Origin of the sequence: Leeuwenhoekiella sp. NPDC079379 (genome assembly GCF_044542075.1) — a bacterium.
Lineage (GTDB): Bacteria > Bacteroidota > Bacteroidia > Flavobacteriales > Flavobacteriaceae > Leeuwenhoekiella.
Map to the genome: position 1 here is coordinate 9,538 of NZ_JBITTU010000008.1, position 57,671 is coordinate 67,208.

Consider the following 57,671-nt stretch of genomic DNA (forward strand, 5'->3'; position numbering starts at 1 on the left):
GTGAGGTTCTCAATCCTAATAATTGTGCCACTACTACTGTAACTGTTGTAGTTGCTGCAAGTGATCTAGTTGCAACTAACGATGACTTTAGCGCTAAACCAGTGAACGGAGCAGATGGTGGAGTTGCTGGTAATGTCTTAGGAAATGACACCTTGGATAACGCTGCGGTTTCTCCTACAGATGTAACAATATCTCTTGCAGATAATAGTGGACTAAGCGGAGTAGCAATTAATAATAATGGAAACCTAATTGTGCCACCAAATACTCCCGCTGGCAGCTATACCATTACTTATTCAATCTGTGAAAACTTAAATCCAAATAACTGCCAGACAGCAACAGCCACAATCGTGGTTGAAGCTAGTAGCTTGATTTTAGTGGATGATAATTTCAGTAGCATACCTATTAATGGAATTACTGGTGGAATTGCAGGTAACGTATTAGACAATGATACGTTAGATGGAGATCCAATAGATTCAGCAGATGTAAATGTTACACTTTCTGATAATGGAGGGTTAAATGGAGTATCTGTAAATAGTAATGGTAATATAATTGTACCACCAAATTCTAAAGCAGGAACCTACCGTGTGACATACACTGTTTGTGAAAATTTAAATCCAAATAACTGTACAACTGCAACTATAACAATAGTAGTACTTGAATCGAGTATGCAACTTATTAAAGATGCTATGTATGTAGATGCAAATGCAGATGGTATTGTAAACCTTGGTGATCTTATCACATATACGTTTACGGTTACCAATACAGGTAACACAGTTCTTAACACCATCTCTATTGATGATGCTGAGATTGGGATAACTGGTTTAGAAATTACAAATTCAACTTTAACACCTAGAGAAGAAGGTTCTGCTACGGTAGATTATCTAATCACGCAACAGAATATAGATGATGGTCAGGTCGTTAACTCTGCAACAGCAACAGCAACTGATGACAGTAACAATATTATAACTGATATTTCAGATAGCTCAAATCCTGCTGATGAAACTGGTGGAAATGCTGATCCTACTGTAACCCTATTAAATGCAAACTCTAATTTAGACCTGCTTAAACGAGTAAGCTATGCAGATACCAATGGAGATTCAATTATTAGTGCGGGTGATGTTTTAACCTATCGCTTTACGGTAACTAATAACGGAAGCACAGCAATTAACGATATTTCAATTTTAGATGATATGGTTGCGGTTACCGGCGGGCCAATTGATCTAGAGCCTGGTGAGAGCAACTTGAACACGTTTAGTGCTACCTATGTAATCACCCAAGCAGATTTACTTGCAGGAGAGGTTGTTAATATTGCTCTAGCGACGGGTACAGATACTAATGGTATTGTAATAGATGATTTCTCAGACGATCCGGCTGAAACTGCCAATTTAGACATTGATAATGATGGTGATTTTGAAGATCCTACCACGTTTGTGATCACTGCTAATCCTAGCGTTGAGTTATTAAAAATGGCTGAATATGTAGATTCAAATAATAATGGAATTCCTGATTTTGGAGATACTATTAATTACACCTTTCAGATAAATAATACCGGGAATGTTACTTTGAATAACATTACAATTACAGACAATAAAGTAAGCATAGTTGGCGGACCTATTACTCTGTTACCTGGTGAATCTGATTTCACTTCGTTCTCTGCAGTATATCAAATCACACAGCGCGATGTTAGTACAGGTTACGTAGACAATACAGCTACGGTGACCGGTACCACTGAAAATGATGTGCTTATTACAGATATATCTGATGATCCTACAAATAATACCAATGAGGATTTAGATGGTGATGGTGAACCAGATGATGTGACCAGAATGGTACTTTCTATAGAAGACATTTTTGTATACAATGTAATTACGCCAAATGGAGATGGTATTAATGATGAGTTAACTATAGGTGCAATCGAGCGCTTCCCAGATAATACTCTAAAAATATTCAACCGTTGGGGTGTAGAAGTGTTTAGTCAGGATGCCTATGGTCAAGCCGGAAGCCCAGCATTTACAGGATATTCTAATGGTCGTACAACTATAGACGGCAGTAAATTATTGCCTACCGGGACCTATTACTATGTCCTAAACTATGCAACCGCAAACGGAACTCCGCGTTCTAAAGCAGGATACATATATATCAATTAGAAGTATATAGAGAACCCATCTTTATTAAAATTTTAAAAAGAAGAATGTGAGTATATTCAATAAATATTTAATCATTGTAGCACTACTTTGCTGTACTTTAGGATTTTCTCAACAAGATCCGCAGTACACACAGTATATGTATAACCCATTAGTTATCAATCCGGCTTATGCGGGAAACCGCGGTGTAACCAGCATTTTGCTCTTACACCGTAGCCAGTGGGTGGGTCTTGATGGTGCGCCACGTACTCAAAATCTTTCGGTACACAGTCCTATAGGTTTAGGCAAAGTCGGCCTTGGTTTTAGTCTTGTTAATGATGCCTTGGGTCCTGCACGGGAAACTTATTTTAACGTAGATTTTAGCTATACATTAGAAACGGGTGCCGAAGGGAAATTTAGCTTCGGAATTAAAGGATCCTTAAATGTACTGGATGTAGACTTTAGCCGAACCAATCCTTTTAATTCGGGAGATCCTTTTTTAATTAATATTGATAATAAGCTTTCTCCTAATGTGGGTGTAGGTATATTTTACCACGATTCTAAATTTTATGGAGGATTGTCTGCCCCTCAACTCTTACAAACCAATCATTTTGATAGAAGCGGTACGGCAGGAGCAGAAACATTTTTAGCAGAAGAGCGTATTCATTATTATGGTTTAGCAGGTTATGTTTTTGATTTAAACAGGAATGTAAAATTTAAACCTTCTACATTAGTTAAAATGGTTGCGGGAGCACCACTCGCAGTTGATGTAAATGCAAACTTTTTGTTTTATGACAAATTAACCTTAGGCGCATCCTACAGGTGGAGTGCTGCTTTGAGTGGTTTAGTAGGCTTTCAGGTTAATGACGGCTTACTCATAGGCTTTGCATACGATCGAGAAAGTACAGATTTAGGCAATGCGACTTACAATGATGGTACCTATGAATTGTTTTTACGCTTTGAATTATTCAAAGAATATAATCGTATGCTTACACCTCGATTCTTTTAAGATTAATTTTTAATTCAAAATAGCTTTTAAGTATAGACTGATTTTTAAAAGGCGAAACCACATAAACAAATCCGTATTTGATAAAACAAATACGGATTTCTCTATTTTCACCATTTTTATTTAAGAAAAAAATCATTTTTAAATCTAAATAGCAAGTAACCAATATTTGTTGGAAGAGTTAAAGGAACTGATTTCCTGATTAAAAATTCCACATTAAAAGATCCTCATAATTGATCTTCAATCACCTTTTAGAACTATTTATACTATTAGGGTCAAACCATTCACATTTAACTTTAAATTAATATAAAATTTAAAGAATACGAGTTGAAAACCACGTGGTTTATTACGATTATCACCAATCGTGCTTCAAGATTTGCAGTGTTTGCTTCATTTCTTTTAGTGCACATGTAACCCTTCACATACATTTGTTTTATTGCAGCTTGTAAAAAAGCCAGTATTAATAACAAACAACATTAAACGATTTAATTATGAGTAAACTCAAACTCGCATTATTTGCACTAATTGCAATGCTCGGGCAAATTGCATTTTCGCAAACAACGACCATAACAGGTGTTGTTTCTGACGATAATGGCACCCCGCTTCCTGGAGCCTCAGTTGTAGTTGTAGGAACCAATAATGGTTCACAAACAGACTTTGATGGAAATTACAGCATTACGAATGCTCCTTCAGACGGAAAACTGGTTATAAGTTTTGTTGGCTTTTTTACGCAAACGATTTCAATAAATAATCAGAGTACTATAAATATTCAATTAAAAGAAGATACAGCTCAATTGGACGAGGTTGTTGTTGTGGGTTATGGTACCCAACGTAAAGAATCTGTCACAGGTGCTGTCTCCTCAATATCTGCAGACGAAGTAACCGCATTACCTGTAGTAAGTTTTGCAGAAGCTCTACAAGGTAGAGTTCCCGGCATACAGGTTACAAATTCAGGTGGTCCCGGTACAGACCCTATTGTACAAATTAGAGGTGTGGGTTCTATAACCTTTGCTTCTACCCCACTTTATGTTGTTGATGGCTATCCTGTGGGCGGCCTAGGAGATTTTGATAATAACGATATTGAATCTATTTCGGTATTAAAAGATGCAAGTGCTGCTGCTATTTATGGTTCAAGAGCTGCAAATGGGGTTGTTCTTGTTTCTACTAAAAAGGGGCGAGCAAACGGAAAAGTAGAATTTACATATAAAGGTTTTACAGGCTTTTCTGATGTTCCTAATACATTAGACTTACTTAATAGAGAGCAATACTTACAATTTGGCCGTGAATTATTAAGCAATGCAGGACAGGCAGAACCTGCACGTTGGGCAAATTTAGACACTCCTATTTACGCAGGCGCAACTCAAACGTTTGCACAAACAGATACAGATTATCAAGACGCTCTTTTTCAATCTGCAGTGACTACTTCACATCACATTGATCTTAGAGGAGGTTCAGATAAATCTCGCTTTTATGGTTCTTTTGGTTACTTTAAACAAGAAGGTATTGTTGTAGGAACCGGTTTTGATCGTTATAACTTCAGAATAAATTCTGATCATGAGATAACAGACTGGTTAAGTATTGGAGAATCATTAACACTTGCAAACGGAAGAAGAGAAAATGAGGGGGAGCCTGGTGGTCGTACCAGTATTCAGAACACTATACGAGGTGTCCCTTATATACCCTTACGTGATCCTACTTTAGCTGGAGGCTTTAGATCTCCTGACGGTGCAGATGGCACAGACCCTGTAAACCCGCTTATTTCTAGTCTTCTCAATACAAATGAAGATACTAACGTACGTATTTTAGGTACGGCATACGCAGATTTACGTTTAGTTAAAAACTTAAAATACCGTTTTACATTTGGTCTAGACTGGACAAGCGCTACAAATAGCGACATACAACCTATTTATTTTGATGGTTTTACGGGCAATAACGAAAATAAAATAAGAAAAACTACCAGTACGTTTTCAGGGAATTACTTTTCTAATCAGTTGAATTACGAAAATAGCTGGGGAGATCACAATCTAGATGTTTTAGCAGTTGCAGAACGACAAGATTTTCAGCAAACAACCCTTGAGGGTTATGGTGAGCGTGATAGCAATACCATTAATGTTTTACAGGGTACAGTAAATCAAACCACTAGTTCTACATTAAGCGAAAGCAGCATTTTTTCCTTTTTAGGAAGGGTGAATTATGATTTTGGCGGTAAATATTTATTTAGTGCTTCAATAAGACGTGATGGTTCTTCTAAATTTTCAGATGATAACAAATGGGCAACCTTTCCGGGTATCTCTGCAGGCTGGAATTTAGCACAGGAATCTTTTATGGAAGATGCAGATAACATCACAGAATTAAAACTTAGAGCAAGCTGGGGTAAAATGGGCTTTGAAGGCATTGGCAATTATGAAAGTAATGCCGGTATAAGTACAGACACCTACGCAGTTATTAACGGACAAGTGGTACAAGGTGCATTTTTTCAAAGTTTAGCAAATAGCGCCTTAGAATGGGAAATTACTGAAATGACTAACATAGGTATAGATCTGGGTTTATATCAAAACCGAGTACAGTTTACTGCAGAATATTATAAGAGAACCACAGATAACCTTATCCTAATTGTTCCCACAGCAGACTCTCAAGGTTTTCAAGGAAATACACTTGCAAACGTAGGTGCTATGGAAAACTGGGGACTTGACTTTTCTGGATCTTATTACTCTAAACCGGGCACCGCTTTTCAATGGAATGCTAGTGCAAACATTGGTATTTTTAGAAACACCGTTAATGGTTTAGGATCAGGCCCTATTTTTGGCGGAAGGAATGCAGACTTTGGTGATACAGATATTACAAGAACAGCTGTGGGTGATCCTATACAGTCTTTCTATGGGTATCGTGTTGAACGTATTTTTCAAACACAAGCAGAGATTGATCAATTAAACGCAGCATCGCCTAACGGTGCATATCAAGTTGCTCAGACTGCTCCCGGAGATATTAAATTTAAAGATTTAAATGGTGATGGCCAGGTGACTCCAGATGATAGAGAAGTAATAGGAAGCTTTATACCAGATTTTAGCTACGGGTTAAATTTTGATGCAAACTATAAGAATTTCTTTATGAGTATGTACTGGTACGGTAATCAGGGTAATGATGTTTATAATGCGCTACAGGTTACACGACAAGGTGGTGTGCGTCTTTTTGGTCACGATGTAGCAGTTTTAGATGCGTGGACACCAGAAAACACAAACACAAGCATACCTCGTATGATAAGTGGTGATCCTAATGCAAACAATAGAACTTCAGATCGCTATCTGGAAGATGCATCTTTCTTAAGATTACAGAATTTAAAAATAGGATATCAGTTTCCTGAAGAATGGTTAGGCAGAACTTTAAATGACAATATTAGTAAACTAACTATTTATGTTTCAGGTAACAATCTGGCAACGTTCACAAAATACTCAGGTTATGATCCTGAGATAGGTGCAAGAGGAAATAATTTACGCGTACAAGGTGTAGATTATGGTCAATACCCAAGACCACAATCGTTTTTATTAGGTCTTGAACTCGGATTTTAAAAAGAAAAAAATTATGAAAAATATTAAAACAATTGTTACGCTGTGTGTTGGATTTTGGGCAGTCACAGCTTGTGATTCAGAGGATTTAAATCTTAAAAACCCAAATGATTATTCGGTACCCACTTATTACCAAAATACAGCAGAATTATTAGCGGGTACAAATGCTATCTACGCTACTATTCAATCAAATCAAATGTATGCCCGTGAATTCTGGTTTTTACACGATTTACGAGGCGATGATAATAAATCTGGAGGTGGCCAGTTAGAATTACCAAGAGCAGCGCTTTTAACCGGTACAAATAATGCAGACAATGCCGTTGCTACGGCAGTCTGGAAAGGTTCTTACACCGCAATTCTACGTGCAAATACAGTTATAGAACGTGGTGCAGAAACTCCAGACATCTCTGATGCAGATCGTAAAACTCTAATAGGTGAAGCAAAATTTGCCCGTGGTTGGATGTTTTTTGAATTAGGTTCCCTTTGGGGCGGTGTACCGCTCGCTACAAAAGTAGCTACAGATTTTAATGAAGGTTTTCCTAAAGCTACACAAGAGGCTGTGCTTAATCAAGCAATCACAGATCTTAGTGAAGCCGCCGAAGCTTTACCTGTCGCATCAAACACGACTATAAAAGGTCGCTTTTCTAAAGGTGCAGCTCTTGCGATGTTAGGTCGCGTATACATGTACACTGGTCAATATGGCCTTGCAAAAGATGCATTTGACGCTATTGTAGATTCTCAAGAGTATAAATTAATAGACCAATACGATGAGAATTTTCAAGAAGAAAATGAATTTAACGACGAGTCTATTTTAGAAATAGGATATGCTAATGTAGGGGGTTTTGACTGGGGCGGTACTGGAAATGGCACAAATGAACAAGCTGTAAGAACTCAGGAATATTCTCATATAGGATGGAGAAACCTAATACCTTCTAATGCCTTACTAAACGATTTTGAGCGTGTATCTAAAGGAGATGCTAAGAACGATCCTCGTTTTGCAATGAGCTTTTATAAAACAGGAGATATGTTTAATAACGGCACAGAAGTGGTACCTGCTGCACAGGGAGAAACTACCACATTTGAGGGAGAGACTACAGAAATAAGCTGGAGAAAATACTCATTAATGTACAAGGAAAATCCGGGCGGATTTAAAACAGGCGGTATTAATATGCGTGTAATTCGTTATGCAGAAGTACTGCTTAATCTTGCAGAATGCGAACTTGAAGCTGGTGATCCTGCTCGCGCAATCACTCTAATGAATCAAGTAAGAAGTCGTGCTAGCGTAAATATGCCGGGCTATCCTACCACAGCATATCCCGTAGGATCTGAACAACAGATAATGAATGCAATTATGCACGAAAAACGAGTAGAATTAAGTTCTGAACAAATTAGAAACAGAGATATTTTAAGATGGAGAAAAGAAGGAAAATTTACAGCTGAACCTCTTGCTAATTTTGAGCAAAAACTGCTGGTTTTACCTATCCCTCAATCTGAAATTGATAATAATCCTGCCTTGACACAAGCTGATCAAAATCCTGGTTATTAAATCTAAATTATTTATTTGCCTTTGTTTCAAAATGCCGTGATCTGCTAGTTGATCATGGCATTTTGCCATTATAAGAATGTTATCATTAAATCCTTACATTTCTTTATGCTTAGAATCGTCAACCTTTTATTATGCATTATACTAATTTCCTGTACAGATAAATCTGCAGAATCTACCATGTTTGTTAAGATTCCCGCACAGATATCTCATTTAGATTTTGAAAATACTCTAGTAGAAAATGAGTTATTCAATATTATGGATTATCAATATATGTACAACGGTGGCGGTGTGGGAGTGGCAGATTTTAATAGTGATGGTTTACCTGATGTCTGCTTTACCGGTAATATGGTGAGTAGCAAAATTTACATCAACCAGGGCAATCTACGTTTTAAAGATATAACCGAAACCTCAGGCTTTACAACAGATAAATGGTGTACAGGTGTATCAATCGTAGATATAAATAATGACGGTAAACCAGATATACACATATCGACTGCGCACGATCTTAATTTAAAGGAATCTAAAAATTACTTCTACATCAATAAGACAGATGTAGACGGAACAGTAAAATTTGAAAACCTTGCGGAAGAAATGAATTTAACAACTACGGGCTACGCTATACAGGCAGCCTGGTTAGATTATGACAAAGATGGCGATCTGGATATGTATCTGGCAACAAACTCAAATGAAAACTACCCTAAGAACAATCCGTTTGGGCAGCGCAAAGATGGCACAGGTAATAGCACAGACCATTTGTTTCAAAATCAGGGGTTAAATGAAAACGGCATTCCGGTTTTTAAGGAAGTCTCTGCAGAAGCCGGTATTCAAATTGAAGGATGGAGTTTGGGCCTTAAAGTGCTTGATATTAATCAGGATGGCTTCCCAGATATTTATGTGGCAAATGATTTTATGTCTAATGATATTCTCTATGTTAATAATGGAGACGGAACCTTCACCAACAAGATAGAAACTTATTTTAAGCATCAAAGCCATAATAGTATGGGTATAGATGCGGCAGATTTAAATAACGACGCCCTGTTAGATTTGGTAGTTCTCGATATGCTTCCAGATGATAACGTGCGTAAAAAAACCATGTTTTCAGAAATTCCTTTTGATCGCTTTAATACCGCTATCAAGTCTGGTTATCAGCCCCAATTTGTGCGTAATGTTTTGCAAATAAACACTGGCGACAACTTTTGTGACTTGGGCTATTTTTCAGGTATCGCGGCAACAGACTGGAGCTGGTCTCCTTTGATAGCAGATTTTGACAATAATGGTTATAAAGATATCTACATCACAAACGGCTACAAAAAAGACATCACAGATATGGATTTTGTCGATTTTAATAATTCGGCAAGTAGTTTTGAATCACGCGATAAACACATTGAAAAATTACGCTCAGAATTGGCAAAAATGCCAGGTGTAAAAAAATCGAATTTCTATTTTAAAAATGACGGCTCTAATAAATTCTCAAATCAAACTAAAGCCTATGGTTTAGAATTACCCTCCTACTCTAATGGCGCTGTCTATGCAGATTTTGATTTAGATGGTGATCTGGATATGATTACAAATAACATAGATGAGCCTGCTTTTCTATTTGAAAACACCACGTTCAAAAAGGAAACAACCGCACATAATTATTTAAAATTAAACTTTCAGGCAAATGGGCAAGATCTGGGAGTAAAGGTGTGGTTGTATGCTCATAACGGTGTTCAGTTTTCAGAATTGTTTCCGCATCAAGGTTATTTATCTTCTTTTGAACCTTCGCTGTATTTTGGTTTAGGGAAATCGCAGCAAGCCGATTCTATACGTATTTTGTGGCCAGATAATACCACCATCCTTTTATTAAATGTCGAAAAAAACCAGGTACTTACACCCACTAAAGGAACAGAATTTATAGCAGGTCAAAATATACAAAAACCTAAATCTTCCTATTTAACACATTATGAAGCAAACGGTTTAAACTTCATTCCTAAAGAAACTACGTTTAACGATTTTAAAAAATGGCCGTTACTCTTTAGAACACACAGCAAACCAGGACCAGTTATAATTACAGGAGATAGCAACGGTGACGGGATTGAAGATGTATTTGTAGGCGGATCGAAAAATCAAAGAAACTATCTCTATTTACAGTCCAAAACAGGTGATTTTAATCTGAAAAAGGAAGATAAGATAGCTTTAGACTCAATTTCTGAAGTTTCTGCAGCCTTATTTTTTGATGCTGACGGCGATACAGATCTTGATCTCTATATCGCCTACGGGAGTTCTGAACATTACTTTGATACCAGTCTTTATCAAGACAAGCTTTTTATAAATGATGGTGTAGGTAATTTTACCTATTCTCCCAATAACTTGCCTAAAATTGAATTTCCTACTAATACAGTTGTACAAATTGATTATGATCAAGATGGAGATCTCGATCTCTTTGTGGGCGGAAGACTAAACCCTAATAATTACCCACATGCTCCGCGATCGTATCTTTTAGAAAACACTAACGGTATTTTTAGAGATGTTACTGCTAAAAAGGCGCCAGCACTTTTAAATCCCGGAATGGTAACGGGTGCTTTTGCACAAGATCTCAACGCAGACGGCGCTACAGATCTGGTTCTCGTTGGCGAATGGATGCCTATACAAGTCTATTACTCTAAAAATGGTAAACTCATACCAGACACCTCAGCAAATGGTTTAGCTAAGACAAATGGCTGGTGGAACTGCATAAAATCTGCGGATTTTGATGGTGACGGAGATTTAGATTTTGTCGTAGGAAATTGGGGACTTAATAACCCATTTAAAGCTTCGGTAGAAGAACCGCTGCATATTTATGCTAAAGATTATGATTCTAATGGAAGTATTGAGCCTATAATGACTCAATTTATTGATCACAAAGAATTTATAATGCAGCCCAGAAACACGCTTATAAGTCAGATACCTATGATACGTAAACGTACAGGATCCTATAAAATGTACGGCAGCTCAACCTTTCAGCAACTTTTTGAAACCGTAAAATTTACTTCCGAAGAAATTTTAAATACCTATATATTACAATCTGTATATGTTGAAAATCTTGGCGACGGTACATTTAAATATACTGCTCTTCCTGATGAAGCGCAATGGGCTCCTATTTTTGATTTTGAGTTTATAGATATAAATGCAGATAAAAAACTTTATATTCTCGCAGTGGGAAATTATAAAGATACTGAAGTATTAACGGGACAATACGATGCAGGAAATGGTTTATGCCTTATAAATAGTGGACATAATACCTTTACAGCTGCAAATGCTACAGAAAGTGGTTTTTATGTACCTGAAGAAGCTAGGAAAATTGTAAAACTGAAAACTGAAGATTCTAAGGATTTATACATTGTGAGTCTTCAAAATGCTCCTTTAAAACTATTTAAAACCCGATAGAACTAGAAATGCTAACATTCAATAAAAACCTGAAGCTACTAAAAACACATTATACACGTGATTTTTAGCAAATTCAAGGAATAGCATTTATTGTAAACTATTTAATTCTACGCTGTTTCAGGTCGGTTTCTATTTGAGTTTCTGCTTTTTTATTAATCTCGTAGAAAAACAATAAGCCTATACCTATTAAAAAAGGTATTGCAGGATAAATACTCACAAGCAAACGGGTTCCTTGTATAGCGCTTTCGGGCTGTATAAGTGCTTCTCCTGCCACTGCAGCTTCTTTAGTGATATAGTTATACAACCCTAAAATCCACGTGACTAAAGCACTCCCAATACTTAAGCCTCCTTTTAATCCCACCATCATTGCCGAAAATATGATAGCTGTTGCTCTTCGGTTATTTTTCCATTCAGAATAATCTGCAACATCTGCGATCATTGCCCAAAGCAAGGGTATGGTTAACCCGTAAAAAAAGCCGTGTAAGATTTGTGAGAGAAATATTAACCCTACAGACTCTTTTGAAAAGAAATAAAAAGCAATTATAAAAAGAGTTGATAAAAACAATGCCACACCAAAAACATCCCGTTTTCCGTATTTATCTGCAAAACGTTTTGAAAACGTAATTCCTACAATCATAAAGATTATACCGCCGGCATTAAATAGACCAAAGCCTGCAGAAACTGGATTTTCACCAAAGAAATTAACACCTATAGAATTTAAAAAATCAAGTATGGGTTGTATAAACGTAGTAAGCGCATTTGGGTCTACATAGTTCTTAAAATAATAGACATACGAACCCCCTTTCATTGCCAGCGTTATAAAAACTAATGTTGTTAGCACCAGCATAATAACCCAGGGTCGGTTTTTAAATAAATCACCCAGGTCTTCTTTAATACTTGACTTTTGATCTACAGATGGTACAATGCGCTCTCGAGTAGTTAAAAATGTAATAATGAGCATTATCGTTCCTATTATGGCCAGCCAGGTCATTACAATCTCAATTCCTACTGCTTTATCGCCATCACCTGCAGATTCAATTATAGGTAACATAAATACCTGAACAAAAAACTGAGCAAACATAACTGCCACAAAACGATAGGCAGATAAACTGTTACGTTCTCCCATATCTCCTGTAATTACCCCGCTGAGTGCAGAATAAGGAAGATTATTAGAAGCGTATAAGAGCAATAATAATGTGTACGTTACTACCGCATAAATCACTTTGCCTTTGTACTCAAAGTCTGGAGTTGTAAAAGCCAAAAGAGCCACAATACCCAGCGGTACCGCCGTCCAGATTATCCACGGTCTAAATTTACCATACTTAGACCTGGTACGATCTGCTAACGCGCCTATAACAGGATTAAAACCAAAAGCAGCCACCAGTCCTACGGTAAGTATAATTGCTGAAGCATCATTTGCCTTTAGACCATAGATATCTGTATAGAAATAGGCCAAATAAGTCATCAACGTTTGAAAAACCAAATTTGCTGAAAGATCGCCCAGGCTGTAGCCTATTTTTTCTTTGATCGATAATTTTTGTGAATGGGTGCTCATGAAATATGTGGTAGGGTATTTATTAGTTTAAGAAGAGCTTGTTTGCCTGATTTTGAATCAACACATTTTGAAAAAGAAACAGACTAAAAACCATTTTACGCCAATACATCGATTTCGTAATTAGTAGATTTAGTACAGCTGATTTCATTCTTAATTCAAGAGATATAGTGTTTAAAAAACACCTGTTGTTAGAACTCTAAAATTCGCACAATTAAAATATACCGAATACTAACTATGAAGCACTTGTTAAAACATTTGTAGCTAAATGCAGCAAATACGGGATTTACAAGCTCTATTTAAGCTCTGTAGGCAGAACTCCAAAATGAGCTTTAAAACATTTTGTAAAATATGACGGGGAAGAGAATCCCACTTTAAAACACACCTCACTTATCGAGGCATTACCACTTTCAATAAGTTCTTTTGCTTTTTCAAGGCGTATTTTTCTCAAAAATTCATTAGCAGAATTACCTGTTAGAGCCTTAATTTTTCGATATAATTGACTTCTACTTAAATTAAGTTCTTCGGCCAGATTCTCTACTGTGAGATTTTCATCAGAAATATTTGTCGTAATATACTCCAGCACTTTTGTAATAAATTTTTTATCAAGCTGTGAGGTGTTTTCGGGAATCATGACGTTGTTAGAGTCCTTTAAATACTTATTAAGAAGTACCTGACGGCTTAAAATAATCTGACGTAATTGTGCCTTTAAAATTTTCATATCAAAGGGCTTGTTAAGGTATACATCTGCACCGGCATCTATACCGGTCACCCAATCTTCAGTCATTGCTTTTGCAGTTAACATAATTAGCGGAATATGACTGGTTTTTAAATCGGCTTTTAGCTGTGCGCAAAATGCAAAACCGTCTAACTCTGGCATAACAACATCTGTGATAATTAAATCGGGTATTTTCTTTGAAGCTAGAGCTAAACCTTCGGTGCCGTTAGACGCTTCTAAAATAAAATATTCTGCTGAGAGTTCGTTTTTGAGGTAATTTCTTAACTCTGCATTATCCTCAACGATAAGTAAACTTTTTAAGTCACTGTCTTTTAATAATTCTGAAACAGAATCTCTTTGAGTTACACTATTCTGTTGCGTTGCTGCACTTTCTTGCGGAACTAAAAACAGTTCATTTGCACTAAAATGTGCATAACCTAACGGAAAAAATAACCTAAACTTAGTCCCTACTCCTTCTTCACTTTCCACTTCTATTTTTCCTTTAAGAAGGTCTATAAAATTTTTAACCACTTCGAGACCTATACCTGTACCGCCGTAGTATTGACTGTTCATTTTTTCAACTTGATAAAATCGCTCAAAGATCTTATCTACTTCTTCTTTTTTGATTCCTAAGCCAGTATCTTCAACCTGTATTTCTAATGCAGAAACCGGGTCGTTCTCATCTACCAGTGGAAGAATAATTTTCTGATTGCACCTGTACACGCTCACTGAAATACTGCCGGAGTCTGGTGTAATTTTAAATGCGTTTGAGAGTAAATTGAATAGAATTTTCTCAAGCATAGAGGGATCACTCCACAGTGACACATCAACCTCATCGGCCTCTACGTCAAGTACTATGTTTTTAAGTGAAGCTTCTTCTTCAAAATGAGAAGCAATTTCTTTGACAAAAACTCCCGCATCTAATTTTGAAGCTTTTACCGAAAATTTATTGATCTCAAGCTTTCTAAAATCCATAAGTTCGTCTATAAGACGTTTGAGACGGTTTGTATTTTTATGAATGATAGATAGCTTATCTGTAACGGGTTTTGGCATTTTAGAAAAACCACCATCTATAATATCTTCTAACGGATTTAAAATTAGAGTGAGTGGCGTTCTAAACTCATGTGAGATATTAGTAAAAAACTGAAGCTTTCTATCATTTAATACCTCTTCCTGTATTCTCCTGTCACGTTCTGAAGCTATAGCACGCTTTTCGGCAACCCTTTGTTTAACAAGATTGTATATAAAAAAGGAAATTATTAGCAGTGCAAATAAGTAAGCAGCGATAGCCGTATTTGTTGACCACCAGGGACGTAAGACTTTTATTTTTAATGTCTGCGGAATTTCATCCCAAACGCCATCATTATTAGCTGCTTTCACTTTAAATACATAATCCCCAGGTGCTAGATTTGTGTATGTAGCGCTTCTGCTCTGACCTACATAATTCCATTTTTCATCAAAACCTTCTAGATAATACGCGTATTGATTTTTTTCAGACCGTGTAAAACTAATTCCTGCATATTCTATTGTAAATACAGATTGTGCACTGGTAAGGGTAAGCGCCTCAGTTTGCGAAATAACTTTTTTTAATGGTGAGCCTTCGGTGTTAGGAATCACAGACTTATTAAAGAGTTTAAAGTCTGTAAAATAAACCTGCGGACTGTAATCGTTAAAACTTATATTTTTAGGGTTTAAATAATTTATACCCTCATAACTACCAAAATATAAATAGCCGTTTTCATCTTTAAATGATGCATTATAATTAAAATCATTAGCCAAAAGACCATCTTGCTTATCGAAATTCTTAAACGTTCCTGAATCGGTATTTAGTTGCGTAAGACCGTTATTTCCACCTACCCATATATTACCTTGATCATCTTCTAATATAGAAGCAATCGTTTCTTGCCCCAGGCCGTCGTCTCCTGTAAACCATATAAACGAATTGTCATTAGGATTGTATTTACACAAACCGGCACCTATAGTTCCTACCCAGATAGAACCTTTTGAATCTTCAAATAGCGATGCGATGATGTCAATCTCTGTTCTGTCTGCTAAATTCTGACGCATTTTTTCCTTAAAAGAAACTGCACGCATAGTACCATTTAAAAGCTGTTCTACTTTATACAAACCACTTGTAGTGCCCAACCATACTCCATCGTTATTGTCTACCATAACAGTACGCACGTCGCGCTGGCTCGCTAATGGATTAGAAAATAACTGGTCGTTAACGTGGGTGAGTTTTTTAGTTTGTGGATTATAGGAATGCAAACCCATAAGAAAGGTCCCTATCCAGATTGTACCTTTTGAATCTTCTGCAAAACTCATAACACGGTTTGATTTTAAACCACCATCAGTATTAGAGACGTTGTATTGTTTAAAAGCTAAAGTGTTTTCAGGCAGATAGAAAATTCCAGAATTCCAGGTGCCTACCCAAATTGTGTTTTTACTATCTATAAATAGTGTAACAATATCGCGGGCATTTAGGTTTTTAGCGATAGGGTTTTTAGGATCTGTAAGGTGGGTTATATTTTTGCTTTCTGTATTATAAACATCAACACCACCACCGTCTATACCTATCCAGATATTTCCTTTTTTATCGTTTATTATACCTGTTACCGAAGAGCCGTGTAGCGAATTATTAACATTAGGAAGGCTTTCTATGTCTTTAAATTTGTCATACAATTTGTCGTAAACTGCCAGCCCCTGATTGTAATACCCTATCCAGATACGGCCTTGCATATCTACAAATAAAGACCATATTGAATTTGCCTTTATACTTCCTGTATCAAATTTATTATGCCTGTAATTTTTATAAATCTGATCGTTTTTATCAAGAACAAAAAGTCCGTCATTTTCAGTTCCACATAGCATTTTACCGTCTGGTGCCTGCGCTATAGCAAGAATACGTTTATCAGTCACCTCATAACTTAGTATCGTATAATTACCTCGCGCATCAAAGCTTATTTTAAACAGTCCGTTTGCAAAGGTTCCCACCCATAAAGCGCCAGTGTTGTCAAAAAATAAAGTCTCAATATGATATGATATAAGTTTATCGTCTTGTTCATACTGGGCTAAAACAGGCTCTACGACAGCACCTGTATATTTGAAAAGTCCCTTGTTTGTACCTATATATAAATCACCATACGTACTAGTAACAATGCTGTTAACTTCTAACGAATTAATTTCTGAAAACCGTACCGGCACCTGATATCCCTCAAGGGTTCTAAGGTTTACTTTAAAAAGCCCGTGATAATGCGACCCTACCAGCAGGTTCCCATTTGCATCTTCCTGTATGGCTCTAATCTGAATGTTTGAAACCTCGAGCGAGTCTATATAAAGCTTCACCTCTTTAAAGTTATCGTAATCACGATCATATAAGTTTAAGCCATAATTTGTACCTGCCCACAAGCGATTTTGCTTATCTATAAATAATTTATGTATAAGTGAGCTACCTAAAGAGTTGCTATCATTAAAATTCTGCTTGTACGATGTTAAGTCGGCACCATTATATCTATTTATGCCTACGCCATTTGTACCAAACCAAATAAAACCAAGACTATCTTGAACAATTGTAGAAACAGCTCGTTGTGTATTGCCGTTTGCAATGTTTAAAAAACGGTACTCTTCCTCTACTTCCTGAGCAAATACACTATTGTATAGAAGTAAACTTAATATAACAGCTATCTTAAAAGATACTCTAATCTTCATAATTCTATAAAAGGAAAAGGTACAGGTTAATTCTTTTTTTGGCACGTGTAGGGAGTTCAATAATTTAAAAAAAGAAATTCAAATTAATTAAATAACTGGAGAACTTCAGCCTTAAATTTTAAAGTAATGATTTAGTTAATGTACAATATAAATAGAAAAAAATAAGAGGTATACAAATGCATCATTTGTATTAGTAAGAGCATCATATCTGTTAGATAGTGCCATTTATAACTTAGATATTTAAGTACCGTAACAAAAATCCATATAGATCAATCTTATATAAAAACCCTTTGCTAATTAGATTATCAAAATAAAGTTTAAACTCGTATGAAATATAGAATCATAATATATATACAGGTAGTATTCTTACTTATATTAAATGCTTTTACGGTGTCTGCTCAAATACCTGAGTCTACTATACCGCACTTAAGAAAGCTTGGTTATACTACCCAGCTAATCGTAGAAGGTAAACCCTTTTTAATTTTAGGAGGAGAATTAGGCAATTCTACCTTTACAAGTCTAGAAAGTATGGTTCCTGTCTGGCCAAAATTAAAAGCTTTTAACCTTAACACAGTTTTAGCTCCCGTTTACTGGGAATTATTAGAGCCGGAAGAAGGAAAATTTGATTTTCAGCTTTTAGATGATTTATTAAAAGAAGCTCGTAAAAATGAACTCAAAGTTGTGTTGCTTTGGTTTGGTTCCTGGAAAAATAGTATGTCTAGCCATGTTCCCTCATGGGTAAAAACCAATCAGAAAAAATTTCCGCGGGCAAAAGATGAAAATGGAATTAGCCAAGAAATACTTTCCCCATTCAGCACGGCTAATTTAAATGCAGATCGCACTGCATTTAATACGTTAATGCAGCATTTAAAGGAGTTTGATTCTAAAGAGCAAACTGTAATTATGGTGCAACCCGAAAATGAAGTAGGAATGCTACCCTCTGCACGGGACCACAGCAAAGAAGCTAATCTCAAATTTGAAGCGGCAGTTCCGCAAGCTCTTATAAACTATATGCAGAAACATAAAGAAAATCTTGTGCCAGAACTTTATAACGCTTGGGAACAAAACGGCTTTAAAACAAAGGGTAATTGGCAAGAACTCTTTGGTAAAGGAGATCACACCGATGAGTTTTTTATGGCCTGGTATTTTTCTGAATTTACAAATGCAGTTGTTGCTGCCGGTAAAGATGCCTATGCGCTCCCAATGTTTGTAAATGCAGCTCTAAACTATAAAGGTCGTAAACCGGGTGAATACCCCAGTGCCGGCCCACTGCCACATTTAATGGATATCTGGAAAGCTGCCGGTTCTCAGATAGATTTTATGTCACCAGATTTTTACAATCCTGATTTTAAATATTGGAATGATTTATATGTAAGGCAGGGAGACCCGTTATTTATTCCTGAGCATCGCTATGACAAAACCATTGCCGGGAAAGCTGCTTTTGCTATAGGTCACTATGAGGCAATGGGTTTTTCACCATTTGCAATAGAATCTGCAGAAGACCCTAAGAATCAACCTTTGTCAAAAATGTATGATTTACTTGGCCAGTTGACACCAACAATTATGGCAAATCAGGGTCAAAATAAAATTGAGGGTGTATTGCTTGATAAGGAAAATGAAGGAAGTATCGTAAGTCTCGGCGACTATGAGTTTACATTTAACCACAGTTATAAACTAGGTTGGGAAGATGCAGCCAAAGACGAAAATTGGGACATGGCAGGAGCACTCATTGTACAAACAGGAGCAAACGAATTCTATATAGCTGGAAATGGTATTTATGTAACTTTTAAAAATCTTAAAAATCCAGATTTACATGTAGGCATTTTAAAAGTAGATGAGGGAGTTTTTGAAAATAATGTGTGGAAAATAAGACGTCATTTAAACGGAGATCAAACCCATCAAGGAAGACATTTGCGCATCTTTAAAGAAGACTATAAAATACAGCGTTTAGAACTTTACAATTACAGATAGTAAGCTGTTTTATTATGTATCTAAATCCTATAAATAGAATTTTAAATTAAAAACAAAAACATCAAGATTTAAATCCTAATGACTTTTTGAAAAAATTTGTAAGTCTACTTTGTGTAGGATAGCTTCTATATCTTGTCAAATTATTAAAAATTAAAGCGATAATAAATAATATTAAAGTACCCGTTAGAACTGGTGAGAGCACATATAAATAACCCAAAGCTTTAATTTTTTCTGTTCCCATAACCGCTATTAGAGCTGTCGCTCCACCGGGAGGATGAAGTGTTTTTGTGAATTGCATTGCAATAATAGAACAAGCGACTGCAAGAGGAGCGTTTATCCAAATTATATCTGGCACTATTTTGTAAATAGTAACACCTATAAGTGCAGATACGATATGACCTCCTATTAAGTTTCTAGGTTGTGCAAGAGGACTGTTTATTGAACCGTAAATTAATACACTTGATGCTCCAAAAGAACCTATTAAAAATATATTTTCTATCTCAGGTATATATAATGACTGTACATAGGCGATACTACCTATACCTATAAATGCACCAATAAATGACCAAAATAATTCCCTGGTATTAACTAAGGTTTCTTTGTAAATAATATATTTTGATAATCTATACGTTCTTTTTACAAATTTTCTAGGCATTACTGCTGGTATATTTTTGATTTAAAATATTGAGAGATCACAAAAAAAGCTACTTAAAATAAAGCAAGTACCATCTTATTAAATAAAAACAGACAGCCGAAGAATAGTACGCACAAAATAATGATTTGCAGTAAAAATTTGAATTCGTTTGTTTTCATTTGCTCTCAGATTTAAATGATTCTTGAACTTAATTGCTTTTAATAAATGTTATCTAATTTCTAATGAAATTAAGCGCTCATATATGGTATTTTGTAACGCTTTAAATTCTCTGTAATGATTTACAAATTGATTGCGCTGCATATCTTGCTCGTGGTTCCAATCTAAATTGTAAATCCCAGAGCCGTACTCCTTTTCTTTTTGAAGTTTTTGTTCCTGTCTAAATAAAGCTGCAAGAAATAGGGTGTTTTTTCTTCTAAATGCAAGCAGATTATAATTTAAAGAATTGTTCTTTAATAGTTTTTTTTCAATTGCGGTTAATTGGTTTATCTCTAAAGTAAGTTGCTCTAGTTGCAGCATCCAGAAATTCAATTCTTTAATATCTTTATTAAAGAGTTGAATTGTAAAAAAATAGTCTTGTGATTTATTCATTATAATAAAGTCAGAATCTTACTTCGACCCTGCTTAAAAATTACTTTTAAGTTGATTATTTGTTTGCAGATTTATACTATTAAAAAGGCTGCATTTTAATTTTGTGCATTGCTCAGCGTGATAATTAAATAAACGTCTTAGCTGCTCATGCTGTCGTTGATAAAATATCTCACAATCCATATCATCGCATTCTCTATTGTCTTCTACTTGATTAACGTACTTATAATAGATATTAAGTTGTGAGTTAGTTTCAGCTTTTTTGTCAACTATTTTTTGAATAAGACTAGTGTCTAAAACAAGGTTTAGATTAACCAATTTAACCAGAGCCTCAAACTCCAGGTTTAAATTTTCTAAAAGTTTTATCCAGGTATATAACTCTGCGCGAATATTCTTTTGAAAAAGATCATACTCGCTATCGTGATTATAAGCGCTTGTATTCATATTTATAATTTTACAGGTCTTATTATAAGACACTTGTATCTATAGAAGTACCCTGCTGCAAAACAGCTTTAATAACTAAACTTTTAGAACCATCTGGGAATATACCTAAGACCTCATCTCCTTGAGAGCAACCAATTAATGCAGCACCTAAAGGTGCCATAACAGAAATTCGTTTTTTTGAGAGATCACTTTGCGCAGGAGGCACTATGTACAAGTCTTGTATTTGCTCGCTGCTTTCAACTGTAACTTTACTATAAAACCGAACCACATCTGCGGGGACATCTATATCCTCGCAGATCATGGCCAGTTGTAATTCTTCGTTCAATTTATGTATTGAATCGCGTATAACAGGGTCGTCTAAATGATAAGAGATATTCATAATACGTTTTAAAAGAACGTATTCTTTCTTCTCTAAAATTAAGCTTCCGTATTTCAAAATAGGCTTCTCAATTATGGGAAAATCCCACGTTGCACGTATGCTTTTTCAATACGCTCTATTGCTAAAATATAAGCAGCAGTACGCATATCTATATTACGCTCTTCTGCAGCATTGCATACATCATGAAAGTTTGTTCCCAGTTTTTTATCTAGCTTCTCCATAACCTCTTCAAGGTTCCACAGCTCCCCATTACGATTTTGAAGCCACTCAAAATAACTGGTAATAACACCACCAGAATTGCATAAAATATCAGGAATAATTGTAACTCCTTTTTTAAGAAGTATTTTTTCTCCCTCTACATTTGTTGGTCCGTTTGCACCTTCAGCAATAAGAGTTGCCTTAATATCTGCAGCGTTATCTTCGGTAATTTGATTTCCTAATGCAGCAGGGATTATAAGATCACAGTCTATCCCGAAGAAAGTATCTTTTTCAATCTCGCTTGCTCCTCTAAAATTTTGAACGCCTCCTTCATTAGCATTAATATGCGTAAACAGCTCTGCTACTCCTATACCTTCAGCTTTATAAATACTTGCAAAAGCATCTTGAACACCTACCATAAGTGCACCTTCCTGCTCCATAAAATAAGCTGCCCAGTACCCTACGTTTCCGAAGCCTTGTACAATATATTTTTTGCCTTTAAGCGGCATCTTGTTTTTTTCTGCCCAGAGTTTGATACATAAATATACACCGTATCCTGTTGCGCGATCACGCCCTTCAAGGCCGCCAGACCCTACTGGTTTACCCGTTACAACATGTTGATGCGTAGAACGCTCAGACGGACTTTTTGTAGACATATAGGTATCTGCAATCCACGCCATCGTTTGCGCTCCTGTGTTAACATCTGGAGCAGGTATATCATGTTCTGGTCCTATGTTTTCTCCTAAAGCATACGTAAATCTACGGGTGATACGCTCTAATTCTGATTGAGAATACAGTTTAGGATTTATTTGAATACCTCCTTTTGCACCACCGTAAGGTAAACCTGCTAATGATGTTTTCCAGGTCATCCACATGGCTAGGGCTTTAGCAGCATCAATATCTACCGTATCGTGATAACGCAAACCTCCTTTATAAGGACCTAATGCATTATTGTGCTGTACACGATAACCCGTAAAAATCTCGACATCTCCATTATCCATTTTAGCCGGAAAATGTATGATAATCTCATTGTTAGTTACGCTAAGAATCCTGCGTATATTAGGATTTAAATTGATAATATCTGCTGCAGTATTAAACTGCTCCAGAACATTTTCTACCATCCCCGTGGCATTAGATTTTGAAGGATGATTTACAACCACTGTTGTATCTTTTTCTAGACTTGTCATATAAATTTATTATTTCAAGGTAACTTCACCAGTCGATAAAGCACCCTTCAAATTTATGCTAACTGCGCTAACTGCATTAAAAAACTTTGATCCATCTGCGAGTTTAACGTCAATTTTAGAAATACAGCCTGCTTCGTGTTGTACACCTGTTATTTCTACCTCTTTATTATTTAATTTTTTGAAGTCTACAATACCTCCTCGTTTAATTATAAAATTTTTCTTCGGAAAATTTATATGTTGAAAAGGTGTATTAGTATCACCAGAAATTTTTAGGACGTCACCCACTTTTAAATCTGGAGTTTCACATTGCTTTTGTGCCTGAAGACTTAATGAACCAAAAGCGATTAGCATAGTAAATAAAATAGTTCTCATAGTTCTGTGTTTTTAAGTTTAGTAATTAGTTTTTAATTGCTGTGTTTGTGTTAAATGTGTGTTTATCAGCGTATCTGAGAAGTCATATTCGCTGCAAGACCATACTTGATCTTTTTGCATAGTCAACACACACGTATGCACGTGTATGCAACTGGGGCAAATGTTAAATGAATTAATTTTCATAGTATATAACTTTAACTATACAGCTAAAGGCAATACTAATGCCAACACCTAAACAACTATTGTAAATGACTAATTAAAACACTTAATAACAGATATTTACGATATTTTAGATCATCTTTTTTGATATAAGAAATAGGAAAAGTTTACCCAAGTGGGTAAGGATTGACCAGCTACAAGATGTTGTGTAATATTCTTAGAATTGAACAATAGAAGTCGCGATTCAATTACACTAGTAAATTGCATGTTAGCTGATAAGAATGAATATGGTATTTAATCTTTAAGTTTCTCGCGGAGAGTTTTACGGGTAATTTGAAGAATTTCTGCCGCCTTGGTTTTATTATTACCAGTAGCTCTAAGTACTTTTGATATATAATTCTTTTCCATCACAGCCAAAGAAGTTAAAGCCTCTTCCGGAAAATCTAAAACATATTTTAAATGGTCTGGCAAATGCGCTACCGTAATATTCTTGTCACACATAATAACAGCTCGCTGTATTACATTCTCTAATTCTCTTATGTTACCGGGCCATTGATAGCGCTTTAAAACCTCAACAGCTTCGTGATCTATTTTAATAAACCGGTCTTTATATTCAATCCCGTATTTAAAGAGGAATTTTTCTATAAGCAAAGGTATATCTGCTGCTCGGTCGCGTAATGGCGCAACATTAATCTCTACCACACTAAGCCTGTAATATAAATCTTCTCTAAAAGTTTGCTTCTTAATCATCTCATGCAAATCACTGTTTGTTGCAGCAATGACACGTAAATCTATTTTTTCTGGCACCTGCGACCCTATACGTACAACTTCCTTTTCCTGCAGAACACGTAGCAACCGCACTTGTACCGCAAGAGAAGCATTACCTATCTCATCTAAAAAAAGCGTGCCACCCTGAGCAGCCTGAAAAGCTCCTTTTCTATTTTTATCTGCCCCCGTAAAAGCTCCTTTTGTATACCCAAAAAGTTCTGCTTCAAGTAAATTTTCAGGAATTCCACCACAGTTAACCGCAATAAAAGGAGCCGCAGCAAACTTTCCGCTGTAGTGAATAGCCCGCGCAACAAGCTCTTTACCGGTACCGCTTTCACCAGTCACCAGCACTGTGGCTTTATTATTCTTTACACGCTCTATAATCTGTAATACTTCACTTATCTTTTCAGAAGTACCTATTATTTCATTAAAAACAGTCTCACTGTTTTTTGAACGTTGATTCTGTTCTTTCTCTTCTTTTAAATCTTTAGGAATAGCTTTTTTAATAGCTTCTTTTAATTCGGCTTTGGTAAAGGGTTTAGTGAGATACTCCAGTACGCCAGATTTAATTGCTGCAAGTGAATCTTGCACAGAAGGGTACCCAGTAACTACTAATTTAGGAATCTGTGGGTAATGCTCTGAAACAAATTTTATAAGCTCAAAACCATCTATCTGAGGCATTTTGAGGTCTGTAATTAAAAGATCTATTTGAGTATCGCTCAAAATACTCACTGCCTCTTTAACAGAGACCGCTCTGTAGGTATGATAATCCCACGAGTTTAGGTGCCGTTGCAACAGCTCTAATATATTAAGGTCATCATCAACAATAAGAATATTCTCTTTACGTAATTGCATCTTGTTTATTTAGGTAATCGCACTATAAATGTTGCTCCTTTATCACTATTGTTCTCTGCAATTATAGTTCCCTGATGGCTCGCAACAATGCCATGTACCACACTAAGCCCTAGACCAGAACCTTCTCCGGTAGGTTTTGTAGTAAAAAAGGGCTGAAATACTTTTTCTAATGTTTCATTAGATAAACCAGGGCCTTCATCTATAATTTTTAAAACAACCTTATTTGATTCTTCAAAAACATGCACCGTAACTAAGCCCTCTTCTGGGGTAAAGTATATTGCATTTATGATAAGATTGAAAATGATTTGTGTAATCTGTACAGTGTCTGCCCGCAAAAACATTTCTTCTTCTTGAATTTTTACAATGTATTTTACACGTTCTTTTCTAAAAGTCGCATCTAGTAAGTTAATTGCATCATTTATATGCGGCACAATGTTTATCTTCTTTTTTTCTTGAGGCATAGCGCAAGCAAAAAACATAAGCTTCTTAACTACCTCTCTAGAAAAAATAGCATTCTTGATAATTTTATCTAAATCTGCTAACGTGTTTTTATCATCTTCAAAATTATCTTTAAGAAGTTCTGAAAATCCTAGAATATTAGCTAATGGTGTATTGAGTTCATGAGCAATACCCGCGGTAAGTTCGCCTAAGATTGAAAGTCTATCTGCGTGCTCCATCTGTTGCTTAAGCAAGGTTTCACTTCGCTTGATTGCTACACGTTCTAAAAAATCTCCTATTTTAAGCGCAATATTATCTATGAGTTGTTGCTCTTCAGTAAGAAAAATTAGTTCTTTTTTATTAAGACCTACTTCTATAAAGCCTTCTTCCTTATTAAATAAATTTATAGATGCTCTTAAAACATTCTCTGTTTTAAAATCATCGGTTTTCGTGGTGGTACCTCCTTGCTCTATTATGATTTCAGTAAACTCAGGATATTGAAAGGCGCGTTTTAGGCACAAACCAATAGCTCTAAAAGTTTCCTCCTGCTCTTCTGGATTTGCATTTACAAGAATCGAGGAAACTTCGTAAAGGCATGTAAGCTCTTTAATACGTTCTCTTAGGGCATCTTCAGCACTATTCATGTTATTTTATGTTACGATGTCTAGGCTATAAACTGAAAACTTCAGGTAGAATTATTGCATTTAATTAAAATAATTTTTGCAACTATATTTTCTTTTCAGGTTTAAACCTCAATATCAAATATCCTAAAATTGCTGCAATTAACGAACCTATAAGTATACCCATTTTTGCAGATAAATTATAAATGGGTTCACTCGCAAAAGCTAAATTAGAAACAAATATTGCCATCGTAAATCCTATGCCTGCAAGAAAAGAACTGCCTATAATGTGCCATAATGTAATATCTTTAGGAACTGCAATGAGCCTCAATTTTTGCGCTAAAACTACAATCCCTGTTATACCTATACTCTTACCTAATACCAGGCAAACAATTATATTTAAAATTAACATGATATCTAGATCTGCATCGCTTGACAATGTTATTCCTGCATTAGCAAGTGCAAATATGGGAATAATTAAATAGGCTACCCACCCATGTAAATTATGCTCCATATGCTGTAATGGAGATTGATACCTACTGGTCCAATCTTGTAAATCGTCTATTTCTTGAATCTGCTCTTTGCTTAATATGGGTTTTTTAGAAATAGAAGCCTCTTTTATATTTGTCGTAATACTAATAAGATTTTCTATAAAAGCTGGTGTGGTTATTCTTTGCCGTATAGGCACAGAGAATGCCAGTAACACTCCTGCAAGTGTAGGATGTATTCCTGATTTTAAAAATAACACCCATATAATAATCCCAAATGCAATTAGAATAAATTTTGAATAATACCGCTTGTACGAGAGTAAATATAACATCGCTAAGAGTGCAACGGCAATACTTAAAAGTATGAGATTAATAGTCCCACTATAGAAAAACGCAATCACCAACACTGCTCCCAGATCATCTACAATCGCAAAAGCGGTTAAAAATATCTTGAGACTAAGCGGTACTCTTTTACCTAATGTATTTAAAATCGCAAGTGAAAAAGCAATATCTGTTGCCATGGGTATTCCCCAGCCTTTAAAAGTTTCTCCATTGTCATTGAGTACTAAAAAAAATACAACCGGTATCAACATTCCGCCTATTGCACCAAAAAGCGGAAAAGCCATTTTCTTTGCTGAATTTAATTCACCTATAAGTACTTCGCGTTTGATCTCTAAACCTATTAGAAAAAAGAAAACGGTCATAAACCCATCATTAACCCATAAAATTAGGGGTTTGTAGAGCTCAAAACTTTCTGTTTTAACACCTATCTTATAATCCCACAAGGCAGCATAACTTGCCCCTAGGGGTGAATTTGCCCACAATAAAGCGGTAAGTGTTGCGAGTAAAAGTAATATACCTCCAAAACTTTCAATCTTTACAAATTTTTGAAATGGAGTAATGCGTATTTTTTTTTCCATTATGGAATTCTAAATGATAAAATAAATAGTAGAAAACTGAAAATATTTGTTGGCTATCTGCTTTTCTTTACCCTGTAAAAAAGTATAAATTGAATAGCTATCCCAGTGATAATAAGAAATACAATTTCTAAATTAGATAGAAGCTCACTAAAATCTAAAGACTTTTGAGCATTAAATGTCAAGTCTTTACTCTCTTGAATTTGAATTTTAGAAAGGTCTGTTAGATTTATCTGCATAGCCTGCAACGTTTGGGAGATTTTGCTTTTAAGTACAGTAGTATCTATTACCTGTTGAGAATTTTGCGATTCTAATTCAATTAATCGATCAAAGTTTATTTGTAATTTATCTAGATGTCTTGCTTCTGCAATAGTGAGCTTAGTCTCTTTAAAATTTGAAAGAAGTATGCGTATATTTTCATTTTCTTTAAGATGTTGCAGTTTTATAAGACTATCTTTTAAAGCCAAACGCTTTTTAAATAATGCATTTGAGATCGAAAATATATAGTCCTGCACAACTACCCGATCATTATAAACCTCTTTAACTGAATTTTGAGCAACTTCAAAATGTTTCCGATCTATTCGGTTTGTTGCCAGCACCAGTAAAAAAACGATTGATAGCGCAAGAATGGCATTGACACGTTTTGAAATCGATATCTTTTTAAACATACTTTGAAAATCTTAAAGGTTTATAGTTGTCTGAAAATGAACCTGCAAAGACTTTTCCAAAGCAAAAAATTTAAAACCAACAAAAATCAAATACCTGTAATACAGCTAATTATAAAAAATCTATACTTTGGACTAGACAATTTATATGGATTTATATTTCCCGATTGGGTAATTATTACCCGCAACTATTAATAATTACAAATACATAAACCATCACCAGCTCTGTAGTAAAAAAGTAAATACTTCACTGCCTTAATCAGTACAGGTATAAAACGCAAATACGATAGTTTGCACTTAGTGTATTTAAAATCTAAAAAAAACTACTTTTGCGATAATGAGAATATTGATTTTAACTCTATCTATAGTCACGCTTTTAGCTTCGGTTTTCCCGTGTTGCCTAACAGATCGTTTTTGCGATTCTGAGCCTGTAGAAATTTGTGATGATACTCCACAAAACGATCAAGATTCAGATCATTTACCGTGTTCTCCATTTTTTAGCTGTGGAAACTGTACCGGATTTATCATAAGCCCCTCATATACTATTTCATTTATTCAGGACCCCATTTTTACCACTAGAATTCTCTCGTTTAAATCTTTGAATACTTACAATTACAAAGCACTTTCTTTTAAACCTCCAAGAGAAGGCTACACAGCTATTTCCTATTTCGCCTAAGCGAAAAAAAACATTTATAATCAAAAATTTACAAATTGAAACATCTCGTTTTAACGTTGTGGCTGTTAGCGTGCACAACAACCTGGGCTCAAAATTCATTTGAAGCCACTATACAAGAATCTGAAAACAACGAACCGCTTTATGGCGTTTCAGTCTATATAAAAACCTTAAACAATGGTGCAGTCACTAATATGCAAGGTCTCGTACATTTAAAGAATATACCAGACGGCACACACACTATAGAAATTAGTTATGTAGGTTTTGAAACCTTAAGAATTACACGAAATTTTCCTTTAGATAATAAATATTTGAATGAAACAATCCTACTTCAGGAATCTCACGAAGAAATGGACGAAATTATTTTGACCTCTACACGAAGTTCAAGGACTTTTCAAGACACCCCATCCCGACTAGAATTTATAGCCGGTGAAGAGCTAGCCGAAAAAGGTAATATGAAACCCGGCGATATTAGAATGTTACTCAATGAAAGTACCGGAATACAGACACAGCAAACCTCTGCTACGAGTTACAACTCAAGCATTAGAATACAGGGCTTAGACGGTAAATACACCCAGTTAATACGCGATGGTTTACCGTTATATTCGGGTTACTCAGGCGGATTAAGTTTAATGCAAATCGCACCACTAGACCTCAAGCAAGTAGAAGTAGTTAAAGGCTCGTCTTCAACATTATATGGCGGCGGCGCGATTGCAGGTCTGGTTAACCTAATTTCAAAAACACCTCAAGAAGAACGGGAATTGAGTTTTATGGCTAACGCCACATCAGCATTAGGCTTAGATTTGAGTGGCTTTTATTCTGAAAAATATGGCAAAACCGGGACCACTGTTTTTGCTTCCTACAATACCGCTACTCCTTATGATCCGGCAGATATAGGTCTTACAGCGATTCCTAAATACGACCGTTTTACATTTAACCCCAAGCTCTTTTTGTACTTAAATGAAGAAACTAATTTGAATATAGGTTTCAATTTTGTTACTGAAAATCGTTTGGGCGGATCGATAGATTTTATAAAAGAAGATCGCGATACGGGTTATTTTGAACGCAATAGCACAGATCGTTTTTCGACACAACTGCTAGGATCACATAGCTTGTCGAGTAACTTGTCACTGGTAGTCAAAAACAGTATTAGCTTTTTTGACCGTAAAATTGAAATCCCCGACTTTACGTTTGCGGGAAAACAAACCTCCTCATTTTCAGAAATAAACCTAACCGCAATTGAAGATAAGACAGAATGGGTAGGTGGTATCAATTTATGGACAGAAGACTTTAAACAATACAGAGGAAATCCCAATCAGGATTTAAGTTTTACAAATTATACCTTTGGAATGTTTGCTCAGAATATCTGGGATATTGAAGAAAATTTAACTCTTGAAACCGGTTTGAGAGGTGACTATCAAAGTGATTACGGGTTTTATATACTTCCCAGATTCTCTGTAATGTACAAGCCGTCAACACAACTTACCTTAAGAGCCGGCGGCGGTTTAGGTTATAAAACACCCACCGTTTTTACAGAAGATGTAGAGCGCTTGCAGTTTCAAAATATACTACCTATAGATGTTGATGAAACCAGTGCAGAACAATCTATTGGTTTTAATTTAGATGCAAATTACAAATGGTCTATTACAGAGGATCTGAATCTATCTACAAATATTCTGTTGTTCTATACACAAATTAATGATCCCCTATTGCTAACTAGAACATCGGGTTCTTCGTTTGAATTCACTCAACCCGATGGTGCAATAGATACAAAAGGAATAGAAGCAAACTTGCGTCTGAGTTATCACGATTTTAAATTATTTGTAGGCTATACATTAGCTGATGTAAACCAGGAGTACAATGGTGAACGTGAGCAATATCCTTTAGTAGCAACCCACCGCCTAAACAATGTGTTGATGTATGAAAAACACGAAAATTTCTGGATAGGTCTCGAAGGGTATTACTACAGTCCGCAACAATTAAATGACGGTGCTACCGGTGATGCATACTGGATTCTAGGCGTAATGACCGAAAAAAAGTTAGGAGATAAATTTTCATTATTTCTAAATTTTGAAAACCTTTTAGACACACGTCAAACCAGATTTGACACTATTTACACAGGAAGTATTGATGACCCTCAATTTAGAGATATTTATGCACCTGTAGATGGGTTTGTAATTAATGGAGGCTTTAAGCTGAAATTATAGCACTAAGCTTTTACTATCACTTAAAACAAATCCGCATATCGCTACTAAACGATATGCGGATTTATTGTTTAGGTCTTAAATAATTCTACTAAAGACTGTCTATCCAGTTATCTTTAAAATATTTTATTGGAATAGCTCCTTCAAAATAATTATTAAATGAGTTTTTATACTACTTAACAAAAATCAATAAAAAAGCCCAACATTTCTGTTGAGCTTTGTACCCCGGGCGGGAATCGAACCCGCACTCGTAAGAACTGGGTTTTGAATCCAGCGCGTCTACCAATTCCGCCACCGAGGCATTGTGCGTGCCAAAATTAATAAAAAATAAGGTTCTTTCACTAAAATTTATCATCAAATAAAACACTACAACCCAATTAAATTTATACTTTTGCAGCCTCTTATAAATTTAGCTAATCTAATCATAAGATACAGATGCCTTTACAAGAACCCGAAGCAAAAATTTTTCCCTGTACTCAAAGCAGGGCCTTAGCTGAAAAAATAGCTGAAGCTTACGGGCAACCGCTAGGTAAGATTATCACATCAACCTACAGTGACGGTGAGTTTCAACCTTCTTTTGAAGAATCTGTAAGGGGATCACGAGTGTTTATCATAGGTTCAACAATGCCCAGCAGTGAAAACCTGATGGAAATGCTATTAATGCTCGATGCCGCAAAGCGTGCCTCTGCACGTCATATCACGGCTGTACTCCCCTATTTTGGGTGGGCACGCCAGGATAGAAAAGACAAACCCAGAGTACCTATTGCCGCAAAACTAGTCGCTAATTTATTAGAGACGGCAGGTGCAACACGCATCATTACAATGGATTTACATGCTGATCAAATACAAGGCTTTTTTGAACGCCCCGTTGATCACTTATTTGCATCTACAGTATTCTTACCGTATTTACGCTCTTTAAATTTACCTAACCTAACTATAGCTTCACCAGATATGGGTGGTTCTAAAAGAGCCTACGCCTATTCTAAAGCTCTTGATTGTGATGTGGTAATTTGCTACAAACAACGTGAGAAAGCTAATGTAATTAGCTATATGGAACTCATAGGTGATGTAAAAGGTCGTAATGTCATTTTAGTTGATGACATGGTAGACACCGCCGGTACACTTACAAAAGCTGCCGATCTAATGATGGAACGTGGCGCACTAAGTGTACGTGCAATATGTACGCATGCCCTATTAAGCGGCGATGCTTATGAGCGTTTAGAAAAAAGTAAATTAGAAGAACTTATCGTAACCGATAGTATTCCTCCACGAAGAGAAAGCAATAAAGTACGCATCGTGACATGCGCAGACTTATTTGCAGATGTAATGCACCGTGTGCACAATAACACGTCTATTGCATCAAAATTTATAATGTAATTTATTAATACTTAATATATAATTAAATGAAGTCAATCACGATCACAGGATCTAAAAGAGAAAGCGTGGGCAAGAAAGCTGCAAAAGCCCTACGTAATGCTGGACAGGTTCCTTGCGTATTATACGGAGGGGATGAGCCAGTTCATTTTAATGCAGGCGAACTTGCATTTAAAGGTTTGGTTTACACTCCAGATGCGCATACCGCGACTTTGGAGCTTGACGGAACTACCTATATGGCAATCCTTCAAGACATTCAATTTCACCCGGTAACAGATCGAATTCTTCACGTAGATTTTTACCAGATTTTTGAAGGTAAAGAAGTTACAATGACTATCCCTGTACACTACGAAGGAAATTCTAGAGGTGTACGTAATGGTGGTGTTTTACGTAAAACATTCCGTACGTTACGTGTTAAGGCATTACCTAAAAACCTTCCTGATTTTGTTGTTGCAGATATTACCAAACTTAAAATTGGTGATAAATTATACATCACTGAAATCGAACAAGGAGATTGGAAATACCTTCACCCAGACAATACTGTTGTTTGTCAAGTTAGAACTTCACGTAACATGGTTGAAGATATCGACGATGAAGATGAAGAAGAAACTGAATCTACAGAAGCAACTGAACAAGCTGCTAATCCTGAAGCATAGGTTTAATCAAAAAACCAATACTAAAACACCCGCATATGTGGGTGTTTTTTTTTGCGCTAATTTCTGAAATTAACTAAATACCTCGATTTTCTGATAAGCTTAACCAATTATTCAAATTCAATACATTCAAAACCTTAAATTTGCAGAGACAATTAACCTTATACATTAGCATTACTGTAAGGTTATGTAATTTATTGATTCTAATTTTTCAATACTGAAATACCACAAAGTGTATTCAACAAAAATTTCAGAACATTAAATTTTTTAAAAACAAAGAAGTGCTCTTAATAACTGAGCAGTAAAAATATGAGAGCATTCTTTAGCAAATTCTTTAGCTCATCAAAAAAGGAAACCATAGACCCTATGAAGAAATTCTTAATAGTAGGTTTAGGCAACATAGGCCCTAAATATGCAGAAACCCGCCACAACATAGGTTTTAAAGTTGTTGATGCCTACGCAGAATTAAAAGAAACTACCTGGGCATCAGAAAAACTGGGAGACGTAGCGTATACTAAGGTTAAAGGTAAAACGGTTATTTTATTAAAGCCTAACACCTATATGAATCTTAGCGGTAAGTCTGTAAACTTCTGGATGCAAAAAGAAAAAATAAGCCTGGAAAATATCCTGGTTATTACAGATGATCTTAATCTTGATTTTGGAACCATACGTGTAAAAACTAAAGGCAGTGATGGCGGTCATAATGGCTTAAAAGACATTCAAAATCAGCTTTTAACTTCAGCATATAACAGGTTTCGTTTTGGGATAGGCGACCGCTTTAGCAAAGGCAGACAAGTAGATTATGTTTTAGGAGAATGGGTAAAAGAAGAACAGCTTGATATGCCCGAAAGACTTGATATGTCGTGTAAAGTTATTGAAAGTTTTATAGCTTCGGGCATTACAAATACAATGAACGCGTACAACGGCAAATAAATTGGAACAACACATTTCTGCAGAAAGTTTTAACGGTTCAAAACATACCGTAGTTACCATTGGTACTTTTGACGGCGTGCATCTAGGACACCGTAAAATTATAGACCGCCTGCTTACCAGCGCGCAAAATAACGATTTAGAGTCTGTGGTACTTACCTTTTTTCCGCACCCTAGAATGGTGCTTCAAAAAGACACCCAGATAAAACTTATAAATTCAATAACAGAGCGTAAAGACCTTCTTGAAGCAACAACACTCGACCATTTAATAATCCATCCCTTTACTAAAGACTTCTCGCGCTTAACTGCAGAAGAGTTTGTGAAAACGATTCTGGTTGATCAACTCAAAGCTCATAAAGTAATTATAGGATACGACCATCATTTTGGCCGCAACCGCAACGCAAACATTGAAGACCTAAAAGAATTTGGCAAACAATTTAATTTTGAGGTTGAAGAGATTTCAAAAAAAGATGTTGATGACGTTGCTGTAAGCTCTACTAAAATACGCAAAGCACTTCTTGAAGGCGATATCACACTTGCTAATGAATATTTAGGATATTCTTTTATGCTCAACGGAATTGTTTCCCGGGGTAGAGGTTTAGGCAGAAAATTTAATTATCCTACAGCTAATCTTAAGGTGGAGGAAACCTATAAACTCATTCCCGCAAAAGGGGTTTATGTTGTAAAATCTACTATTGCAGGGCAGGCGGTTTATGGGATGATGAATATAGGTACAAACCCCACGGTAGGTGGTAGCGATCTTACAATAGAAACTTTTTTCTTTGATTTTGACAAAGATCTTTACGACCAGCATCTTCAAATAGAATTACTTACTCGCATACGGGATGAGAAAAAATTTAACGATGTAAACGATCTAATCGCAGCTATGAAGGCAGACGAGCATTTCTCTCGTGATTTTATTAAAAAACTAGATGCTAGATAAGTATCTCTATAGACAGGTAGACAATAGCGCGCTCATTGTGTTTAGGGTGTTTTTTGGCCTGCTGATTACGATAGAAGCCTGGGGAGCAATTGCCACGGGATGGATTCGCACCACCTTAATGGAAGGCGACTTCACTTTTAATTTTATAGGCCTAGATTTTTTACAACCTCTTCCCGGCAATGGTATGCTCTACTATTACGGGATAATGGGATTGTTTGGTGTATTTATTATGCTAGGCTTTAAATACCGCTTAAGTGTTATTGTTTATGGTATAATGTGGTCTGCAGTTTATTTAATGCAAAAATCGTCATACAATAATCATTACTACCTTTTAATGCTTCTTCTAGGTATAATGGCTTGTCTGCCTGCAAATCGATACTTTTCTATAGACGCAAAGCAAAACCCGGCCTTAAAAAAAATAAGCATGCCGCGCTGGGTTTACATGATAATAATCGCTCAACTCTGGATTGTTTACACCTATGCTTCCGCAGCAAAATTTTATCCAGACTGGCTAGACGCTAGTATGGCAGAGCAACTTATGCTCTCAAAAGCAAACTACCGCTTAATAGGAGGACTTCTTCAATTAAAGTGGGTACATTGGTGCATCGCCTATTTCGGAATTCTATTTGATTTTCTAATAATTCCTGCATTACTGTGGAAACCCACGCGTAAATTTGCTTTTATATTTTCAATCTTTTTTCACTTATTCAATTCAGTAGTATTTCAAATTGGCATTTTCCCATATATGTCATTAGCATTCACGCTGTTTTTCTTTCCTTCGGAAACCATACAGCGTATTTTTTTACCTAAAAAAGAATTTTATGATAAAGCTGAAGTAATACGACCAGATACTTACAAACCGGCTCTTTTAATTTTCGGCTTGTATTTTTTAATTCAACTGGGGCTCCCTTTACGACATTGGGTAATTAAAGACGATGTATTGTGGACTGAAGAAGGGCATCGCCTTAGCTGGCGTATGATGCTACGCTCTAAAGGCGGAAGAATAAATTTTAAAGTTATTGACAAAAACACCGGTCTTGCAATCCCGTTTGACCACAATAAAATGCTCTCTCGCAAGCAGCAACGATCTGTAGGTACAAAACCAGATGTCATCTGGCAGTTTTGCCAGCGTATAAAAAAGGATTTTGCGGCAAAAGGAAAAGATGTTGCAATCTATGTAAATTGCAAAATTCGGGTTAACGACAGTGATTATCATACCTTAATTGATCCAAAGGTTGACATGGCCGCTGCTAAATGGGATTACTTCTGGCACAATGAGTGGATTATGCCGTCTCCACTGGGAAAAGAATCTAAATCTGAGTCTACCAAAGAGGCTTTACATAATTAATTAAGGTCTGCTTTTTTAAAGCATAATCCTAAACTATTAGCTTCCGTTTTTAGCGTGGGTTTACGTACTTTTGCCGTCTAAAATTTAAGATATGCTACACCTTGCAGATATACGTGAAAACAAAGAAGAATACATCAAAGCACTTACTAAACGTAATTTTGATGCCTCTTCTGTATTTGACCAAGTAATTTCTTTAGACGACAAGCGTCGTAGCACTCAGACTTCTTTAGATAACACCCTTGCCGAGAGTAATAAGCTTTCTAAAGAGATAGGGGCTATGTTTAAAAATGGCGAAGCTAAAAAAGCTAACATTTTAAAAGAGCGCACTGTTAAGTTGAAGGAAGATTCTAAAAACTTACAGGAAACACTTAGTGCAACTATTGAAGAGTTAGATCAATTACTGTATACCATTCCTAACATCCCACAGGAAAGTGTACCCGCAGGGAAAAGTGAAGATGATAATGAAGAGGTGTTCCGCAAGGGAGATATTCCTGTTTTAGAAGATGGCAGCTTGCCGCATTGGGAACTTGCAAAAAAATATGACATCATAGATTTTGAGCTGGGTAATAAAATCACAGGAGCTGGTTTCCCAGTATATAAAGGCAAAGGCGCGCGTTTACAACGCGCTTTAATAAACTACTTTTTAGATAAAAATACAGCAGCCGGCTATACCGAATATCAGGTACCGCATTTAGTGAATGAAGCTTCAGGTTTTGGCACTGGTCAGTTACCAGATAAAGAAGGCCAGATGTACCACGCAGGTATTGACGACTTATACTTAATTCCTACTGCAGAAGTACCAGTTACAAATATGTATCGCGACAGCTTGCTCGAAGAGAAAGACCTACCTATTACCTGTACTGCTTACACGCCTTGCTTTAGAAGAGAAGCAGGCTCTTACGGTGCACACGTACGTGGTTTAAATAGGTTACACCAGTTTGATAAGGTTGAAATCGTACGCCTAGAAAAAGCAGAAAACAGCGATGCGGCACTTGACACAATGGTCGACCATGTGAAAACCATTTTAGATGAGTTAAAATTACCATACCGCATCTTAAGACTTTGCGGTGGTGATCTTGGCTTTACTTCTACCCTAACCTATGATTTTGAAGTTTTCTCTACAGCTCAGGATCGCTGGTTAGAAATTAGTAGTGTTTCTAACTTCAAAACCTTTCAGGCAAATCGATTAAAATTAAGATATCGTGATGCTGATGGTAACAAACAACTTGCGCACACCTTAAATGGTAGCGCACTTGCTTTACCACGAGTTCTTGCAGGTATTTTAGAAAATTATCAAACTGCTGATGGAATTAAAATCCCAGAAATTCTGGTACCGTACTGCGGCTTTGATAAAATCTAAGATTTAATACGTTTAACACACAGTGCGTTAATGAAGTGCAGACTCTGCTGCATCTTTAGTATATTTATTAAAAATTGTAATTACGTGCTGCGCCTTTTCTCACTTATCGTATTTGTTTTTTGGATTTCCTTATCTGGAAATGCACAGGACGAACTTGCTCGTAATTATGCAGATCAGGGAGCTTTTGAAAAAGCGGCGTTTAGTTATGAAGAACTACTTAAGGAATCACCTACAAACTCAAACTACATTCACGCGCTCGTTCAAGTGTATCATCAGCTAAAGAATTATGAAGCTGCTGAAATATTACTTACTAATGCAATACAGGTTTCTAAAAACAATAAAACCTTGCTTGTAGATCTAGGTTATACGTATCAATTACAAGGAAAAAAAATAGAAGCTAAAAACTATTACGATAAGGCGATAGCAAGCATTACCGAAAATGCCGCCTTTGCATATCAAGTAGGAAACGCATTTCAAAGCTACAGCTTACTTGATGAGGCAATACAAGTATACACAGACGCATCGCAGCAAAACCCCAGATTTAACTTTGAATCATCTTTAGCCCGCATTTATGGAGAGCAGGGCAAGATTGACAAAATGTTTAATTCATATCTTGATCTTATTCTTAAAGATGAGAAACAGGAGATCATTTTACAACGCTACTTCAACGAGTTTATAACAGAAGATCCTGAAAATGAAGCCAATCAAATTTTAAGAAAAGTACTGCTTAGTCGCATGCAAGAAGACCCCAACCTGTTTTATAACCGAAAGCTAAGTTGGTTATTTATTCAGCAAAAGGAATACAATAAAGCATTTTTACAAGAAAAAGCAATTGCCAAACGCAGTAATAATGAATTAATAGGCATACTAAGACTTGTTGACGTTACATTAGATAATGAGGAGGATGAGCTGGCGACTTCGATACTTAATTATATTATAGAGAATACGCTCTCAGACGAACTTAAACTTCAGGCTAATCAAAAAATTCTTGAAATTCGTATTAAAACCGCAGATCCCAGCACTTTTGACACCATCAAAGAAGACTATCAAAATCTGCTTACGGTATACGGCTCTGGTGCTTCTACATTAGATCTTCAAACTGAATATGCACATTTTTTAGCATTCAGTAAAAAAGAAGAGGAAGCCGCTTCAAATCTTTTGCAAGAGACTCTAAAACTGAAGTTAAATACATTTCAACAAGCCCGCGTAAAAATGGAACTTGCAGACATTCTGCTATTGCAAGAGCGTTTTAATGCAGCTCTTATATATTACTCTCAAATTCAAAAATTACTACCTAACGATCCAATAGCGCAGGAAGCCCGCTTTAAGGTTGCAAAAACCAGTTATTTTAAAGGAGATTTTGAGTGGGCAAAAACCCAATTAAAAGTTTTAAAATCTTCAGCGACCCAACTTATTGCAAATGATGCTCAAGATCTGTATTTACTTATCACAGACAATGCCGTTGAAGATTCTACTCTGGTAGGTTTAAAAGCCTACGCACATGCAGAATTGTTACAGTATCAAAATAAAGACAATGAGGCACTCGCTGTTTTTGATAGTTTATTAATTACGGAAAAAGGTAAATCTATAGAAGATGAAGCACTTTTAGCACAGGCTAGTTTATTTGAAAAAACAAAAAATTACGCTAAAGCGGAAGAAAATTATTTAAAAATCATTCAATACCACAGCGACGATATCTTAGCTGACGATGCCTATTATAGATTAGGAAACCTGTATGCTAATGTGCTTCAGGAGCCCGAAAAGGCAAAAGCACAATACGAGCAAATCATCTTTAATTTTGCTGACAGTATTTTTTATGTTGAAGCACAGCAGAAATATCGAAAATTGAGAGGAGACGCGATTAACTAGGGTATCTTTACCCTCACAAAATAAAAAATTCCCGATGATAATATATAATGTTACGGTAAACGTAGATGACAGTATTCATGAAGATTGGCTTTACTGGATGCGCAATGAGCATATTCCTGAGATTTTACAGACAGGTAAGTTTTTGAAAGCACTAATGACTAAAGTTTTAGTAGAAGAAGAAATGGGTGGTAAAACCTATTCTGTTCAATATACTGCAAAAAGCAAAGATAGTCTTGAGCGCTATTACAAAGAAGACGCTCCTCGCCTTAGAGCGGCGGCTGCGCATTTTGGCGATAAAACAGTAGCATTTAGAACAGAACTTGAGATTGTTAGCGAGCAAACAGAATTTAAAGCACAATAAAGCTTAGCAGCCCTCTCAATACTAAATCACAATTATGAAAAAAAAGTTTACCCGATCTCATTCTAAACCTGCATCAGAAGATCCTATAAAGGCAAAGAAGCACTTGGGTCAACATTTTTTAAAAGATGAAAGTATTGCACAAAAAATTGCAGAAACTCTCACGCACTCGGGATATACTGAGGTATTAGAAATAGGCCCAGGAACTGGTGTCTTGACAAAATATCTGCTACGCGAAAATAGCCATGTTACTGCAATGGATCTTGACAGTGAGTCTATTGTATATCTCAATCACAGTTTTCCGATTGAGTATCCTGCGCTTTTTGAAACAGGATCTCTTACCGTTTTAGAAGCAGATTTTTTGAAATATGATTTAGGTGAACTATATGCAGATCAGTCTTTTGCCATTACAGGAAACTTTCCTTATAACATTTCTACACAGATTGTTTTTAAAATGTTAGAATGGCGGGATCAGGTTCCAGAATTTAGCGGTATGTTTCAGAAGGAAGTCGCGCAACGCATCTGCGCACCTTCGGGTAGCAAAACTTATGGAATTCTTTCGGTTTTGGCACAAGCCTTTTACGATGCAGAATATCTGTTTACAGTACCTCCCGAAGTTTTCAATCCGCCGCCTAAAGTAGATAGTGGCGTTCTTAAACTTACGCGTAAAGAAAACTATAAAGAGCTCGCTTGCGATTCCGCAGAACTGTTTAAAGTTGTAAAAATGGCGTTTCAACAACGTCGTAAAACGCTACGTAACAGTCTTAAACAACTAGAACTGAGCGATAGGTTAAGAGCTACAGATGTTTTTGATAAACGGCCCGAGCAATTAGATGTTGATCAATTTGTAGCACTTACTCAAGCCATACACGAAGATCTAAGTTTAGACAAAAACTAAAAAATCACATCCTCAAAATCGCATTAGAAAGCTCTAAACGACTCTAATAAAACGGATTAACAAATATTTTGTAAGTGCAATTTTGTGAGGGTAAATCTATCACAAAGCGACTCTTGTCTCCTGCTAGTTTATTTATATTTGCCAGACTCAAAAAATAAGTAATAACTCGTTAAGTTAGCAACTATGGCTTTTGAAATTACTGAAGACCTTATAGAGCAGATCGAAAACTTAATCGAGGCTCGCGATGATGCTGCTATTCTTGAGCTTCTAGACGAAGTTCACCACGCGGATATTGCCGAAATTTTTGATGAGATTAATCTCGATGAAGCAACCTATCTGGTAAAACTTCTGGATAGTGAAACTACTTCTGAAGCCCTTATGGAGCTTGATGAAGACCTGCGAGAAGATATTCTTGACAATCTTTCTCCACAGGAAATTGCAGATGAGCTAAACGAACTAGACACCGATGATGCGGTTGACTTTTTATCAGAGCTCTCTGATGAAATTCAAAAGCAGGTAATAGATGCCATTGAAGATGAGGAGCACGCTCGTGATATCGTCGAGATGCTTTTGTACGAAGAGAATTCTGCTGGTGGTCTAATGGCAAAAGAGCTTGTAAGAGTTCGTGAAACCTGGACTGTTGCAGGCTGTGTGCGTAAAATGAGAGCACAAGCACAAAATGTCACGCGTGTACATTCGGTGTATGTTGTAGATAAAAAAGATCACCTTATAGGAAGACTATCGCTTAAAGATTTATTGACTGCAGAAGCAAAATCAAAAATTTCAGATATATATATTCCCAATGTAGATTCGGTTAACGTACATGATTCTGGTGAAGATGTTGCTCGTTTGATGCAGAAATATGATTTAGAAGCTGTGCCGGTTACTAATGATTCTGGGGTGCTTTTAGGTAGAATTACCATTGATGATATTCTAGATTTTATACGGGATGAAGCAGATGAAGATTACCGTATGGCTGCAGGTTTATCTCAAGGTGCTGAAGCAGATGATACCACCTGGGAACTTACCCGCGCACGTTTACCCTGGCTGGTACTGGGTCTCGTAGGAAGTCTGGGAGCTGTAAATATTATGAAGAGTTTTGAAGGTGCTTTACAGGTACATCCAGAACTGTTTTTCTTTACTCCTCTAGTAGCGGCAGTTGCCGGTAATGTAGGTGTACAATCGAGTGCGATTATTGTTCAAGGTCTCGCTAATGACAATGTAACGGGTAGTTTGTGGCTGCGACTTCTTAAAGAAATTAGTATAGGACTTATAAATGGTATTGCCTTAGGAATTCTTGTAGTAAGCTTCGGGCTTATATTCGGTTTTGGTTGGTTATTAAGTTTAACTGTTGCCGTGGCGATGCTTTCTGTTATTATTGTAGCTGCTCTAGTAGGTACCTTTGTCCCCATCTTATTAGACTGGAAAGGTATAGATCCCGCAATTGCAACAGGACCTTTTATCACTACCAGCAATGATATCTTTGGTATTCTTATCTATTTTAGCCTGGCAAAGTTAATCTTAGGTTTTTAAGTAGATCAAGAATAAAATATTCCCAAATAAATCTCAAAATGGCCCGTTAGAGATACTTGCCGAATATTGTTTAGTATTTTTGAGAAATGAATGCAAAAACATTTAAGCTCAACATAAAAATACCTGCGGAGGCCATTGACAATCTTGGCCATGTAAATAATGTAATTTACCTTCAGTGGGTGCAGGATGTTGCAGAAGCACACTGGCAACACAATTCTACTGAAGAAATGCTGCAACAATATGCCTGGGTAGCGCTTGAGCATACTATAAAATATCACGCTCCAGCATTTGAAGGAGAGTTAGTTACTATAGAAACCTGGATTGAAAAATTTGAAGGTGTACGCTCATTCCGTAGGACAAAAATATTTAGACCAGCAGATAATAAAATATTGGCTACAGCAATAACAAACTGGTGTTTACTTAATATGGAAACCCGCAAACCAATGCGCATACCAGAAGGTTTTACAGCATATTACGAAGAAGTAAATCAATAATTTACTGATTATTCCTACCTATGAAAATTTTACATATAGACAGCAATCATGATTTAATGATTGAACAATTAGATGCAGCCGGTCATAGTAATCATACAGACTTCACCTCTTCTAAAGAAGAAATTGAGGCAAAAATTGATCAATATGAAGGCGTTGTTATCAGAAGTCGGTTTAAAATAGATAAGCAGTTTATTGATAAAGCTACAAACCTCAAATTCATCGCACGCGTAGGTGCCGGTCTTGAAAGTATAGATATCCCTTATGCTGAATCTAAAGGAATACAACTTATAGCCGCTCCTGAAGGAAACCGCAATGCCGTAGGAGAACACGCCCTAGGAATGCTCTTAATGCTATTTAATAAACTAAAATTGGCAGATGCAGAGGTAAGACAAGGCCAATGGAACAGGGAGAAGAACAGAGGCTTAGAACTTGAAGGAAAAACTGTAGGTCTTATAGGCTATGGCAACATGGGAAATGCTTTTGCTAAAAAACTGCAGGGCTTTGATTGCGAAGTACTGTGTTATGATATAAAACCCAATTTGGGTAATGCGCATGCACGACAGGTTATTCTTGAAGAATTACAAGAAAAATCAGATGTCTTAAGCTTGCACACTCCGTGGACACCACTAACTGACAAGATGGTTGATAAACAGTTTATAGAAGGTTTTAAGAAACCATTTTGGCTCATCAATACTGCCCGTGGTAAAAGTGTAGTTACGGCAGATCTTGTAGACGCTCTTAAATCTGGTAAAATCCTGGGTGCTGGTCTCGATGTTTTAGAATACGAGAAACTTTCTTTTGAAAATTTATTCACTACCGAAGAAATGCCAGAACCATTGCAGTATTTAATCCAAGCTGATACGGTTATTCTAACCCCGCACATTGCAGGTTGGACGGTTGAAAGCAAGATTAAACTTTCTCAAACAATAGTAGATAAAATTTTAAAGCTTTAAAAAAACTACTACGGTTTCCTAACTAGTTTATATAAAAGGTTGATTTTTAATGTGTTTTTGTTATTTTAGAAGTAACAAAAGGTATTTTATGCAACACATTTACGATCCTAATTTTCAAAATCAAAATCTTTCTGTACGCACAACTGCGGCTTTTGATAAGCTTGCAGATGCTTTTAGAATACTCGCCTGGAAAGGCCAAAAGCAAAGTGGTTTCTCTCCACTTCAACTAAAATTATTACTATTTATAGCCTATCACGAAGTAAAAGATAATACTGTAAGCAGATTAGTAAACGAATTTCAAATTACTAAAGCAACAGTTAGTGACTGTATAAAAACCCTTGAAAAACAAGGACTTCTACTCAAAGTACTAAACTTTAGAGATAATCGTAGATTTCATATAGAACTTACCGAAAAGGGTAATAAACATGTTTCTGAAATTCAAGAGTATACAACCCCTGTTTTAAATATCTTAAACGATGAGAAAACAGAGAATTTAGAGGCTATTTATAATAGTCTGTTTTCCATACTATCTAAACTTAATTCGCAGAATACAATACAATTAAACAGATCTTGTGCAAACTGCACGGCCTATAGATCTGACGGTATTAATCACGCCTTTTGTATGCAACTGCGCGTGCAATTAAAACCAAAAGACAGACGAATTGATTGTCCCAAACATCAATCTAAATAAAATAATATGAAGAATAGAGTTACCGGTTTAGGGGGATTTTTTTTCAAAACTAAAAATCCAGATCAGATTAAAGAATGGTATAAAACTCATTTAGGAATACCCACAGATCAATACGGATGGACATTTTGGTGGCTTGATAAAGACGGCAATAAGTGTTCTACGCAGTGGAGCCCTTTTGAAGAAAAGTCAGAATATTTCTCACCCAGTGACAAACCGTTTATGATGAATTTTAGGGTTGAAAACTTAACCGAATTATTAAGAATTCTCAAAGAAGAAGGTGTCACTATAGTTGGTGATATTGAAGAATATGATTACGGGAAATTTGGTTGGATTTTAGATCCCGAAAACAATAAAATAGAATTGTGGGAACCTAAGGATTCTGTATTTTTAGAAAATAAATAATAGAACAATCAACCAAAATCAGTAAATCAATGAATGAAGATAAAAACTTCGAAAACCAAGCCAGAGAAACAGCAAAAAATTTTGGCGATGGCGCAAAAGGTGCCGCTAACGAATTTAAAGAAAGCTGGAACCAAACTACCAATCACGGAGAGAATAAAAAATTAATCTGTGGTATTCTGGCATTAATTTTTGGATACTTAGGTATTCATAAATTTATTTTAGGATACACAAAAGAAGGCATCATTCAAATTGTAGTTTCGGTTGTTACTTGTGGAATAGGCGGCCTTATAGGTTTTATAGAAGGCATCATCTATCTTACAAAAACAGATGAAGAATTTTATCAAACCTATCAGGTAGGGAGAAAACCATGGTTTTAATTTTAAATGAATTTCTTTATATTCAGTAGTAGAATTAATTGAATATAAATTTTAAAACATAAAAATGTCGCTACAAACATAAAGTTAGTAGCGACATTTTTTTATATACAGGTTCTTTAGTTTTGTTTTAGGACTCTCTAGCAGACTCTTCTTCCTCGCGCTTAGATTGCTCTAGTTTTTGCTCTAATTCTGCCTGAAACTCTTCTAAAACCGGTTTTACTGTACTTTCAGGAAGATCTTCTATACGTATATACATTAACCCGTCTATTGCGTCATTAAAAAGCGGATCTACATTAAAAGCGACTACTTTAGCATTTTGTTTAATGTATTTTTTGATCAAAACAGGAAGACGCAGGTTTCCGGTTTCCATCTCTTCAATGATTTTATCAAACTTATTCAGGTCTGCTTCTGTCTCGTCAAAAACAAATTCTTTATCAGCATCCTTCAGCTTAACCTTAAATTCTTTTTTCGGCCTAATGTATTGTGCCACATAAGGATCGTAGTAATGCGAGCGCATAAATTCAATCATCAAAGATTTTGAGAAATTAGAAAACTGGTTGCTAATACTTACCCCGCCTATAAGGTATTTATGCTCCGGAAAGCGTAGCGTTGTGTGCACAATACCTCTCCACAACAGGAATAAAGGCATTGGTTTTTGCTGATATTCTTTTATTATAAATGCGCGCCCCATCTCGATACTCTCGCCCATCATTTTGTGCAATTCTGGTTCAAATCTAAAGAGACTTTGAAGGTAAAATCCGTTGATACCAAACTTGGGCATTATTTGAGAACCCAGTCCCATACGGTATGCACCGGCAATTTTTTTATTGTCTTCATCCCATAAAAACAGGTGATGATAATGGCGGTCATAACCATCAAGGTCTGTAGGCTCATTAGTTCCTTCGCCCACTTCTCTAAACGTGATCTCGCGTAAACGACCTATCTCATTTAAGATATTCGGAATTATTTCGGCGGAAGCCAAAAATACCTCATAATTTTTGCTTTGCAGCAAACGACGCTCATTATCCCTAAGGAAATTAACCTCTTCTTCAATAAGCTCAGACTTCACACCTTTAACAATCTTCTTAGGCTCTTTAGGCACTTTTAAAGACTGCGGAATAGTACTTAAAATAGACTTTTTCTCAAAAGTCTTGGCGAGCATATAGGTTTTCTTTCTTAAAAATTCGGTGAATTCTTCTAAGGTGGAATGCTCTTTTTGAGCTGCTACATTTATAGGATTCCCTATACGTACGTGAATGGTACGCTTCTTCTGTGTGAGTAATTCTGAAGGTAATTTTGCTGTACGCAACGTATCACTTATTCGGGATAATTGATAAAACAGCCGGCTATTTTTTGCGTGAAAATAAATAGGAACAATAGGCACTTCTGCTCGTTTTACGAGCTTCATTGCAGCTTCTTCCCAGGGTTTATCTATGATTAACTTGTCGTCTTTGTAAGTAGAAACCTCTCCCGCAGGAAAAATCCCTAAGGGATGTCCATCTCTCAAATGTGTAATCGCCTGTTTAAATCCTGCAATGCTCGATTTTGCATCCTTGTGATCTTCAAAAGGATTTACAGGCATCACGTAGGGTTTAAGCGGCTCTATACGATGCAGTAAAAAATTGGCTATAATTTTAAAATCTGGGCGCTGCTCTATCATCAGCTTTAAAAGCAAAATACCATCTATGCCACCCAGCGGATGATTACTTATGGTTATATAACTTCCGGTTTTAGGAAGTCTTTTTAAATCTTCTTCAGGAATATCAAAATCGATCTCGAACTCACCTAAAATTGCATTTAGAAACTCCAAGTCGCTTAAATGCTTATTGCGATCATAAATCTCGTTTGCTTTTGAGATTTTGAGCACCTTCATAAGTGTCCAACCCATAAATGTACCCGCAAAACCAAATTTGTCTACGTTAATTGCTTTTGCGACTTCTTTTGCGGTAACTAATCCCATTAATTTCTAGTGTTCAAAACCTTTAAGTAACAATAAAGGTCATTTCGTTTTAACTAAATTATTTTGAAGGCAAGGCCTACTATTAAAAGACCACCAAGAAGGTAGAAAACAAAGATAGGCAAAAACGCAGCAAGCAACCTACACGGTAACCAGTTGAACGGTGTTTTGCGCAACTTGTTTTAATAATATCTGTTTATTTAATTCTAAAACTTTAATAGATTCATCTGTAGCGTGACGCAGCGTATACAATGATACATCCTGATGCACAGTAACTTTAAAATCTGCTCGCAACTTTGCAACAAGAGTATCTAAGTTTTTGTATTTATTATCTATACATACCGAAAAACTAATAGCAGAGTTCTGTATTAAATCTACTTTCATTTTGTAAGTGCCTAATAATTTAAAAATATCACCAATATTCTCTTCGGCCATAAATGAAAAATCTAATGATGCCAACTCTAGTAGCACCTGACTGGTTTTTAGAATATAGCAAGGTACTTCGGGTTCTATAGTTTTACCCAAACTTACCTGTGTTCCTGATGCTTTACAATCATTAAATGAGCGCACATAAAGCGGTATCTCTTTACGTTGCAACGGCTGTAATGTTTTAGGATGTATCACCGAGGCTCCATAAAAAGCCAGTTCAATCGCTTCCTGATAAGATATAAACTTTAGTAAAACAGCATTTTCAAAATAACGTGGGTCTGCACTTAAAACACCCGGTACATCTTTCCAGATAGTAACCTGTTTGGCATTTAAACAATAGGCAATTATAGCAGCCGTGTAATCACTGCCTTCTCTTCCTAATGTTGTGGTAAACCCATTAGCATCAGATCCTATAAAACCCTGCATCAGCTGAATCCCACTTTTGGGCAAATTTCTGCTTAGATTACGCATTGTGAGTTCCCAGTTTACTTTTCCTTCGCGATAACTTGCATCAGTTTTTATATACTCTCTTACATCGTGCAATATGCTTCCTAAACCTTGCTCCTGTAAATAGGCATTTACGATAGTAGTACTTAAGAGTTCGCCATAACCCACAATCTGGTCATACACAAAGTCATAGTCTGGAGATTTATTTCGATTTAAAAAACCTCTTAACTCATCAAAAAGGCTTTGTAATCTTTTAAATACGGGTGCGGCAGGGTTTTCAAACAACTCACCTGCAAGAGCGAAATGATATTCAATAACGGGCTGCAACGCTTCAGCACAAAGATCTTTAGACTCAAAATACGCAGCAATTACACGCTCTAGAGCATTAGTCATCTTACCCATCGCCGAAACCACAATGATGAGATCTTGATTATCGGTTTCCTTGAGTACATTTATTAAATTACGAACACCTGCTGCACTTGCCACAGAAGCGCCTCCAAACTTGTAAACTTCAAAACTCATAAGCTATTAATCGAGTATTCCTTTAGTAGACAGAAATTTCTTCATAGCCTCGGTATCCATTTGTACCGTATTCCACTCGCGCATCACATTTGCTCCCGAAGCTTTGTAAAAATCAACTGCAGAAGTATTCCAGTCTAGTACGACCCATTCAACACGCTTCAAACCTAGCTTATAGGTATAATTAATAACTTCGGTATATAATGCCATGCCTAAGCCTTCACCACGGTATTGCTGGCGTACAATGAGATCTTCAAGATGTACGGTACGACCTTTCCAGGTAGAAAACCTAAAATATACAAGTGCTATTCCCAGAATTTCACCTTCGCGTTCTGCAATAAAACAGGTAAAATCTGCATCGTCACCAGTACCATAAGCGATAAGGTCATCTACAGTTACCTCAACGGCATCCGGCTCTTTTTCATATATAGCAAGCTCCTTGATTAACCGTAAAACCTGAGCCATATCGTTAGATTCTGCTATGCGTATGTTTGCATTCATAAAATGAGATTTTCTAGATAAAGATACATTTAAAAAAAAAGAACAAAATTACAGGAATATCTATGCATTTAAATTATTTGTTGATTTTAACTAAATAAAAAACCCGCTACAACAAGTTGTAACGGGCCTGAAATATATATTTTAATAAACGGTTATCTCTTGTTTAAAAGATAAATATAATCTTCAAAATCTACACCACCTTGAAAAATCTCGATAGATCGCTCTATTAAACTTTTTGCTTTTTCTGCACTGAAACCCAGACCTATCGCATATTTCTCAATTAAAAAACGCTCGTGATCATCAATCTCGTGATCAATAAATATCATCTTAAATAAATCGTGTAAACGCTCTAATCGTTTTTCTGAAGTATTAGGAGGATTAATAGGGTATTTACGTGCATTTTCAACGATATCAACATATTCACTCTCGTCAATATCTAGTTTAACTGCAAAACGCTTCAAAAGTTTTGTTTCTTCTGCGTTAAGTTCACCATCAACCGTAGCCATATTTGCAATTGCTGCAAAATGACCCAGGTTGCGTCTGTGTTCTCCGCTATCAAATAAATCTGTAAAAGACATGGTTGTATTTTTAAGAGCTCAAAGATAATTAATATGTAATCTTATTAAAATATAAAAGCAATTATTTGAGAGATTACATTTTTAGCATAAAAAAACTAAAATGCACTGGGCTATACGCACTACACGGTGCTTACTACTATCCCTATCTCAACGGTATTATTTAAGAAATATAGTTTGCCAGGTATATTCCAAACTTCTTTTTCCTGTTATCTAATTCTCTTTCATGTTCTACAGTATTTTCCACTTTAAAAAATCCTGTTTGATTCCCTATAATTTAAACAACCCTATAACCATTAACAATAATTACGTGTTGACGCTAATATTTTCTTAATCTCACAAAAGCTTTTCAGTCTGCATTGTAACTTTAAATAAAAAAGCTAGAAATCATCGCAGAACCACTCTTACAGTTTAACGACAAAGGTATTTATTGCGCTGCCGCGAAAGTTTATCTTGATCCCTGGAAACCGGTAAATAAAGCCATTATATCCCATGGTCATGCAGATCATAGCCGCTATGGCCATAAAGCATACATTACGCATCATACTAATGTCCCTATTATACGTCACCGGCTGGGGGAAATTAACGTAACTGGCAAAGAATGGGGCGAGACGTTCGTGATCAACAACGTAAAATTTAGTCTGCACCCGGCTGGTCACATTATAGGTAGCTCGCAGATACGGGTAGAGCACAAAGGTGAAGTATGGGTATTTACTGGCGATTACAAAACTGAAGATGATGGCATTGCGGTACCTTATGAGTCGATAAAATGCCACACATTTATTACTGAAAGTACCTTTGGACTTCCGGCATTTAAATGGCGCCCGCAAGCTGAAGTATTTACGGATATTAACAATTGGTGGGCAGAAAATAAAGCCGAAGGGAAGACCTCTATAATATTTGGATATTCATTGGGTAAAGCACAACGATTACTGCGCTACCTGGACACAGACATTGGTAAGATATATACCCACGGGGCAATAGAAAACATGACCGAAGTCATACGACCGCTTACCCCAATGCCGGTAACCACACGTGTAACCCGAGAGACCAAAAAAGAAGATTTTATAGGCAATATTGTGGTTGCTCCGCCCAGCGCACACGGCAGTACGTGGATACGTAAGATGGTTCCCTACGTTACCGCATCTGCGAGTGGTTGGATGACTTTTCGCGGAGCGCGAAGAAGAAGAGCCATAGATAAAGGTTTTGTACTTAGCGACCATTGTGACTGGCAAGGTTTACTAGAAAGCGTAAAAGCCACTGGCGCAGAAAAAATCATTAGCACCCACGGTTATACCGATATTTTTACGCGCTTTTTACTGGAACAAGGTTACGACGCCCGCACCGAAGCCACACAATACGAAGGTGAACTCGGTGAAGAAAATAAAAAAGAAGAAGTAGAAGATAATTAACTACTCCGCTGCCTTTTTCTATTTGGAAGGGCCGGGGATAGGTACAGCGATATGAAAGCATTTGCACAACTTATCAGAAAAATAGATAGCACTAACAAGACTAATGTTAAGGTAGATGCACTTACTCACTATTTTCAGCAGGCTTCGCCTAAAGATAAGGTGTGGACGATTGCTATACTTTCACACCGTCGCCCACCACGACCGGTAAACACAACATTATTGCGTACCTGGGCGACAGAACTCGCCAAAATTCCCTTATGGTTGTTTGAAGAGAGTTACCACATCGTAGGCGATCTCGCAGAAACGATTGCGCTTATAATTCCGGCTTCTGAAGAAAGTACTGAAAAAAGCCTGACGCAGTTTCTTGAAGAAATGATTGCCCTTAAGAAAAAAACCGATGAAGAAAAACGAGAATATCTTCACGAAAACTGGACGAACCTCAACTATTATGAGCGCTTTGTTTTTACTAAACTCATTACCGGAAGCTTCCGTATAGGGGTAAGTCAGAAATTGATGACTCGTGCATTAGCAAAAGCCACAGGTATAGATATTGACGTTTTAGCTTACAAGTTAATGGGAAATTGGGATCCTAAAAAAATTAGTTTTCAAGAACTTATTTTAGAAGAAAATGCAGCAGATTATCTCAGTAAACCCTACCCCTTTTACCTCGCCTATGCTATTGAAGATAAACCCGAAGATTTAGGTGATGTAAATAATTGGTTTGCAGAACACAAATGGGATGGAATACGTTCTCAGGTAATTATTCGTAATGAAGAATTATTTGTATGGAGTCGCGGGGAAGAACTGGTTACCGATAAATATCCTGAGTTTGAAACCTTTGTTTCAGCATTACCTAACGGAACCGTATTAGACGGAGAGATTCTGCCTTATAAAGAGAATACAATAGGCACATTTAATGATTTACAAACCCGGATAGGACGAAAAAATATTACGAAAGCCCAACTCAAAAAAACTCCTGTAATTCTTAAAGCTTACGATATTCTGGAGTGGGATGGCAAAGACATTCGTGATATGGCTTTCGCCGAAAGACGTAAAATTTTAGAAAAACTTTATGCAGACGCTAAATCTGAAGAATTGCCATTACACCTTTCTGAAACTATTGAGTTTTCAAACTGGGAAGAAGCAGCACTAGAACGGGAGCGCAGTCGCGAAGTGATGTCTGAAGGCTTAATGCTTAAACGAAAAGACTCGCCCTATCTCGTAGGCCGTAAAAAAGGCGACTGGTGGAAATGGAAAGTCGATCCGCTTACTATAGATGCTGTCCTCACCTATGCGATGCGCGGTCACGGTAGACGCAGCAACCTGTTTACAGATTATACATTCGGTCTTTGGGATGACGATAAAGAAGAACTTATAACATTTGCTAAAGCCTATTCGGGATTAACAGATGCCGAGTTTCGCAGTCTTGATGCCTGGATTAAAAAAAATACGTTAGAACGTTTTGGACCCGTACGTAGCGTGACCCCTCATCATGTTTTTGAGATTGCCTTTGAAGGTATTGCGCTTTCAAAGAGACACAAAAGCGGCGTCGCCACCCGTTTCCCGCGTATGCTGCGCTGGCGGAAAGACAAAAAAATTGAAGATGCTAATACCTTAGAAGACCTCAAGCAATTGATTCCGAAGCCTGAAAAAGGTGAATAATCTGGTATGACAAATAAACAACTACATACACTCGCAAAATCCTGGTTCAAATCTCAGGGCTGGAAACCATTTCCCTTTCAGGAAGAAAGTTGGGATGCATTTTTAGCCGGTAAAAATGGTTTATTAAACGCGCCTACAGGAAGCGGGAAAACCTATGCCTTGTGGGCCGGGTTTGTTTTAGACTACATAAAAAATAACCCTGATTATAAAACTAAACACAAGCCGGGATTAAAAGCAATATGGATTACACCACTCCGGGCACTTTCTGTAGAAATTGCACAGGCAGCGCAACGGTTTTCTGATGGTTTGGAAACCCAACTAACCATTGGCATACGCACAGGAGACACGCCTCAAGCAGAGCGCGCGAAGCAAAAACGCAAAATGCCAGACTTGCTCATTACTACTCCTGAAAGCTTACAGCTTTTACTGACATCTAAGGGCTATGACAAAGTTTTTAAAGATTGTACAGCAATAATTATTGATGAGTGGCACGAACTTTTAGGCAGTAAACGAGGCGTTCAGGTAGAGTTAGGCCTTTCGCGACTAAAAACAATTGCTCCTAAATTAAGAGTATGGGGAATTTCGGCAACCATAGGAAATCTCAATCAGGCACGGGAAGTGCTTTTAGGAACCGACTCTGAGGCTTTTGATAATTCAGTATTAATAAAAGCAAATCTTGGGAAATCGTATAAAGTAGAAAGCATTATCCCTGAGACTATGGAAAAATTTCCGTGGCGCGGTCACATGGGTTTACATCTGGTTGAAGAAGTTGTGCCTATAATTAATAACAGCAAAACAACTTTATTGTTTACCAATACAAGAGCACAATGCGAATTGTGGTTTCAGAAATTGATGCATAAACATCCTGAATATGCGGGCGAACTCGCAATGCATCACGGAAGTATAAATAAAGAAACCCGATTGTGGGTTGAACAAGCCATTCGTAATGAGAGTCTAAAAGCGGTGATTTGTACTTCTAGCCTTGATCTGGGTGTCGATTTTGCTCCTGTAGAAAGCATCATCCAAATAGGCGGACCTAAAGGCGTTGCGCGCTTTTTACAACGTGCAGGACGCAGTGGTCACCAGCCGGGAAAACAAAGCGTCATCTACTTCTTACCTACACACGCGATTGAGTTAATCGAAGCTTCGGCATTGGGGAAAGCAGCTATTAATCAAGTGGTAGAAGATCGCATACCATACTTATTAAGTTTTGATGTGTTGATTCAGTATTTGACGACTTTGGCGGTTTCTGATGGATTTTACCCAGCAGATATCTGGAAAGAAATTAAACAGACCTTCTGTTTTCAGGCAATGACCGAAGACCAATGGCGCTGGATTCTCAATTTTATAACTAAAGGAAGTCAGTCTTTACAAGCGTACGACGAATACAAAAAAATTGAAATTGAAGACGACGGGAAATTTAAAGTAAACAGCAAAGCCGTTGCAATGCGCCACCGCTTGCAAATAGGAACTATTGTTAGCGATGCCGTACTGCAGGTAAAATATCTCAAAGGTGGTTTTATAGGTAGTGTTGAAGAATGGTTTATTTCAAAATTATCACCGGGTGATGTATTTACGTTTGCTGGTAAAAATCTAGAACTTTATCGCATAAAAGGAATGCAGGTTTTAGTAAAAAAAGCAAAAACTAAAAAACAAGCCCGCGTGGTAAGTTGGATGGGAGGCAGACTTACACTATCTGCCCAAATGAGCGAACTGCTGCGGGAAGAACTCTACTCTGCAAACTTACCTTTTGAACAACAAACCCGCGAATTGCAGGCCTTGAAAGAGATATTTGAACGTCAGCGGCTAGAATCTATCGTACCTACAAACGATGAATTTCTTATAGAAACCTTCAAAAGTAGAGAGGGCTATCACCATATTTTTTATCCGTTTGAAGGACGATTTGTACACGAAGCTTTGGGCAGTTTACTAGCATATCGCATTAGTTTACTTTCACCCATAACCTTTAGCATTGCCTTTAATGATTATGGTTTTGAGATCTTATCAGACCAGAAAATAGATATGCAACAGGTGCTTGATAATGATCTTTTTACTTCAGAGTTTTTATTTGATGACTTGCAAAAAAGCTTAAACAGCACCGAAATGGCACGCAGGAAATTTAGAGATATTGCGGTCATTAGCGGAATGGTTTTTACCGGTTTCCCGGGAAAAATAGTCAAAAACAAACACCTGCAAAGCAACAGTCAATTGTTGTTTGAAGTGTTTAGAGATTATGAGCCAAAAAATTTATTGTTTCAGCAGGCCTATCGCGAGACGTTTGAGCACCAACTTGAAGAAGGCCGCTTGCGTATTGCTTTAGAGCGCATTGAAAAACAAGAAATAATTGTAAAAGAATGCCAGAAAGCAACGCCGTTCTCCTTCCCTATTATCACAGATCGCCTACGCGAAAAACTGAGTAGTGAAAAACTCGAGGATCGCATTAAGAATATGCTGAGGTATCTAGATAAGATTTAGCTTTTTGCAGAAATTGCAGCTGAAACTCCTCCTTTTAAACTGACTATTTTTTTAAGCGGAAAATATTCTATAAGTGCTTTTACCCCAACAGCACTGCGTTTCCCGGAAGCGCAATACAATACGAGGTTTTCCTGCGCTGCGAGTACTTGAGGATTTGCTAATAGTTCTTTTAAAGGAACGTGCATTCCACCTAAACTGAAGTGTTCCCGTTCTTCCTGCTCCCGTACATCTACTAAAAAATACATTTCTTTAGCTTCCGCGTATGCCGAATAATCCATTTCAGGAATTGAAGGTATCGTGCAACTCAAATTCAGTTCAATAAGTTCTGATATTTTGATGGCCTCATTTTTTGTAAACGGAAGTAGTATTTGAGAGGCTTCAATACTATTGTATATAAGAAGTTTACCAGAAAGTACATTCCCTAAATTTAAAATAATCTTAAGCACTTCATTTGCCTGAAACATTCCTATAATTCCGGGTAAAATACCCAGTACACCTACTTCGCTACAAGTAGGCATTTCTGTTTCTGAAACCGGCTCGGGGTACAGGCAGCGGTAAGTGGGGCCGCTTTTGTAATTAAACACAGAAACCTGCCCTTCAAACTTAAAAATAGATCCAAAAACCAGTGGCTTGTTGGTTAGTACTGCAGCATCATTCGCCAGATATTTTGTACTGAAACTATCGCTACCTTCAACAATAACATCGTATTTATCAAACAAATCGAGTGCATTATCCGTAGATAAGCGTGTGGGGTAAATCTCAATTGTTAATTGTGAATTCAGCCTGCTTAACACCTCTTTTGCAGCTTCAACTTTTAATGTTCCGACGTGATTTTCTGTAAATAAAATCTGTCTTTGCAGATTGCTAAAATCAACACGATCATCATCTATAATCCCTAAATGCCCTACCCCGGCAGCTGCTAAATACTGTAAAGCAGGACAGCCTAAACCACCACACCCAATTATAAGCACTTTAGCATTTTTAAGTTTTTGCTGCCCTAATTCTCCCACCTCATCAAGTAGAATATGTCTTGAATACCGCTTTTTGTCTTTAGTAGTTAACATCATTTACCAGTTTTGATCCCAATCTTTCCATACCGGTTCACGACCGCTATCGCGTAACATTTGAGCAATAACCTCGGTGCTGCGCTCATCTGAAATTTCAAACTGCTCCAAAGACTGCGGTTCTACCACATAACCTCCGGGATTTGTTTTTGACTCCGCACTCATCGAAGTGATTCCTAAATGCACGATATGGTTTCTAAACTTCTCCTGCTCTCGTGTGGATATTGACAACTCTACATTTTCGTCTAGAATGCGATAGGCACATATAAGCTGAAGTAAATCTGGATCTGTCATTTCTACTTTTGGTTCGAGACCGCCACTAAAAGGACGCAATCTGGGGAACGAAATAGAATACTTAGTTTTCCAATAGGTTTTTTGTAAATATTTGAGATGTAAGGCTGTAAAAAAACTATCTGCTCGCCAATCTTCAAGTCCAAATAAAGCGCCGATTCCTATTTTATGAATTCCGGCTTTTCCTAACCTATCTGGTGTTTCTAACCGGTAATCAAAGTTTGATTTTTTTCCTTTGGGATGGTGTATTTTATAGGTTGCCTCGTGATACGTTTCCTGATATACCAATGTGGCATACAAACCTTCTTTAATTAAAAGCTCGTACTCATCCTGATCTAACGGCTGTATTTCTATAGAAATGTTTGCAAAATGCGGTTTTAATAAGCGTATCGCATTAGAAATATAATCTACTCCCACAGTTTTATTAGCTTCTCCTGTAACGAGCAAAATATGCTGAAATCCCTTGTTTTTTAAAAACTGTGCCTCTTTTAAAATTTCGGCATCACTTAAAGTCTTTCTAGGAATTTTGTTTGTAAGACTAAAGCCGCAATAAGTACAAATATTCTGACATTCATTACTCAAATACAAAGGCGCATACATTTGCATCGTATTACCAAACCGTTTCTGCGTAATCGCCTTGCTTTTTGCCGCCATTTGCTCTAAAAAAGGTTTTGCCGAAGGCGAAATCAAAGCTTTAAAGTCCTCTAGGTTGGGTTTAGCACTGGCCAGCGCCAACTCCACATCCCGTTCTGTTTTTAAAAAAATAGATTCTAAAACGGCATCCCAAGAGTGTGCGTTTAAGTGCTCTTTAAAATTAGTCATACAGAAATTGAGTTAGTGGGCTGCTTGCCTGTGCGTGTGTAGCTTGCGGTGCAAATCGTGCCGTATATGCCATTCTACCGGCTTCGACAGCCATTTTAAACGCTCTTGCTATCCTCACAGGATCTGGAGAAA

Annotated in this window: 45 protein-coding genes and 1 tRNA gene (1 of these 46 running past the window's edge); 26 read left to right on the plus strand and 20 right to left on the minus strand. The window is 36.7% G+C overall.

The window, feature by feature from the left end; all coding sequences use genetic code 11:
• The 5 genes from ACIGAM_RS14300 to ACIGAM_RS14320 all read left to right on the plus strand — a co-directional run.
• Positions 1–2,147: gliding motility-associated C-terminal domain-containing protein (locus ACIGAM_RS14300; RefSeq protein ID WP_396512157.1), on the plus strand; the 2,147-nt coding region annotated here is incomplete at its 5' end.
• 52 nt (positions 2,148–2,199) lie between these two features.
• Positions 2,200–3,132: a type IX secretion system membrane protein PorP/SprF gene (locus ACIGAM_RS14305; protein ID WP_396512293.1), complete on the plus strand. Its 933-nt coding sequence runs from the start codon at positions 2,200–2,202 to the stop codon at positions 3,130–3,132.
• Positions 3,133–3,620: 488 nt separating this feature from the next.
• A complete protein-coding gene (locus ACIGAM_RS14310; RefSeq protein ID WP_396512158.1) occupies positions 3,621–6,695 on the plus strand; it encodes a SusC/RagA family TonB-linked outer membrane protein in 3,075 nt (1,024 codons plus the stop codon).
• 13 nt (positions 6,696–6,708) lie between these two features.
• Positions 6,709–8,238 (plus strand): RagB/SusD family nutrient uptake outer membrane protein, encoded by a 1,530-nt coding sequence (locus tag ACIGAM_RS14315; RefSeq protein WP_396512159.1) that lies wholly within the window; start codon positions 6,709–6,711, stop codon positions 8,236–8,238.
• A 105-nt stretch (positions 8,239–8,343) separates the two neighbouring features.
• Positions 8,344–11,646, plus strand: a complete 3,303-nt coding sequence (locus tag ACIGAM_RS14320) for a VCBS repeat-containing protein (RefSeq protein ID WP_396512160.1) — start codon at positions 8,344–8,346, stop codon at positions 11,644–11,646.
• Between the two features lie 97 nt (positions 11,647–11,743).
• Here the strand turns inward: ACIGAM_RS14320 and ACIGAM_RS14325 are convergent, their stop codons facing one another.
• Positions 11,744–13,201, minus strand: coding sequence for an MFS transporter (locus tag ACIGAM_RS14325; protein ID WP_396512161.1), 1,458 nt, complete (start codon positions 13,199–13,201; stop codon positions 11,744–11,746).
• Between the two features lie 292 nt (positions 13,202–13,493).
• Complete coding sequence (locus ACIGAM_RS14330; protein WP_396512162.1) at positions 13,494–17,624, minus strand: two-component regulator propeller domain-containing protein; 4,131 nt, start codon at positions 17,622–17,624, stop codon at positions 13,494–13,496.
• A 327-nt stretch (positions 17,625–17,951) separates the two neighbouring features.
• On the opposite strand from ACIGAM_RS14330, the gene ACIGAM_RS14335 reads away from it, so the two are divergent.
• Complete coding sequence (locus ACIGAM_RS14335; RefSeq protein ID WP_396512163.1) at positions 17,952–19,595, plus strand: DUF5597 domain-containing protein; 1,644 nt, start codon at positions 17,952–17,954, stop codon at positions 19,593–19,595.
• 61 nt (positions 19,596–19,656) lie between these two features.
• On the opposite strand, the gene ACIGAM_RS14340 is transcribed toward ACIGAM_RS14335, so the two are convergent.
• The 10 genes from ACIGAM_RS14340 to ACIGAM_RS14385 all read right to left on the minus strand — a co-directional run bounded on the left by ACIGAM_RS14340 (position 19,657) and on the right by ACIGAM_RS14385 (position 28,328).
• Positions 19,657–20,250: an HPP family protein gene (locus ACIGAM_RS14340; RefSeq protein WP_396512164.1), complete on the minus strand. Its 594-nt coding sequence runs from the start codon at positions 20,248–20,250 to the stop codon at positions 19,657–19,659.
• 207 nt (positions 20,251–20,457) lie between these two features.
• Complete coding sequence (locus ACIGAM_RS14345; protein ID WP_396512165.1) at positions 20,458–20,838, minus strand: hypothetical protein; 381 nt, start codon at positions 20,836–20,838, stop codon at positions 20,458–20,460.
• Between the two features lie 33 nt (positions 20,839–20,871).
• Positions 20,872–21,279 (minus strand): hypothetical protein, encoded by a 408-nt coding sequence (locus tag ACIGAM_RS14350; RefSeq protein WP_396512166.1) that lies wholly within the window; start codon positions 21,277–21,279, stop codon positions 20,872–20,874.
• Between the two features lie 22 nt (positions 21,280–21,301).
• A complete protein-coding gene (locus ACIGAM_RS14355; protein WP_396512167.1) occupies positions 21,302–21,658 on the minus strand; it encodes a GreA/GreB family elongation factor in 357 nt (118 codons plus the stop codon).
• 71 nt (positions 21,659–21,729) lie between these two features.
• Positions 21,730–22,977 carry a Glu/Leu/Phe/Val dehydrogenase gene (locus tag ACIGAM_RS14360; protein WP_396512294.1) on the minus strand — a complete coding sequence of 416 codons (1,248 nt, stop codon included), beginning with the start codon at positions 22,975–22,977 and terminating at the stop codon, positions 21,730–21,732.
• Positions 22,978–23,052: 75 nt separating this feature from the next.
• Positions 23,053–23,415 carry a hypothetical protein gene (locus ACIGAM_RS14365; RefSeq protein WP_396512168.1) on the minus strand — a complete coding sequence of 121 codons (363 nt, stop codon included), beginning with the start codon at positions 23,413–23,415 and terminating at the stop codon, positions 23,053–23,055.
• 453 nt (positions 23,416–23,868) lie between these two features.
• Complete coding sequence (locus ACIGAM_RS14370; protein ID WP_396512169.1) at positions 23,869–25,197, minus strand: sigma-54-dependent transcriptional regulator; 1,329 nt, start codon at positions 25,195–25,197, stop codon at positions 23,869–23,871.
• Between the two features lie 5 nt (positions 25,198–25,202).
• Entirely contained in the window at positions 25,203–26,279 is a 1,077-nt protein-coding gene (locus ACIGAM_RS14375) for a sensor histidine kinase (protein ID WP_396512170.1), read from the minus strand.
• A gap of 82 nt (positions 26,280–26,361) precedes the next feature.
• Positions 26,362–27,663 carry a Na+/H+ antiporter NhaA gene (gene nhaA, locus ACIGAM_RS14380; protein WP_396512171.1) on the minus strand — a complete coding sequence of 434 codons (1,302 nt, stop codon included), beginning with the start codon at positions 27,661–27,663 and terminating at the stop codon, positions 26,362–26,364.
• A 53-nt stretch (positions 27,664–27,716) separates the two neighbouring features.
• On the minus strand, positions 27,717–28,328 hold the full coding sequence (locus tag ACIGAM_RS14385) for a hypothetical protein (RefSeq protein ID WP_396512172.1): 612 nt from the start codon (positions 28,326–28,328) through the stop codon (positions 27,717–27,719).
• A gap of 334 nt (positions 28,329–28,662) precedes the next feature.
• On the opposite strand from ACIGAM_RS14385, the gene ACIGAM_RS14390 reads away from it, so the two are divergent.
• Entirely contained in the window at positions 28,663–29,001 is a 339-nt protein-coding gene (locus ACIGAM_RS14390) for a hypothetical protein (RefSeq protein WP_396512173.1), read from the plus strand.
• Positions 29,002–29,036: 35 nt separating this feature from the next.
• Positions 29,037–31,205 carry a TonB-dependent receptor domain-containing protein gene (locus ACIGAM_RS14395; protein WP_396512174.1) on the plus strand — a complete coding sequence of 723 codons (2,169 nt, stop codon included), beginning with the start codon at positions 29,037–29,039 and terminating at the stop codon, positions 31,203–31,205.
• Positions 31,206–31,423: 218 nt separating this feature from the next.
• Here ACIGAM_RS14395 and ACIGAM_RS14400 read toward each other — a convergent pair.
• Positions 31,424–31,503 (minus strand) — tRNA-Leu (locus ACIGAM_RS14400).
• Between the two features lie 134 nt (positions 31,504–31,637).
• Between ACIGAM_RS14400 and ACIGAM_RS14405 the strand changes: the two genes are divergently transcribed.
• The 15 genes from ACIGAM_RS14405 to ACIGAM_RS14475 all read left to right on the plus strand — a co-directional run bounded on the left by ACIGAM_RS14405 (position 31,638) and on the right by ACIGAM_RS14475 (position 45,385).
• Positions 31,638–32,579, plus strand: coding sequence for a ribose-phosphate pyrophosphokinase (locus tag ACIGAM_RS14405; protein WP_028374449.1), 942 nt, complete (start codon positions 31,638–31,640; stop codon positions 32,577–32,579).
• 26 nt (positions 32,580–32,605) lie between these two features.
• Positions 32,606–33,232 (plus strand): 50S ribosomal protein L25/general stress protein Ctc, encoded by a 627-nt coding sequence (locus ACIGAM_RS14410; protein ID WP_396512175.1) that lies wholly within the window; start codon positions 32,606–32,608, stop codon positions 33,230–33,232.
• A gap of 306 nt (positions 33,233–33,538) precedes the next feature.
• On the plus strand, positions 33,539–34,162 hold the full coding sequence (pth, locus tag ACIGAM_RS14415) for an aminoacyl-tRNA hydrolase (RefSeq protein WP_396512176.1): 624 nt from the start codon (positions 33,539–33,541) through the stop codon (positions 34,160–34,162).
• Position 34,163: 1 nt separating this feature from the next.
• Positions 34,164–35,102: a bifunctional riboflavin kinase/FAD synthetase gene (locus tag ACIGAM_RS14420; protein WP_396512177.1), complete on the plus strand. Its 939-nt coding sequence runs from the start codon at positions 34,164–34,166 to the stop codon at positions 35,100–35,102.
• Complete coding sequence (locus ACIGAM_RS14425; RefSeq protein WP_396512178.1) at positions 35,092–36,450, plus strand: HTTM domain-containing protein; 1,359 nt, start codon at positions 35,092–35,094, stop codon at positions 36,448–36,450. The genes ACIGAM_RS14420 and ACIGAM_RS14425 overlap by 11 nt, the downstream gene beginning before the upstream one ends.
• 91 nt (positions 36,451–36,541) lie before the next feature.
• Positions 36,542–37,810, plus strand: a complete 1,269-nt coding sequence (gene serS / locus ACIGAM_RS14430) for a serine--tRNA ligase (protein ID WP_396512179.1) — start codon at positions 36,542–36,544, stop codon at positions 37,808–37,810.
• An 84-nt stretch (positions 37,811–37,894) separates the two neighbouring features.
• Positions 37,895–39,679, plus strand: coding sequence for a tetratricopeptide repeat protein (locus ACIGAM_RS14435; protein ID WP_396512180.1), 1,785 nt, complete (start codon positions 37,895–37,897; stop codon positions 39,677–39,679).
• A 34-nt stretch (positions 39,680–39,713) separates the two neighbouring features.
• Complete coding sequence (locus tag ACIGAM_RS14440) at positions 39,714–40,040, plus strand: DUF4286 family protein (RefSeq protein ID WP_396512181.1); 327 nt, start codon at positions 39,714–39,716, stop codon at positions 40,038–40,040.
• Positions 40,041–40,074: 34 nt separating this feature from the next.
• Positions 40,075–40,935, plus strand: coding sequence for a 16S rRNA (adenine(1518)-N(6)/adenine(1519)-N(6))-dimethyltransferase RsmA (gene rsmA / locus ACIGAM_RS14445; protein ID WP_396512182.1), 861 nt, complete (start codon positions 40,075–40,077; stop codon positions 40,933–40,935).
• A gap of 183 nt (positions 40,936–41,118) precedes the next feature.
• Positions 41,119–42,468 (plus strand): magnesium transporter, encoded by a 1,350-nt coding sequence (gene mgtE, locus ACIGAM_RS14450; protein WP_396512183.1) that lies wholly within the window; start codon positions 41,119–41,121, stop codon positions 42,466–42,468.
• Positions 42,469–42,554: 86 nt separating this feature from the next.
• On the plus strand, positions 42,555–42,962 hold the full coding sequence (locus tag ACIGAM_RS14455; protein ID WP_396512184.1) for an acyl-CoA thioesterase: 408 nt from the start codon (positions 42,555–42,557) through the stop codon (positions 42,960–42,962).
• Positions 42,963–42,982: 20 nt separating this feature from the next.
• Positions 42,983–43,915, plus strand: a complete 933-nt coding sequence (locus ACIGAM_RS14460) for a 2-hydroxyacid dehydrogenase (protein WP_396512185.1) — start codon at positions 42,983–42,985, stop codon at positions 43,913–43,915.
• An 88-nt stretch (positions 43,916–44,003) separates the two neighbouring features.
• The gene (locus tag ACIGAM_RS14465) at positions 44,004–44,606 is read left to right on the plus strand and encodes a MarR family winged helix-turn-helix transcriptional regulator (protein WP_396512186.1); all 603 of its coding nucleotides are present in this window, start codon (positions 44,004–44,006) and stop codon (positions 44,604–44,606) included.
• 6 nt (positions 44,607–44,612) lie between these two features.
• Positions 44,613–45,008 (plus strand): VOC family protein, encoded by a 396-nt coding sequence (locus ACIGAM_RS14470; RefSeq protein WP_396512187.1) that lies wholly within the window; start codon positions 44,613–44,615, stop codon positions 45,006–45,008.
• 29 nt (positions 45,009–45,037) lie between these two features.
• On the plus strand, positions 45,038–45,385 hold the full coding sequence (locus tag ACIGAM_RS14475) for a TM2 domain-containing protein (RefSeq protein ID WP_396512188.1): 348 nt from the start codon (positions 45,038–45,040) through the stop codon (positions 45,383–45,385).
• A 127-nt stretch (positions 45,386–45,512) separates the two neighbouring features.
• On the opposite strand, the gene ACIGAM_RS14480 is transcribed toward ACIGAM_RS14475, so the two are convergent.
• The 4 genes from ACIGAM_RS14480 to ACIGAM_RS14495 form a co-directional block, all read right to left on the minus strand.
• Positions 45,513–47,345: a GNAT family N-acyltransferase gene (locus ACIGAM_RS14480; protein WP_396512189.1), complete on the minus strand. Its 1,833-nt coding sequence runs from the start codon at positions 47,343–47,345 to the stop codon at positions 45,513–45,515.
• Positions 47,346–47,483: 138 nt separating this feature from the next.
• Positions 47,484–48,740 (minus strand): aspartate kinase, encoded by a 1,257-nt coding sequence (locus ACIGAM_RS14485; protein WP_396512190.1) that lies wholly within the window; start codon positions 48,738–48,740, stop codon positions 47,484–47,486.
• A gap of 6 nt (positions 48,741–48,746) precedes the next feature.
• The gene (locus tag ACIGAM_RS14490) at positions 48,747–49,238 is read right to left on the minus strand and encodes a GNAT family N-acetyltransferase (RefSeq protein WP_396512191.1); all 492 of its coding nucleotides are present in this window, start codon (positions 49,236–49,238) and stop codon (positions 48,747–48,749) included.
• Positions 49,239–49,390: 152 nt separating this feature from the next.
• Positions 49,391–49,816, minus strand: a complete 426-nt coding sequence (locus ACIGAM_RS14495) for a TerB family tellurite resistance protein (protein ID WP_396512192.1) — start codon at positions 49,814–49,816, stop codon at positions 49,391–49,393.
• Positions 49,817–50,202: 386 nt separating this feature from the next.
• Between ACIGAM_RS14495 and ACIGAM_RS14500 the strand changes: the two genes are divergently transcribed.
• From ACIGAM_RS14500 to ACIGAM_RS14510, 3 genes are read left to right on the plus strand one after another with little or no spacing between them, the layout of a single operon-like run.
• Positions 50,203–51,225, plus strand: coding sequence for a ligase-associated DNA damage response exonuclease (locus ACIGAM_RS14500; RefSeq protein WP_396512295.1), 1,023 nt, complete (start codon positions 50,203–50,205; stop codon positions 51,223–51,225).
• Positions 51,226–51,276: 51 nt separating this feature from the next.
• Complete coding sequence (locus tag ACIGAM_RS14505) at positions 51,277–52,887, plus strand: ATP-dependent DNA ligase (RefSeq protein ID WP_396512193.1); 1,611 nt, start codon at positions 51,277–51,279, stop codon at positions 52,885–52,887.
• A 6-nt stretch (positions 52,888–52,893) separates the two neighbouring features.
• Positions 52,894–55,362 carry a ligase-associated DNA damage response DEXH box helicase gene (locus tag ACIGAM_RS14510; protein WP_396512194.1) on the plus strand — a complete coding sequence of 823 codons (2,469 nt, stop codon included), beginning with the start codon at positions 52,894–52,896 and terminating at the stop codon, positions 55,360–55,362.
• Here ACIGAM_RS14510 and moeB read toward each other — a convergent pair.
• The 3 genes in view from moeB to ACIGAM_RS14525 are tightly spaced (each overlapping or abutting the next) and all read right to left on the minus strand, a layout consistent with a single transcriptional unit that may run on beyond the window.
• Positions 55,359–56,429 carry a molybdopterin-synthase adenylyltransferase MoeB gene (gene moeB / locus ACIGAM_RS14515; protein WP_396512195.1) on the minus strand — a complete coding sequence of 357 codons (1,071 nt, stop codon included), beginning with the start codon at positions 56,427–56,429 and terminating at the stop codon, positions 55,359–55,361. The two genes, ACIGAM_RS14510 and moeB, sit on opposite strands and share 4 nt — an antisense overlap.
• Positions 56,430–57,539: a 2-iminoacetate synthase ThiH gene (gene thiH, locus ACIGAM_RS14520; RefSeq protein WP_396512196.1), complete on the minus strand. Its 1,110-nt coding sequence runs from the start codon at positions 57,537–57,539 to the stop codon at positions 56,430–56,432. It lies immediately after the preceding gene.
• Positions 57,532–57,671 carry the 3' end of a thiazole synthase gene (locus tag ACIGAM_RS14525; protein ID WP_396512197.1) on the minus strand. The gene runs 631 nt beyond the window's last position, so the window shows 140 of its 771 coding nt (coding positions 632–771); its start codon lies beyond the right edge, outside the window — the gene reads right to left on this strand; the stop codon is at positions 57,532–57,534. Before ACIGAM_RS14525 ends, thiH begins: the two co-directional genes overlap by 8 nt.

Excerpts from the sequence above, each read along its gene's own strand:
- ACIGAM_RS14310 (WP_396512158.1), top strand. The coding sequence starts at position 3,621 with ATGAGTAAACTCAAACTCGCATTATTTGCACTAATTGCAATGCTCGGG.
- ACIGAM_RS14315 (WP_396512159.1), top strand. The coding sequence starts at position 6,709 with ATGAAAAATATTAAAACAATTGTTACGCTGTGTGTTGGATTTTGGGCA.
- ACIGAM_RS14320 (WP_396512160.1), top strand. The coding sequence starts at position 8,344 with ATGCTTAGAATCGTCAACCTTTTATTATGCATTATACTAATTTCCTGT.
- ACIGAM_RS14325 (WP_396512161.1), bottom strand. The coding sequence starts at position 13,201 with ATGAGCACCCATTCACAAAAATTATCGATCAAAGAAAAAATAGGCTAC.
- ACIGAM_RS14330 (WP_396512162.1), bottom strand. The coding sequence starts at position 17,624 with ATGAAGATTAGAGTATCTTTTAAGATAGCTGTTATATTAAGTTTACTT.
- ACIGAM_RS14335 (WP_396512163.1), top strand. The coding sequence starts at position 17,952 with ATGAAATATAGAATCATAATATATATACAGGTAGTATTCTTACTTATA.
- ACIGAM_RS14340 (WP_396512164.1), bottom strand. The coding sequence starts at position 20,250 with ATGCCTAGAAAATTTGTAAAAAGAACGTATAGATTATCAAAATATATT.
- ACIGAM_RS14345 (WP_396512165.1), bottom strand. The coding sequence starts at position 20,838 with ATGAATAAATCACAAGACTATTTTTTTACAATTCAACTCTTTAATAAA.
- ACIGAM_RS14350 (WP_396512166.1), bottom strand. The coding sequence starts at position 21,279 with ATGAATACAAGCGCTTATAATCACGATAGCGAGTATGATCTTTTTCAA.
- ACIGAM_RS14355 (WP_396512167.1), bottom strand. The coding sequence starts at position 21,658 with ATGAATATCTCTTATCATTTAGACGACCCTGTTATACGCGATTCAATA.
- ACIGAM_RS14360 (WP_396512294.1), bottom strand. The coding sequence starts at position 22,977 with ATGGTAGAAAATGTTCTGGAGCAGTTTAATACTGCAGCAGATATTATC.
- ACIGAM_RS14365 (WP_396512168.1), bottom strand. The coding sequence starts at position 23,415 with ATGAGAACTATTTTATTTACTATGCTAATCGCTTTTGGTTCATTAAGT.
- ACIGAM_RS14370 (WP_396512169.1), bottom strand. The coding sequence starts at position 25,197 with ATGCAATTACGTAAAGAGAATATTCTTATTGTTGATGATGACCTTAAT.
- ACIGAM_RS14375 (WP_396512170.1), bottom strand. The coding sequence starts at position 26,279 with ATGAATAGTGCTGAAGATGCCCTAAGAGAACGTATTAAAGAGCTTACA.
- nhaA (WP_396512171.1), bottom strand. The coding sequence starts at position 27,663 with ATGGAAAAAAAAATACGCATTACTCCATTTCAAAAATTTGTAAAGATT.
- ACIGAM_RS14385 (WP_396512172.1), bottom strand. The coding sequence starts at position 28,328 with ATGTTTAAAAAGATATCGATTTCAAAACGTGTCAATGCCATTCTTGCG.
- ACIGAM_RS14390 (WP_396512173.1), top strand. The coding sequence starts at position 28,663 with ATGAGAATATTGATTTTAACTCTATCTATAGTCACGCTTTTAGCTTCG.
- ACIGAM_RS14405 (WP_028374449.1), top strand. The coding sequence starts at position 31,638 with ATGCCTTTACAAGAACCCGAAGCAAAAATTTTTCCCTGTACTCAAAGC.
- ACIGAM_RS14410 (WP_396512175.1), top strand. The coding sequence starts at position 32,606 with ATGAAGTCAATCACGATCACAGGATCTAAAAGAGAAAGCGTGGGCAAG.
- pth (WP_396512176.1), top strand. The coding sequence starts at position 33,539 with ATGAGAGCATTCTTTAGCAAATTCTTTAGCTCATCAAAAAAGGAAACC.
- ACIGAM_RS14425 (WP_396512178.1), top strand. The coding sequence starts at position 35,092 with ATGCTAGATAAGTATCTCTATAGACAGGTAGACAATAGCGCGCTCATT.
- serS (WP_396512179.1), top strand. The coding sequence starts at position 36,542 with ATGCTACACCTTGCAGATATACGTGAAAACAAAGAAGAATACATCAAA.
- ACIGAM_RS14440 (WP_396512181.1), top strand. The coding sequence starts at position 39,714 with ATGATAATATATAATGTTACGGTAAACGTAGATGACAGTATTCATGAA.
- rsmA (WP_396512182.1), top strand. The coding sequence starts at position 40,075 with ATGAAAAAAAAGTTTACCCGATCTCATTCTAAACCTGCATCAGAAGAT.
- mgtE (WP_396512183.1), top strand. The coding sequence starts at position 41,119 with ATGGCTTTTGAAATTACTGAAGACCTTATAGAGCAGATCGAAAACTTA.
- ACIGAM_RS14455 (WP_396512184.1), top strand. The coding sequence starts at position 42,555 with ATGAATGCAAAAACATTTAAGCTCAACATAAAAATACCTGCGGAGGCC.
- ACIGAM_RS14460 (WP_396512185.1), top strand. The coding sequence starts at position 42,983 with ATGAAAATTTTACATATAGACAGCAATCATGATTTAATGATTGAACAA.
- ACIGAM_RS14465 (WP_396512186.1), top strand. The coding sequence starts at position 44,004 with ATGCAACACATTTACGATCCTAATTTTCAAAATCAAAATCTTTCTGTA.
- ACIGAM_RS14470 (WP_396512187.1), top strand. The coding sequence starts at position 44,613 with ATGAAGAATAGAGTTACCGGTTTAGGGGGATTTTTTTTCAAAACTAAA.
- ACIGAM_RS14475 (WP_396512188.1), top strand. The coding sequence starts at position 45,038 with ATGAATGAAGATAAAAACTTCGAAAACCAAGCCAGAGAAACAGCAAAA.
- ACIGAM_RS14480 (WP_396512189.1), bottom strand. The coding sequence starts at position 47,345 with ATGGGATTAGTTACCGCAAAAGAAGTCGCAAAAGCAATTAACGTAGAC.
- ACIGAM_RS14485 (WP_396512190.1), bottom strand. The coding sequence starts at position 48,740 with ATGAGTTTTGAAGTTTACAAGTTTGGAGGCGCTTCTGTGGCAAGTGCA.
- ACIGAM_RS14490 (WP_396512191.1), bottom strand. The coding sequence starts at position 49,238 with ATGAATGCAAACATACGCATAGCAGAATCTAACGATATGGCTCAGGTT.
- ACIGAM_RS14495 (WP_396512192.1), bottom strand. The coding sequence starts at position 49,816 with ATGTCTTTTACAGATTTATTTGATAGCGGAGAACACAGACGCAACCTG.
- ACIGAM_RS14505 (WP_396512193.1), top strand. The coding sequence starts at position 51,277 with ATGAAAGCATTTGCACAACTTATCAGAAAAATAGATAGCACTAACAAG.
- ACIGAM_RS14510 (WP_396512194.1), top strand. The coding sequence starts at position 52,894 with ATGACAAATAAACAACTACATACACTCGCAAAATCCTGGTTCAAATCT.
- moeB (WP_396512195.1), bottom strand. The coding sequence starts at position 56,429 with ATGATGTTAACTACTAAAGACAAAAAGCGGTATTCAAGACATATTCTA.
- thiH (WP_396512196.1), bottom strand. The coding sequence starts at position 57,539 with ATGACTAATTTTAAAGAGCACTTAAACGCACACTCTTGGGATGCCGTT.